The 57,035-nt window shown below is 71.2% G+C and carries 53 protein-coding genes and 1 pseudogene (1 of these 54 running past the window's edge); 30 read left to right on the top strand and 24 right to left on the bottom strand.

Features of this window, described 5'->3' with window-relative positions:
• The 8 genes from ABZ117_RS16735 to ABZ117_RS16700 all read right to left on the bottom strand — a co-directional run.
• Positions 1–603 carry the 5' portion of a 3-oxoacyl-[acyl-carrier-protein] synthase III C-terminal domain-containing protein gene (locus ABZ117_RS16735; protein WP_356821382.1) on the bottom strand. Its footprint begins 348 nt before the window's first position, so only the first 603 of its 951 coding nucleotides appear in the window; the start codon lies at positions 601–603; the stop codon falls past the left edge of the window.
• An 11-nt stretch (positions 604–614) separates the two neighbouring features.
• Positions 615–1,442: an SAM-dependent methyltransferase gene (locus ABZ117_RS16730; RefSeq protein ID WP_356821380.1), complete on the bottom strand. Its 828-nt coding sequence runs from the start codon at positions 1,440–1,442 to the stop codon at positions 615–617.
• A gap of 21 nt (positions 1,443–1,463) precedes the next feature.
• Positions 1,464–1,703, bottom strand: a complete 240-nt coding sequence (locus tag ABZ117_RS16725; protein WP_356821378.1) for a phosphopantetheine-binding protein — start codon at positions 1,701–1,703, stop codon at positions 1,464–1,466.
• A 21-nt stretch (positions 1,704–1,724) separates the two neighbouring features.
• Positions 1,725–2,141, bottom strand: a complete 417-nt coding sequence (locus tag ABZ117_RS16720; protein ID WP_356821376.1) for a holo-ACP synthase — start codon at positions 2,139–2,141, stop codon at positions 1,725–1,727.
• A 1-nt stretch (position 2,142) separates the two neighbouring features.
• On the bottom strand, positions 2,143–2,991 hold the full coding sequence (locus tag ABZ117_RS16715) for a hypothetical protein (protein WP_356821374.1): 849 nt from the start codon (positions 2,989–2,991) through the stop codon (positions 2,143–2,145).
• Positions 2,991–3,857 carry a diiron oxygenase gene (locus ABZ117_RS16710; RefSeq protein ID WP_356821372.1) on the bottom strand — a complete coding sequence of 289 codons (867 nt, stop codon included), beginning with the start codon at positions 3,855–3,857 and terminating at the stop codon, positions 2,991–2,993. Before ABZ117_RS16710 ends, ABZ117_RS16715 begins: the two co-directional genes overlap by 1 nt.
• A 203-nt stretch (positions 3,858–4,060) precedes the next feature.
• Complete coding sequence (locus ABZ117_RS16705; protein ID WP_356821370.1) at positions 4,061–5,191, bottom strand: LuxR family transcriptional regulator; 1,131 nt, start codon at positions 5,189–5,191, stop codon at positions 4,061–4,063.
• Positions 5,188–5,967 carry an alpha/beta fold hydrolase gene (locus ABZ117_RS16700; RefSeq protein ID WP_356821368.1) on the bottom strand — a complete coding sequence of 260 codons (780 nt, stop codon included), beginning with the start codon at positions 5,965–5,967 and terminating at the stop codon, positions 5,188–5,190. The genes ABZ117_RS16705 and ABZ117_RS16700 overlap by 4 nt, the downstream gene beginning before the upstream one ends.
• A gap of 297 nt (positions 5,968–6,264) precedes the next feature.
• Here ABZ117_RS16700 and ABZ117_RS16695 point away from each other — a divergent pair, with 297 nt between their 5' ends.
• The 3 genes from ABZ117_RS16695 (at position 6,265) to ABZ117_RS16685 (ending at position 8,575) form a co-directional block, all read left to right on the top strand.
• Positions 6,265–6,747: a helix-turn-helix domain-containing protein gene (locus tag ABZ117_RS16695; protein WP_356821366.1), complete on the top strand. Its 483-nt coding sequence runs from the start codon at positions 6,265–6,267 to the stop codon at positions 6,745–6,747.
• Positions 6,748–6,906: 159 nt separating this feature from the next.
• Complete coding sequence (locus ABZ117_RS16690) at positions 6,907–7,419, top strand: hypothetical protein (RefSeq protein ID WP_356821364.1); 513 nt, start codon at positions 6,907–6,909, stop codon at positions 7,417–7,419.
• Positions 7,409–8,575, top strand: a complete 1,167-nt coding sequence (locus ABZ117_RS16685; protein WP_356821363.1) for an MAB_1171c family putative transporter — start codon at positions 7,409–7,411, stop codon at positions 8,573–8,575. Before ABZ117_RS16690 ends, ABZ117_RS16685 begins: the two co-directional genes overlap by 11 nt.
• Before the next feature lie 20 nt (positions 8,576–8,595).
• On the opposite strand, the gene ABZ117_RS16680 is transcribed toward ABZ117_RS16685, so the two are convergent.
• Positions 8,596–9,849: an MFS transporter gene (locus ABZ117_RS16680; RefSeq protein WP_356821361.1), complete on the bottom strand. Its 1,254-nt coding sequence runs from the start codon at positions 9,847–9,849 to the stop codon at positions 8,596–8,598.
• A gap of 152 nt (positions 9,850–10,001) precedes the next feature.
• Here ABZ117_RS16680 and ABZ117_RS16675 point away from each other — a divergent pair, with 152 nt between their 5' ends.
• The 3 genes from ABZ117_RS16675 (at position 10,002) to ABZ117_RS16665 (ending at position 15,659) form a co-directional block, all read left to right on the top strand.
• The gene (locus ABZ117_RS16675; RefSeq protein WP_356821359.1) at positions 10,002–10,346 is read left to right on the top strand and encodes a metalloregulator ArsR/SmtB family transcription factor; all 345 of its coding nucleotides are present in this window, start codon (positions 10,002–10,004) and stop codon (positions 10,344–10,346) included.
• 171 nt (positions 10,347–10,517) lie between these two features.
• Positions 10,518–11,051: a pyridoxamine 5'-phosphate oxidase family protein gene (locus tag ABZ117_RS16670; protein ID WP_356821357.1), complete on the top strand. Its 534-nt coding sequence runs from the start codon at positions 10,518–10,520 to the stop codon at positions 11,049–11,051.
• 921 nt (positions 11,052–11,972) lie between these two features.
• Complete coding sequence (locus ABZ117_RS16665) at positions 11,973–15,659, top strand: BTAD domain-containing putative transcriptional regulator (RefSeq protein ID WP_356821355.1); 3,687 nt, start codon at positions 11,973–11,975, stop codon at positions 15,657–15,659.
• Between the two features lie 57 nt (positions 15,660–15,716).
• Here the strand turns inward: ABZ117_RS16665 and ABZ117_RS16660 are convergent, their stop codons facing one another.
• Both ABZ117_RS16660 and ABZ117_RS16655 read right to left on the bottom strand, forming a co-directional pair.
• Entirely contained in the window at positions 15,717–17,417 is a 1,701-nt protein-coding gene (locus ABZ117_RS16660) for a bifunctional 3'-5' exonuclease/DNA polymerase (protein WP_356821353.1), read from the bottom strand.
• Between the two features lie 79 nt (positions 17,418–17,496).
• Positions 17,497–18,255: a Clp protease N-terminal domain-containing protein gene (locus tag ABZ117_RS16655; protein WP_356821351.1), complete on the bottom strand. Its 759-nt coding sequence runs from the start codon at positions 18,253–18,255 to the stop codon at positions 17,497–17,499.
• Positions 18,256–18,490: 235 nt separating this feature from the next.
• Between ABZ117_RS16655 and ABZ117_RS16650 the strand changes: the two genes are divergently transcribed.
• A complete protein-coding gene (locus ABZ117_RS16650) occupies positions 18,491–19,600 on the top strand; it encodes a DUF2786 domain-containing protein (protein WP_356821350.1) in 1,110 nt (369 codons plus the stop codon).
• A 3-nt stretch (positions 19,601–19,603) separates the two neighbouring features.
• On the opposite strand, the gene ABZ117_RS16645 is transcribed toward ABZ117_RS16650, so the two are convergent.
• Entirely contained in the window at positions 19,604–20,119 is a 516-nt protein-coding gene (locus ABZ117_RS16645; RefSeq protein ID WP_356821348.1) for a DUF4232 domain-containing protein, read from the bottom strand.
• A gap of 485 nt (positions 20,120–20,604) precedes the next feature.
• Here ABZ117_RS16645 and ABZ117_RS16640 point away from each other — a divergent pair, with 485 nt between their 5' ends.
• Positions 20,605–20,823, top strand: a complete 219-nt coding sequence (locus ABZ117_RS16640) for a DUF397 domain-containing protein (RefSeq protein ID WP_121791093.1) — start codon at positions 20,605–20,607, stop codon at positions 20,821–20,823.
• A 110-nt stretch (positions 20,824–20,933) separates the two neighbouring features.
• On the opposite strand, the gene ABZ117_RS16635 is transcribed toward ABZ117_RS16640, so the two are convergent.
• Positions 20,934–21,410, bottom strand: a complete 477-nt coding sequence (locus ABZ117_RS16635) for an ATP-binding protein (protein WP_356821346.1) — start codon at positions 21,408–21,410, stop codon at positions 20,934–20,936.
• Positions 21,411–21,786: 376 nt separating this feature from the next.
• Here ABZ117_RS16635 and ABZ117_RS16630 point away from each other — a divergent pair, with 376 nt between their 5' ends.
• From ABZ117_RS16630 to ABZ117_RS16615, 4 genes and pseudogenes are all read left to right on the top strand, one after another.
• The gene (locus tag ABZ117_RS16630) at positions 21,787–22,611 is read left to right on the top strand and encodes a helix-turn-helix transcriptional regulator (RefSeq protein ID WP_356821618.1); all 825 of its coding nucleotides are present in this window, start codon (positions 21,787–21,789) and stop codon (positions 22,609–22,611) included.
• An 88-nt stretch (positions 22,612–22,699) separates the two neighbouring features.
• Positions 22,700–24,160, top strand: a complete 1,461-nt coding sequence (locus ABZ117_RS16625; RefSeq protein ID WP_356821344.1) for an aldehyde dehydrogenase family protein — start codon at positions 22,700–22,702, stop codon at positions 24,158–24,160.
• 106 nt (positions 24,161–24,266) lie between these two features.
• Positions 24,267–24,806, top strand: coding sequence for a DinB family protein (locus ABZ117_RS16620; RefSeq protein WP_356821342.1), 540 nt, complete (start codon positions 24,267–24,269; stop codon positions 24,804–24,806).
• A 47-nt stretch (positions 24,807–24,853) separates the two neighbouring features.
• Positions 24,854–24,964, top strand: a pseudogene (locus tag ABZ117_RS16615) (PadR family transcriptional regulator); the annotation flags it as partial.
• A gap of 165 nt (positions 24,965–25,129) precedes the next feature.
• Here the strand turns inward: ABZ117_RS16615 and ABZ117_RS16610 are convergent.
• A complete protein-coding gene (locus ABZ117_RS16610) occupies positions 25,130–26,536 on the bottom strand; it encodes a glutamate decarboxylase (RefSeq protein ID WP_356821340.1) in 1,407 nt (468 codons plus the stop codon).
• Positions 26,537–26,570: 34 nt separating this feature from the next.
• The gene (locus ABZ117_RS16605; RefSeq protein ID WP_356821339.1) at positions 26,571–27,857 is read right to left on the bottom strand and encodes an ion channel protein; all 1,287 of its coding nucleotides are present in this window, start codon (positions 27,855–27,857) and stop codon (positions 26,571–26,573) included.
• A 112-nt stretch (positions 27,858–27,969) separates the two neighbouring features.
• Here ABZ117_RS16605 and ABZ117_RS16600 point away from each other — a divergent pair, with 112 nt between their 5' ends.
• The 10 genes from ABZ117_RS16600 (at position 27,970) to ABZ117_RS16555 (ending at position 38,231) form a co-directional block, all read left to right on the top strand.
• Complete coding sequence (locus ABZ117_RS16600) at positions 27,970–28,731, top strand: MerR family transcriptional regulator (protein WP_356821337.1); 762 nt, start codon at positions 27,970–27,972, stop codon at positions 28,729–28,731.
• A gap of 177 nt (positions 28,732–28,908) precedes the next feature.
• A complete protein-coding gene (locus ABZ117_RS16595; protein WP_356821335.1) occupies positions 28,909–30,792 on the top strand; it encodes an ABC transporter ATP-binding protein in 1,884 nt (627 codons plus the stop codon).
• 130 nt (positions 30,793–30,922) lie between these two features.
• Positions 30,923–32,407, top strand: coding sequence for an NAD(P)/FAD-dependent oxidoreductase (locus tag ABZ117_RS16590; RefSeq protein WP_356821333.1), 1,485 nt, complete (start codon positions 30,923–30,925; stop codon positions 32,405–32,407).
• 297 nt (positions 32,408–32,704) lie between these two features.
• The gene (locus ABZ117_RS16585) at positions 32,705–33,463 is read left to right on the top strand and encodes a class I SAM-dependent methyltransferase (RefSeq protein WP_356821331.1); all 759 of its coding nucleotides are present in this window, start codon (positions 32,705–32,707) and stop codon (positions 33,461–33,463) included.
• A gap of 43 nt (positions 33,464–33,506) precedes the next feature.
• Positions 33,507–33,854: a helix-turn-helix domain-containing protein gene (locus tag ABZ117_RS16580; protein WP_356821329.1), complete on the top strand. Its 348-nt coding sequence runs from the start codon at positions 33,507–33,509 to the stop codon at positions 33,852–33,854.
• Between the two features lie 222 nt (positions 33,855–34,076).
• Positions 34,077–34,946 carry an alpha/beta hydrolase gene (locus tag ABZ117_RS16575; RefSeq protein WP_356821327.1) on the top strand — a complete coding sequence of 290 codons (870 nt, stop codon included), beginning with the start codon at positions 34,077–34,079 and terminating at the stop codon, positions 34,944–34,946.
• Positions 34,943–35,530: a hypothetical protein gene (locus ABZ117_RS16570; protein ID WP_356821325.1), complete on the top strand. Its 588-nt coding sequence runs from the start codon at positions 34,943–34,945 to the stop codon at positions 35,528–35,530. Before ABZ117_RS16575 ends, ABZ117_RS16570 begins: the two co-directional genes overlap by 4 nt.
• Positions 35,531–35,659: 129 nt before the next feature.
• A complete protein-coding gene (locus tag ABZ117_RS16565) occupies positions 35,660–35,842 on the top strand; it encodes a linaridin family RiPP (protein WP_356821322.1) in 183 nt (60 codons plus the stop codon).
• Between the two features lie 180 nt (positions 35,843–36,022).
• Positions 36,023–36,847: a hypothetical protein gene (locus ABZ117_RS16560; protein WP_356821320.1), complete on the top strand. Its 825-nt coding sequence runs from the start codon at positions 36,023–36,025 to the stop codon at positions 36,845–36,847.
• A gap of 397 nt (positions 36,848–37,244) precedes the next feature.
• Complete coding sequence (locus ABZ117_RS16555; RefSeq protein ID WP_356821319.1) at positions 37,245–38,231, top strand: VTT domain-containing protein; 987 nt, start codon at positions 37,245–37,247, stop codon at positions 38,229–38,231.
• A gap of 26 nt (positions 38,232–38,257) precedes the next feature.
• Here ABZ117_RS16555 and ABZ117_RS16550 read toward each other — a convergent pair whose 3' ends face one another.
• Both ABZ117_RS16550 and ABZ117_RS16545 read right to left on the bottom strand, forming a co-directional pair.
• On the bottom strand, positions 38,258–39,913 hold the full coding sequence (locus ABZ117_RS16550; protein WP_356821317.1) for a threonine/serine exporter family protein: 1,656 nt from the start codon (positions 39,911–39,913) through the stop codon (positions 38,258–38,260).
• A 133-nt stretch (positions 39,914–40,046) separates the two neighbouring features.
• Positions 40,047–40,538, bottom strand: a complete 492-nt coding sequence (locus ABZ117_RS16545) for an inorganic diphosphatase (protein WP_121791090.1) — start codon at positions 40,536–40,538, stop codon at positions 40,047–40,049.
• A gap of 79 nt (positions 40,539–40,617) precedes the next feature.
• Between ABZ117_RS16545 and dacB the strand changes: the two genes are divergently transcribed.
• From dacB to folE, 6 genes are all read left to right on the top strand, one after another.
• Entirely contained in the window at positions 40,618–42,222 is a 1,605-nt protein-coding gene (gene dacB, locus ABZ117_RS16540; protein ID WP_356821316.1) for a D-alanyl-D-alanine carboxypeptidase/D-alanyl-D-alanine-endopeptidase, read from the top strand.
• Between the two features lie 217 nt (positions 42,223–42,439).
• Complete coding sequence (locus ABZ117_RS16535) at positions 42,440–43,540, top strand: zinc-dependent metalloprotease (protein ID WP_356821616.1); 1,101 nt, start codon at positions 42,440–42,442, stop codon at positions 43,538–43,540.
• Positions 43,541–43,732: 192 nt separating this feature from the next.
• A complete protein-coding gene (tilS, locus tag ABZ117_RS16530; RefSeq protein WP_356821314.1) occupies positions 43,733–44,797 on the top strand; it encodes a tRNA lysidine(34) synthetase TilS in 1,065 nt (354 codons plus the stop codon).
• A gap of 86 nt (positions 44,798–44,883) precedes the next feature.
• Positions 44,884–45,444 carry a hypoxanthine phosphoribosyltransferase gene (gene hpt, locus ABZ117_RS16525; RefSeq protein WP_356821312.1) on the top strand — a complete coding sequence of 187 codons (561 nt, stop codon included), beginning with the start codon at positions 44,884–44,886 and terminating at the stop codon, positions 45,442–45,444.
• 196 nt (positions 45,445–45,640) lie between these two features.
• Complete coding sequence (gene ftsH, locus ABZ117_RS16520; protein WP_356821614.1) at positions 45,641–47,683, top strand: ATP-dependent zinc metalloprotease FtsH; 2,043 nt, start codon at positions 45,641–45,643, stop codon at positions 47,681–47,683.
• Between the two features lie 134 nt (positions 47,684–47,817).
• Entirely contained in the window at positions 47,818–48,423 is a 606-nt protein-coding gene (gene folE / locus ABZ117_RS16515; RefSeq protein WP_356821310.1) for a GTP cyclohydrolase I FolE, read from the top strand.
• Between the two features lie 25 nt (positions 48,424–48,448).
• Here the strand turns inward: folE and ABZ117_RS16510 are convergent, their stop codons facing one another.
• The 6 genes from ABZ117_RS16510 to ABZ117_RS16485 form a co-directional block, all read right to left on the bottom strand.
• Positions 48,449–48,937, bottom strand: a complete 489-nt coding sequence (locus ABZ117_RS16510) for a DUF3180 domain-containing protein (protein WP_356821308.1) — start codon at positions 48,935–48,937, stop codon at positions 48,449–48,451.
• Between the two features lie 80 nt (positions 48,938–49,017).
• The gene (gene folK / locus ABZ117_RS16505; RefSeq protein ID WP_356821306.1) at positions 49,018–49,629 is read right to left on the bottom strand and encodes a 2-amino-4-hydroxy-6-hydroxymethyldihydropteridine diphosphokinase; all 612 of its coding nucleotides are present in this window, start codon (positions 49,627–49,629) and stop codon (positions 49,018–49,020) included.
• Positions 49,626–49,985, bottom strand: a complete 360-nt coding sequence (folB, locus tag ABZ117_RS16500) for a dihydroneopterin aldolase (RefSeq protein WP_356821304.1) — start codon at positions 49,983–49,985, stop codon at positions 49,626–49,628. The genes folK and folB overlap by 4 nt, the downstream gene beginning before the upstream one ends.
• A 272-nt stretch (positions 49,986–50,257) precedes the next feature.
• Positions 50,258–50,791, bottom strand: coding sequence for a nuclear transport factor 2 family protein (locus ABZ117_RS16495; RefSeq protein ID WP_356821302.1), 534 nt, complete (start codon positions 50,789–50,791; stop codon positions 50,258–50,260).
• Positions 50,788–51,750, bottom strand: a complete 963-nt coding sequence (gene folP, locus ABZ117_RS16490) for a dihydropteroate synthase (RefSeq protein ID WP_356821300.1) — start codon at positions 51,748–51,750, stop codon at positions 50,788–50,790. The genes ABZ117_RS16495 and folP overlap by 4 nt, the downstream gene beginning before the upstream one ends.
• 123 nt (positions 51,751–51,873) lie before the next feature.
• Positions 51,874–53,688 (bottom strand): phosphatidylglycerol lysyltransferase domain-containing protein, encoded by a 1,815-nt coding sequence (locus ABZ117_RS16485; RefSeq protein ID WP_356821298.1) that lies wholly within the window; start codon positions 53,686–53,688, stop codon positions 51,874–51,876.
• A gap of 226 nt (positions 53,689–53,914) precedes the next feature.
• Between ABZ117_RS16485 and ABZ117_RS16480 the strand changes: the two genes are divergently transcribed.
• Together ABZ117_RS16480 and ABZ117_RS16475 are read left to right on the top strand one after the other, a co-directional pair.
• The gene (locus ABZ117_RS16480) at positions 53,915–55,042 is read left to right on the top strand and encodes an alpha/beta hydrolase-fold protein (protein ID WP_356821297.1); all 1,128 of its coding nucleotides are present in this window, start codon (positions 53,915–53,917) and stop codon (positions 55,040–55,042) included.
• Between the two features lie 97 nt (positions 55,043–55,139).
• Positions 55,140–56,390, top strand: coding sequence for a hypothetical protein (locus ABZ117_RS16475; RefSeq protein WP_356821295.1), 1,251 nt, complete (start codon positions 55,140–55,142; stop codon positions 56,388–56,390).
• 137 nt (positions 56,391–56,527) lie between these two features.
• Here ABZ117_RS16475 and ABZ117_RS16470 read toward each other — a convergent pair.
• On the bottom strand, positions 56,528–57,035 hold a 508-nt coding region (locus tag ABZ117_RS16470), incomplete at its 5' end, for a PH domain-containing protein (protein ID WP_356821293.1).

The following is a 57,035-nucleotide window of genomic DNA, read 5'->3' as shown; positions in this document are numbered from 1 at the left end:
CTTGGTCATCTCCAGTCCGGCCGCGTACTCGCCGAGGGTGCGTGTGACGTGCGAGCGCACCTCGTCACCCCGGCCGCCCACGGTCACCAGGCAGGCAGCCGCGGCGTCGGCCATGATGGCGCTGTTGGGGATCAGCTGGACCTTGGGCGAGTAGGCCCGCTCGCCGGTCACCATCAGCGCGTGGGCGCCCTCCGGCGCCTCGGCCCGCAGCAGTTCGCCCGCCAGGTCGATGGCCCCCAGGCTGCTGACGCACGCCTGCTGGGTGAGCGCGAACGCCTCGGCGTCGTGCAGTCCCAGATCGTCACGGATCACCTGAGCGGCGTCGATGTGCGGCGGGGTGAGGGTCTGCATGGTGTGGGCGTAGATGACGTACCTGATCCGGTGCCCTTCCGGGAGCGCCTTCAACGCCTGCCGTGCCGCGGGGAGGACCAGGTCGAACAGGCCCGTGTCCGGGTCGAACCGGAGCCGGTCCAGGCCGTAGATCTTCCGGAACACGCCCACCTCGGCCCGTCTGAGGCCAAGGCTGCCGGCGACTTCGTCGATCTTCACGCTGCGCTCGGGGAGGAACGACTCGATCCTCTCCAAGGTCGTGGCGTCGCTCATGTGCTCTCCTCTCAGCGGCCCGCGAACTCCGCGCGGACCAGCCAGCTGCGGGGAGCGCCCCTGCGGTCGCGGGGCTGCACCTCGTACGGCCACCGGTCCTGTCCTGCGCCGGGTTCGCCCGGCTCCTTCAGCTCCCGCACCTTCCACCCGGTGCCGGCCAGGAACTCCTCGGGCTCGTCGGTGCCGAACAGCCAGGGTGTGCCGTCCTCGCGCAGGCCCTCGAGGAAGCCGCGGGAGAACGGGCTGCGCAACAGGGCCTTGCTGACGAAGTCGACGGCCAGCCAGCTGCCGGCGGCCGAGGCGGATCCGAGGACCGCGAGAAGCTCGGACGCCTGCTCCCGGGTGAGGAAGAACATCAGTCCTTCCGCGACCCACAGGGTGGGCTGGTCGCGGTCGAACCCGGCGTCGTACAGCGCGGGCAGCCACTGCCCGGCCAGGTCGGCGGCGACCTCGCGGCGCTCGGTCGTCGGCCGCGCGCCCAGCGCGGCGAGGCGCCTGCGCTTCTCCGTGACCAGGGCCTCGTGATCGACCTCGTAGACCGTCACGCCGGGCGGCCAGGCCAGCCGGAAGGCCCGGGTGTCCATGCCGGCGGCGATGAGGACGACCTGCCGGATGCCGCTGTCGCGCAGGATCGCCTCGATGCTGTCGTCCAGGTACTTCGTGCGGATGGCGATGAACGGCAGCAGGCCGCCCCCGCCGTACTTGTCCAGCAGTTCGAAGCCGCGCGGAGCCGCCAGCTCGCGGGCGAACGGGTCGTCGAACATCGCCTCGTCGCCGCGTTCGGACTCGACCGCCCGGGCCGCGGCCGTCCACTGGGCCGTGTACGAGACAGCTTCCATGATGCTTGTCCCCTCCGGGAGTCAGGCCGCGACGAAGAACGCCTTCTCGATCGCCGAGAGCGTCTGGAAGTCCTGGATGTCGATGGTGTCGAAATCGATTTCCACGCCGCTCGCGCTCTCGATGGCGTAGACCAGCTCAACGAACGAGAGCGAGTCCACGAGCCGGCTCTCGATGAGATTCTCGTTCGCTTCGACGGACTCCCGTTCCGGGTGCCGTTCCAGGATCCATGCGCGTACTTCGTCGATTCCTGCCGATGCCATTTCCCACTCCTCAGACCCTTGTCAGGCGGATGTCAGGCGACCGGTGTCCGTCTCCGGCGCGCCGGCGCAGAAGGCGACCGCCACGGCACATGGTTCGTCGTGCGTGATGCTCACTTCGATGTGCTCGAAACCGGCGTCCCGTGCCAGATCGGCGGCGCGTCCGCTGAGTCGTACGACGGGCCAGCCCCCGTCGCCTTTCAGTATTTCGATGCCGAGCCACGGCAACGTCTGCCTCGGAACGCGGAAGAGTTTGAACACCGCTTCTTTGGCTGCCAGCCGACCGGCGATACCCGCGATGTCCGGCCCGCCCGCCGTGCGGGAAAGCCTCAATTCCTCTTCCGAGAGCATCCGGGCCAGCGCGGCCCCGTTGTCGCGCCCCGCCATCTCGCGGACCCGGCCGAACGGGACCAGGTCGATTCCGACCCGTCCGTGTCTCATGTCAGGCAACCTGCCGGGCGGCCGCCCTGACGGATTCCAGCGCCTGCCGCGCGTCGCCACCGTGCAGATCGAGCAGAACGGACAGCCACCGTTCCAGTCCGAATGCCACGCAGCTCGTGTACGCGTATCCGTCGCCGGACGCGAGGCGGATGTCGCAGCGTTCGCCGAAGAAATTGCGGTGCGTGTTCACCGACGATATCGCCAGACCGTCCGCGGCCTGGAACTCGAACTTGACCGGGCTGAGCCTCGCCATGAGGGCGCGGGCGCCGTCGTTCTCGAAGAACGGGTCGGACGCGACCGCCTTCTCCAGTCCGAGATTCAGCTCCTCGGCGAACGCGGTGATGCGCTCCGTGAAGGCAGAGAGCACCTGCTGGGTGTGCTCGTACGAGCCCAGTGCGACGATCTCCCGCATCTGGAAGCTGAGCAGCCGGCGCAGTCCGCCGTAGGACTCCTCGTTGCGGAAGCAGCGGTTCACCAGGGTCACCAGGGTCTCGTCGGTCACCCGGCTCTTCTCGTAGTACAGGTAGGCGCCGTAGCAGGTCGCGTGCGGCAGTCCGAGCTGTGATTCCCGCAGGTCGGACGGTGCGAAGCGGCCGTCGGCGGGCTTGGCCGCACCGCTGTCCACATCGAGCGGCGCCGCGACCAGGGCCAGGTGCGGGAAGTTCGTGTAGACGTCGAACTTCTCCAGGTCGGAGACCGGGTACAGCGGTGGTGGGAGGATTTCGCGGGCGCCGGCGGATGTTCCCCAGCCGGCGAAGGTCCGGTCGAGTTCCTTGAGCAGGTCCGTCCGGTCGGGGTCGAGGATGACGAGCGCCTGGGACAGGTCGAGGGCCGCGCGGGCGTCGGTCATCAGATGAGTCCCGCCTTCTCCAGGAATTTCGTGGTCTTGCGGAACACACTCTTCTCGAACTCCGGACGGGTCGGGGAGTCAAGGAGTTCCCGGCGCAACTCCAGCGGGTTCTCGACACCCGCGTCCCGGTATACCTGCGGGTTGTACAGCGACTCGAAGCTGTAGCTCATGTACCGCCTGATGTACGCGGCGATGTCCTTCAGTTCCTCCTCGGAGGAGGTGCGCTTCACGTCCTCGAACAGCGCGGAGACCAGTTCGCGGCCGAAGGCGATGTGCCGGGACTCGTCCTGGTGGTGAATCCGGTTGATGCCACGGATGGTCTCGTGCAGCCGGCCGTCGAGCGCCATCTTGGAGTTGAAGTGGTCGACCAGCTCCTCGAAGATGAGGATCCGGGCGAAGACCAACAGGCTCTCCACGTCGGAGCGCGGGATCTCGACGGCCGCGCCGGAAGGCTGGCGGTAGATCTTCTTTCCGTAGCGCAGGCAGAATTCGGCGAAGAACCACATGTGCTCGTTCTCCTCACCGATGAAGTGGTGGAAGAACTCGGAGGGCGTCTCGAACCCCGTGGTGTGTATGCGCTTGGTGACCTCGATGAGGAGTTCCCGGATGCCGTGCACGTTCAGGCTGTAGAAGTTGATGCTCTCGTAGCGCGACAGCGCGTGGAGCTGCTTCTCGGTGAGCCGTGCGGCGGCTTCCGTGCCGTGCGTCGTTGTCAGCTCCGGGCTCATCCACCACATGTTCTCCGGCAGACTGTCCGGCCACTCGAACAGCTTGTACGGGTTGTAGTAGTCGTCGATCGCCTTGGTGGTCAGGCGGTCCAGGATTCCGAGAAAACGGTCATCCTGATCAATCAGTTTGCTGACCATGCTCGAACATCCTCCGATTCGGATGGGGCACTGAAAAAACAGTAAGGAGCGTTTGCTGTACGTGACAACGACCTAAAACGGCTTGGCCGCTCCTGGCCAGCGGACTCGGGCCGGCAGAGCCGGAAGAAATCGGGGGACACGAAGGCACGGCCTGCCGGGACCCCCTCGCGGGGCCCCGGCAGGCCGTGCCTGGAACGGACAGCTCAGCCGGCCCGGCCCACCTGCGGGCAGGGCTCACGCATACCCACGAGGCCGGCGCAGGCCGCCGCCACCCCGGCCTGGAACCGGCTCTCGGCGTTGAGTTCACCCATGATGCCGGAGATGTGCCTGCGGAAGGTCCGCGACGACATGCCGATGCGGCGGGCGACGACGTCGTCCTTCAGACCGGAGGCGAGCAGGTCCAGGATGGTGGCCTTGACGTCGTCCAGCGTCTCCCCGTACGAGACGGCGTCGGCCTGGAAGTCGGCCCCCGACTGCCACGCGTACTCGTAGACCCGGCGGAGCAGGGACACGACCGCCGGCTCGTAGACGATCGTGACCAACGGGGTGTCCCGGTCCTCGACGTGCTCGGAGAGGAAGACCGCGTCGTCGCCCACGATGACGAGGTCTTCGAACACGTGGTTGGACGTGCGGATGCGGGCGCCGGCCTCGGCGGCCCTGCGCAGACCGGCGCGGGCGGAGGCACTGGTGCGGGCGGTGTGCGGGCACAGAATCCGCAGACGCGTGCCGCCCGCCAGCGCCTCCCGCCCCAGGAGCTGGTCCTGCTGGGCCCGGGCCGGACCGAGCGGCCACATGGCGAGCACCTCGCCGACCCGGTCGCGGGTGAGGTCGGCCATCCGCAGCTCCACCTCCCGGGGGTCGTGGCTGCGCACCACCACTTCCTGCCGGGGCCTGGAGCGCCGCAGGGTGCTGAAGGTTTCGGCGAACGAGCTCAGCTTCTCGTGGATGCCGGCCAGTTCACGGCGCTTGTCGCTGATGGCCTCTTCCAGTGGCACCACCAGCTCGACGTGGGCGGCATCCGGGCTCACCGCCCGGTAGTGGCCCGACACCTCGCAGCGCTTGACCAGCCGCAGACCGCGCAGTGTGCTCATCGTCTGCTCGACCGTGGCGGTCGGGAGGCGCAGGGCGGTCGCCACCTCCAGCACGGTGGCGGGTCCGTTCGCCAGCGTCTCCTCGTAGACCCGGATGGCCAGTTCGTCTCCCCCGGTCGCGGGCGACGAGCCCGGTGTCTCGCGGGCGGACCGGTCCCTGACCGGTGCCGTCGTCTCGTCCACCGACGTGTCCGCGGCCGGCTCCAGCCACGACGGCACGGCCTTGTCCAGCAGGTTCTTCACCGTATCCCTCCCGCGTGCCGCCCAGCGGAGCCGGCGCGGAGATCCGCGGTGACGGCCTCGGCCACCTCGGCCAGCTGTTCGTTGAGAAAGAAATGGCCACCGGGGAAGGAGGTGACCTTCAGCTCCCCTGTGGTGTGGCTCCCCCAGGCGTCGGCCGCTGCCGCGTCGACGTAGGGGTCCGCGTCCGACAGCAGGAAGGTGACGGGACAGTTCACCGTCGCGTCCGGCGGGGCGAGGTAACCGGAGTTCGCGCGGTAGTCGTTGCGGACCACGGTCAGGATCGACTCCCGGTACTTGGGTTTGTCGAGGAGCTTGACCGGGATGGCCCCCAGAGTCCTGAGCTCTTCGACGATCTCCTCGTCGTCCTGCGGTACGTGCACGCCGAGCCCGTCCGACGGCGAACGCCGGCCGGAGACGAACAGTCGCACGGGTGGCGTCCCCGCGGCCTCCAGCCGTCGGGTCAGCTCGAAGGCGACGACGGATCCCATGCTGTGGCCGAGAACCGCGAAGGGCCGGTCGCACCAGGGCCGCAGGCCGGCGGCGATACGGTCCGCCAGTTCGCCGATGTCGGTGAAGCCCTGGTGGCCGGGCCCGCCCTGACGGCCCGGGTACTGGACGGACAGCGCTTCGATGTGGCCGGGCAGGGCCCTGGCCAGCGGGCCGAAGGCGCTCGCGGACGCCCCGGCATGGGGACAGCAGACCAGCCGCGTCGCGGCCCCGGGCGCGGGCCGGGGGACCTGGATCCAGTTCGTGTCTTGGACGGCTTGCTTCTCCATCGAGTCGTCATCCCCATCCGGTCGCAGCACAAAAGGAGGTCAACGTGTTCCGAGGGTTGAGCGGTCGCGCGGAGCAGAGGATCGGCGTCAGGCGCGGCGGCACCACGTGTCGTACGGGTCGACGGTGCCAGGGAGCGCTCGCGGCAACTGACCGCCCCTACGATCATGCGAATCAGGGAGTCCACGGCCATATCAGTTGCCGAGGGGTCAGCTTAGCTGGCGGCGGTTCCTTGTCAACTGATGCAAATCGGTGCACGGTTGACATCAAAGACTGACCGGTGACGGATCGGAGTAGGCATGGCTGAAATCGCGCGGTCTTCCTCGACGGGCGCGCTCGCAAGTCGTTTGAACCACTTGTTCGCCACCGTGCATCCGCGAGACCGTGGCCCCTACAGCAATGACGAAGTGGCCAGGGCGATCCGCGAACGAGGGGGGGACATCTCGAAGGCGTACATCGCCTACCTGCGTAACGGGACGCGCAGAAACCCGACGATGCACCACCTGGAGGCGCTCGCCGCCTTCTTCGGCGTGAAGCCCGCGTATTTCTTCGACGACGAGGTCGCCGAGGAGATCGATTCCATGCTGCTGCGGCTGGTCGCGCTACGGGAGGCCGGCATCCAGTTGAGCGAGTGGGAGGCGCTGCGGGACGCGGGCATCACCAAGATTGCCGCGCGGGCCAATGGGCTGTCCACCAAGGGCCTGGTGGCGGCGGCCGAAATCCTAGATCAATTGCGTGCTTTGGAGGGCCTCCCCCTGGAAAAGGATACCGGCGACAGTTGACGCCATGAGGGGTGGTCAGCCACGGTATCCAGCGTGCGTCCCGGACCTCGCACGTGCAACCACCGGTCCGGCAGTGGGGGGTACCACGGAACCACCGTGCAGGCGGCCAGTTCGCTCGGGCAGCGCTGGAAACAGTGCCGGAGAAGAACAGGGAGTGGTATGCGCATTCGGTACCGGCGGCTGCGCCGCCGCTGTGAGGCCGTACTGGGCACCTTGCGACTGGAGCCTCCGTTCTCCCTCGAAGAGCTCTGTGCCCATCTGACCGATCTGCGGGGGCGGCCGCTTCACCTGCTCCCACTGCCGAGCGGAGCCGCGGCGGCGGGAGCCTGCGGGCTGTGGCTCGCCACCGGCACCGACGACTTCGTCTTCTTCGAACAGCAGACCAGCCGTCCCCACCAGGAACACATCATCCTGCACGAGATAGGCCACATGCTGTTCGACCACCCGACGCTCGACATGCCCGGCGGCCTCGGGTCGCCCGGGCAGCTCGGGGACCTCGATCTGGGTCTCGCGCAGCGCCTCCTGGCACGCACCGACTACACCACCCGCCAGGAGCAGGAAGCCGAGATGCTCGCCAGCCTCCTGCGGACCGTCGCGGTCCGGCCGGAGGCATCGCCGTCCGAATCCGCGAGTGAATGGGAAGCGGCACTGGGGCTGTCGCGTGTCCAATGACGTGACGACGACCGGGCTGTGGGTCGAGGGTGTCGGTACGTCGGTCATGTGGCTCGCCCTGCTGTTACGGGCGCCCTCCGCCATTCGGTCGCCGCAGCAGCGCGGCCTGTGGATCGCGGTCGCGGCGGCGGCCATCACCATGACGCTGAAACGGCATTTTCTGGTCGAGCTGGCGGACCGCGACTTCCATATCTACCAGGCGTATGTGCTGGCAACCCACCTGTGCGGAGTGCTTTCGGCCATCATCGTCATGGACTTCGTCCTGGTCACGACGGACCGGCCGCAACGGGAATGGCTTCACCTCGGTTCCGGCCTGGCCATCGTCTGCCTGATAATCCTCGGTGCGCGGTGGAACCCGGGCATGAACGTCCATCAGTCGCTCGGCACCGGAAGCGATGTTTTCTGGCTGATAGTGATCGGCATACATCAGGCCGGCAACATTCTGTGTATCGCCGTGTGCCTGCGACACTGGTACAGAGGCGGGAAATCTCCACTCAGGACCACCATGGGCCTATTCGGACTGGGCAGCTGCCTGGCTGCTCTTTTCTGGGTGGGATGTCTGATCCAGCTGATCTCGGACGTTTCCTGGGTGGCGCCGACCCTTCCCTTCACCATGGGTGTGTTCTGCTTCTCCAGGGCGGCCGTCATCGCCGCGCCGGCGTTTTCGGCCATCCGCCGTGCGCACCGGGACGCGAGGGACTTCTGGCGTCTGTGGAGACTCTGGCGCGACCTCGTGTCCGCGGTGCCTTGGGTAGCCCTCGCCCCGCCCCGGCCGCGCCTGCTGGAACTGCTGCTGCCGCGCGGGCCCTGGAGCCTGCTGGTGTACCGCCAGGTCATCGAGATCCGTGACGCCATCCTCGTACTGCGCGACTACGCTTCCCCCGATCCGCCGTTCCCCGGTCCCGATCCGATGGCGGCCCCCGACCTGTCCCCCGCCGACGCGGCGGAGATGGCACGCTGGCTGGCAGCGGCCCGCCGCGCCAAGAATCGGGGCCAGGGGCCGCGTACGCGGGTCGTGGGGCTGTCCGCGCTCGGCGGTCACGATCTCGTCCACGAGACCGCCTTCCTCGTCCGGGTCGCCGACGCCTACTCCTGCCGTGCACCGGGCGGCGATGCCGGCCACCCGGCGCACCGGTTGCCCACCGGGATCCGCTGATCGCCGCCCGCTCATCGGGGTCACTTCACGGCCGGCGCCCCGACGTCACCGGTAGTCGTGTCCGCCGCGGCGCTGGTGGCCTGCTCGTCCGCCCGGCGCTCCGGCCGGGCGGACAGCCAGGTCAGCAGCGCCGCCGCGAGGACGCAGACCACCGCGATGGGCAGCAGCGAGGCGGCACTGCCGAACGAGTTCAGGCCGATCGCGCCGATCACGCTGGACAGGGAGATCGCCAGGTACATCACGGCAGCGTTGAGCGAGACCCCCAGAGCTTCGGCCCCCGGCTGGGAGAGCGCCATGACGCGGTGCTGCTGAGGGGCGGTCACCGACCACGAGCCCACTCCGCTGAGCGCCACCACGACGACCGCGGCGGCGAACGACTTCTGGCTGGGCAGCATGGCGAGGAACACCGCGGCCAGACCGAGGGTGGCGCAGATGACCACGTTCCGGGGCCCGTGCCGGTCGGCCAGGCGGCCGGCCATCAGGTTCCCCGCCGTACCGGCCAGTCCGAACACCAGCAGCAGCAACGCCACTCGGCCGCCGTCGCCGCCGATGGCCGGTGCGAAGACCGAGCTGATGTACGTGTACGGCAGGTAGATCCCGACGAAGGCCAGCAGCGTGACGGTGAGGACGCCGGCCACCTTGCGGTCGGTGAGCGGCGAGAGCCGCTGACGCAGGCCCACCTTGCCACCGAGTCTGATGTCCGGCAGCCGCAGCGCGATCACCGGCGCTATCACGACGGCGAGCGCCGTGACGAACCACATGGTCGCCCTCCACCCGAACGCGTTGCCGATGGCGGTGCCCAGCGGCGCGCCGAGGGCGAGCGAGGACGTCAGGCCGACGGTCACGATCGCGATCGCCCGCCCGCGCCGCTCATCGCCGGCGATGGCGGCGGCGGTGGCTCCCGCGTTGGGCGTGAACATCGCGGCTCCCGCCGCGGCCACCACCCGGGATGCCAGGACCAGCGGGTAGCCGGGGGCGAGTGCGGTGACGACGTTGCCCACCGCGAAGACGGCGAGCGCCGTGACCAGCACCCGGCGCCGGGACCACGTGCCGGTCAGGGCCGCCAGGACGGGGGACAGCAGCGCGTAGGCGATGGCGAAGACGCTGACCAGCTGACCCGCGGCGGCGGTGTCGACGTGCAGCGAACGGCTGATGTCGGGGAGCAGGCCGGCGATCACGAAGGCGTCGGTTCCCACGGCGAAGGTGCCCAAGGCCAGAACCATCGCATGAGGGCGCCAGCGCTCGCCGTGGTCGGCTTGCGCGGTGTCGGTCATCGGGTGCTCCTGTTCCGATAGATGCCGTCCTTTACGATGGGCATCGTAGTATAGGTCGATCCTGATCGTAACTACTGACGTGCATCGACTCTTCCGCGGACCGGTGGGCGATGTGATGTGTATCGTCGGAGGCGATCACCATGGAGGCCGCGATGCGCGACACGAAGGACACCTGGCTGCCGGAACCCGACCTCGACGAGGTCGACATCGGTACGGTCCTACAGGCCCTGGCCGACCCCGTCCGCCTGCAGATCGTCCGGTTGCTCGACAGCGCGGGCGAGGGTTCCTGCACCACCCTCGACGTCCCCGTCAAGCGTTCCACCGTCTCCCACCACCTGCGCACGCTGCGGGAGAGCGGCGTCGTCGCGACCCGGCTGGTGGGCAACTCCCGGCTGAGCAGACTGCGCAGGGACGAACTCGAACGCCGCTTCCCCGGCCTGCTGACGTCGGTCCTGACGGCCTCCACACCGCAGGAGCGGCGACAGCACGCCGGATGACCCGGCGGGGGCAGGACCACCACCCCGCGACGAGCGACGCAGAGCGGACAGCCGCCAACGAGCCGGACTTCAGGAGGTCGGATGGGTCGCTACGCCCACCTGGCGTACACCGATTCGGTGCGCCAGGTGCAAAGTGAGCAGGGAAGCGCGGCGGCAGCCGGTCGCCGGCTCATGCAGGGAGACGCCCCCGAACCGCTGACGGCGGACGAGGCCGACTTCATCGAGTCCCGCGACGGCTTCTACCTCGCCAGCGTCAGCGAGACCGGCTGGCCGTACGTCCAGTTCAGGGGAGGCGCGCCCGGCTTCCTCCACGTCCTGGACGAGCGGACGATCGGCTACGCCGACGTGCGCGGCAACCGCCAGTACATCACCACGGGGAACGTCCGGGCGGACGGGCGCGTGGCGCTGTTCCTGATGGACTACCCGCAGCAGCGCCGACTGAAGATCTTCGGCCGGGCCTCCGTCCGGCCGCTGGAGGACGACCCGGCCCTCACCGAGCGACTCTCCGCCCGGCGCACCCCCGGCCACCTGGAACGCCTGATGGTCATCCGGGTCGAGGGGTTCAACTGGAACTGCCACCAGCACATCACGCCCCGTTACTCGGAAGCCGAGCTCGGTGCCGCACTCGATCCGGTACGCGCCCGGCTCGCCGCCCTGGAGGAGGAGAACCGCCGCCTCAGGGCCCGCCTCGGCGACGACGCCTGACGCGTACGCTCCCCCCGCGCCCCGGGTACGCGCGCCGGCGGCTGACCGCGGCCTGCCGCGGCGGCCAGTATCCCGGCGCGAGCCGACGGGGGTACCGGTCGGCCTGTGTCCGTCCCCTCGTGGCGCACAGACCCCGACTGCGGGACCTTCCCTTTCCCCGCGCGGCACGCATGCGAGGCGTGCGTCGACGGCGACCCGCTCGCCAGGATGATCCGGCGCCGGACCGACGGCCTGCCCGAACTGCTCACCGGCGCCGTCGGCAAGGACGGCAGGCCGCTGCCGTTCGCAAGCTCCACCGAAGCCCCAGGTCGGATCGTGTCCGAGCTTCGGTCTTTCGGGGGCCGGCGCGGTGCGGTGCGGCCGGATCGGGGTGGTGAGGGGCTGCGGGGACCGGCCGGTGGGTGGCGGGCGGTGCGTCGGCGGCCCACGCGGCGACTCGGCCGGCTCGGGCGTCCCGCCGGTGATGCGCGCCGGCACCGGTGCCGGGAGGCGCTGCCGGGTACCAGCAAGCGGACCGGGCCGTAGGGAAGCGGGAAGCGGGACGGGGCCCCGGTCGTTCACCTCCGACGGCCGGGGCCCTGTTCGTCCCCGGACCCGGCCTGCGGCGACACTCCCCCGAGTTACGCGACATACGCGCGCGCCGTCGGGCCGGACCCGATGGAATGATCACATCAGGATTCGCCAACGGATCGCTAACATGTGGCCAACGGTTCGTCGGGGGTTGGCGAGCCGACTGGCCGGAAGTCGCCCGGCGGCAACGGACGCGGCCCGCATGCACGGGCGTTCCGAACCGGACCGGCGGACGGAAGGCGGCGGGAAACCGTTGTGGACAGGGCGGAAATCCGCCAGACAACGGCGGGCACACGCCCGTCGCGGTGCACGGTCGGCCCCGACCGCGCGGAAAGGCAGTGAAGCGGCGTGATGCGGCGGTGCGAGCTGCGCTTCGGGCTGCTGGGGCCACCGGTCCTCTACGACCGACCGCCGGACGGAATGGCGGACGCCGCCTCCCCGGCGTCCCGGGAATCCGGCCGAGCGGACACGCCCGCGCACCCGGCGTCCCCCGACGACGCCGCCGACCACGGTGTCCGCCCCATCGGCAGTCCCAAAGTCCGCGCCCTGCTCGCCGCGTTGCTGCTGGAGCCCGGGCGGGTCGTCTCGGTCCAATCGCTGAAGGACGCGCTGTGGGGCGGCGCGCCGCCCGTCTCCGCGAAGGCCTCCCTGCACAACCACGTCACCCGGCTGCGCCGCCTCCTGGACGACCCGGAGCGGCTCAGGGCCGTACCGCCGGGGTACCTGCTGCGGGTCGACCACGGCGAGCTGGACGTGCACGTCTTCGACGCCCTGGTCGCGGAGGCGCGGGCCGCGCACGCCCGGCGTGACTGGCCGGGCGTCGTCCGCGCCTGCACCACCGGGCTCGCGCTGTGGCGCGGCACCCCGCTCAGCGGACTCCCCGCCGACCTCGGCGGCTACGCCCTCGTGCAGCGCCTCGAAGAAGCCCGGCTGTTCCTGCTGGAATGGCGGTACGACGCCGAACTCGCCGTCGGGGGAGCGCGGCTGGCGGCGCTCGTGCCGGAGCTGGCGGCCCTGGTCGCGGAGCATCCACTGCGCGAGGTCTACCACCGTCAGCTGATGCTCGCCCTGCACCGCACCGGCCGGCAGGCCGAGGCCCTCGCCGTCCACCGTGACCTGCGCGCCCGCCTGGTGGAGGAACTCGGGATCGAACCCGGCCAGGCGGTCCGCGAGGCGCATGTCGAGGTGCTGCGGGGGAGCGACGACGAGGGGTGGCGGCGGGAGGATGGCGAGCACGGCGGTCCCGGCCCGAACGGTGGTGACGGGCGCCGGCCGGACGAAGACGGCCGGGTGAGCGCCGTCGGCAAGGGGGACGCGGCCCCTTCGGCTTGCGCCGCACCGTGCGACGGTGACGGGCCGGATGCGCGGCAGACCCCGCGTCCGGCGCAGCTCCCGGCCCCTCCGGCGCACTTCACCGGGCGTGCCGACGTGTGCCGCGCGCTGCGTCACGCGCTGACCGAGCCGCCCGCCCCGGCGCCCGCCGTGGCCGTGATCAGCGGCATGGCGGGCGTCGGCAAGAGCGCGCTGGCGCTCCATGTCGCCCATGAGCTGAGGGAACGTTTCGCTGACGGCCAGCTGTACGTCAACCTGCACGGCGCCACCCCCGGGGTGACCCCGCTGACCGCCGCGCAGGCGCTCGCCGCGCTGCTGCGGGACCTCGGTGCCGAGCCGCGCAACATCCCCGAACACCCCGACGCCGCAGCCGCCCTGCTCCGCTCGCTGCTCGCACCGGCGCACCTCCTGCTGGTACTGGACGACGCGGCCAACGCGGCCCAGGTACGGCCCCTCCTCCCGGCCGGGCCCGGCTGCGCGGTGATCGTCACCAGCCGCTCGCCGCTGACCGCGCTCGACGGCGCCCGGCGCTTCCCGCTCACCCCGCTGACCGGCGAGGACAGCGCCGCCCTGCTGCGCGCCGTGAGCGGACGGGAGGGGCTGGACGCCGGGCACGCCCTGGTCGAACTGACCGGCCGGCTACCGCTGGCGCTGCGCGTGGTCGCGGCCCGGCTCGCCGCCCGGCGCGCCCTCACCCCCGATGTCCTGGCGAGCCAACTGGCCGACACGGGCGGGCGGTTGCACCATCTGGAGTACGACGACCTGAGTGTCCGGCGCTCCCTGGCCGTCGCCCACGACGCGCTCGCCGCCGCCGAGCGTGAGGCCGACCGGGACGCGGCCCTCGCCCTGCGCCACATCGGCGCCCTCGACCTGCCCACCTACGGCGCCCCGCTCGTCGCCCGCCTCACCGGCACCGACGAGCGCCGCGCCGAGGCCGCCCTGGACCGCCTGGTCGACGTCGCCCTCCTGGAGGAGACGGCGTACGGCCGCTACACCCCTCACGACCTGGTCCGCGACTTCGCCCGCGAACTGGCCGACGCCGCCACCCCCGCCGGCCTCGCCCCACCCCCGGCCGCTCGCCCCGCCGAGACTCCGCACGCGGCCGAGAACCCCACCCCGCCCGCAGGCGCCGACGCACCCGAGAACTCCGCTCCCGATACGGCCGCCGCGGGTGCCGAGGGGGCCGGAGACTCTGTGCGCGCCACGGCGGTCACGGCCGACATGGCCGACATGGCCGACACGGCGGACACGGCGGTCACGGCGGTTACGGCGGTTACGGCTGACACGGCTGACACGGCCGGCACGGCGGCCACGGCGGGCACGGCCGGCACGCCGGTCACGGCCGACGCTGCGGCCACTGCGGATACGGCCGGCACCGTCGGCACGGGTGCCGACGGAGAAACGACCCCCGCTTCAGGCCGACCGGCAACAGGCCGCACCGCTGTCGGCCGGCCCGGCCCCGGCCGGCCCGGCCCAGGTGTTCCCGTGGTCCCCGCCGCCGGGCCGGGCGCGAGTACGTGCCCCGCACCCGCCGTGGCCGCCCCTGAGGACACCGCCGGCCCCGATCGCACCGCACTGCGGTGGTACGCCGCCGTGGCGGAGCGGGTGCTGACGGCCGTCGTGGAACCGGGGCTCGACCAGGACGACCGGCGGCGGCCGACCGGTGCGCAGCCGGTGGAGCACGCGGCGGACGTGGCGGCCCTGGCGTCCTTCGAGTCGGCCGAGGAGGCCTACGCCTGGGGCGAGATGGAGCTGGAGAACGTCGTCGCGCTGGTGGAGCGGAACGCCGGAACGCAGGACGCGCGCACGGCCGCCGCGCTCTCGGTGCTCGTACGGCTGCTCTTCCCCTATGTGCAGCGCAGCGGCCGGGTCGCCGAGATGGAGGTACTGGGGCGGGCAGCGCTCGCCGCCGCGCGGCGGCTCGCGGATCCGGCGGCCGAGGCGTACGCGCTCGGCGACCTCGCGGGCCTGCACTTCCTGACCGGCCGGCAGAACGAGGCCCTCACCCTCACCGACCAGGCCCTGGAGATCTGGCAGCGGCTCGGCACCGCCTCCCGCATCCGGCGCTGCCTGAACAACCGCGGACTGCTGCTGGAGGGGCTCGGCCGGTTCGAGGAGTCGGGGGAGGCGCTGCGGCAGAGCCTCACGTACTCCCGGCTGCTGAACGACTCCTACGGCGAGGCCGTCACCCACAGCCATCTGGGCAACCTTTACGAGCACACCGACCCGCGCGCCGCCATCGAGCAGCACCGGCGCTCGCTGGCCATCGGGGACGCGATCGGCGCGGTCATCGTGCAGCACTCGGCGCACTGCAACATCGGCTACGCCCACCTCACGCTCGGTGAACCGGCCGCCGCCGCGCGGCACTTCGAGGAGAGCCTGCGCATCCTGGGCGGCCACGGCGACTGGCACGGGGAGTCGCAGACCCGCCTCGGCCTGGTCCGGGCGCTGCGGCAGCTCGGGGACACCGGGCGGGCGGCCGGTGAGTGCGCCGAGCTGCTGCGCCGCGCCGAGGCCCGCGCCGACCGCTACACGGGCGGCCTCGCTCTGCACCAGCACGGGCTGCTGCTGTGCGGGGAGGGGCGGTGGCCGGAGGCGTGCGACGCCTGGCGTGCGGCACTCGACGCGCTGGACGGCACGGACGAGCATGCGGTCCTGGCCGAGCTGACGGCCCTGCTGAACGCCGGGCCACCCGCCCCGCAGTGACAACTGCGGGCCACCCGCCCCGCACAGTGACAGCCCCCGGCCGTTCCGTGGCCCCGTTCATTTCGCGTCGGCATAGCAATCCACCACCGCCGTCGTGAACGGGAACCGCACCGGTGTCTCGCCGAAGGTCAGCCGGCCGGCGAGGTCGGCGGACTCGCGGATGGCCCGGACGACGGTGTCGGTCTCCTCGGCGGGGCAGTGCACGATCACCTCGTCGTGCTGGAAGAAGACCAGCTCCGCCCGGAGCGGCGCGCAGGCGCGGCGCAGCGCGGCGAGCAGCAGCAGGGCCCAGTCGGCGGCGCTGCCCTGGACGACGAAGTTGCGCGCGAAGCGGCCCCGCGCGCGGGAGTTGCCGGAGACGTGGCCGGGAGTCCAGCCGGTACGGCCGTCGGGCTGCGCCTCGGTGTCGTCCTCGCCGGCCGGGATGCCCGCCTCCTCCGCCGCGTCCTCGCCCGACCCGGCGGCCGGCGGGCAGGTGCGGCCCAGCCAGGTGCGCACCAGCCGGCCCTCCTCGCCCGCGCGGGCGGCGTCGTCGACGTAGGCGACGGCCTTCGGGAAGCGGCGGCGCAGCGCGGCCAGGTTCTTCAGTCCGTCACCGGAGGTCTGGCCGTAGACCGCGCCGAGGACGGCGAGCTTGGCCTGGTTCCGGTCGCCGGAGAAGGCGCGGTCGGAGACGGCCTGGTAGAGGTCGCTCGCGCGGCCGGCCACCTCCATCAGGCCGGGGTCGCGGGAGATGGCGGCCAGCACGCGCGGCTCCATCTGGTCGGCGTCGGCCACCACCAGCCGCCAGCCGGGGTCGGCGATCACGGCCCGGCGGATGACCTTGGGGATCTGGAGGGCACCCCCGCCGTTGGTCACCCAGCGTCCGGTGACCGTGCCGCCGGCGAGGAACTCGGGACGGAAGCGGCCGTCGCGCACCCAGTCCTGGAGCCAGGACCATCCGTGGGCCACCCAGATGCGGTACAGCTTCTTGTACTCCAGCAGGGGCTCGACGGCCGGGTGGTCGACGGACCGGAGCTCCCAGCGGCGGGTGGACCTCACCTTGATCCCGGCCTGCGCGAAGGCCTTGACCACGTCGGCGGGCAGGTCCGGCCGTACCCGGCGGCCGAAGGCGGCGGACACCTCGTCGGCGAGTTCGGCGAGGCGGCGCGGCTCGCCGCCGCCCGCGTACCGCTCGCCGAGCAGGGAGTGCAGCAGTTCCCGGTGGACGCCGGCGCTCCAGGGCAGACCGGCGTGGTTCATCTCGGCGGCCACCAGCATCCCGGCCGACTCGGCTGCGGTCAGCAGCAGCATCCGGTCGGGGTGGGCCGTCCTGCCGTGCCGCCGCAGCTGCTCGGCGTGGACAGCGAGCAGGTCCGGCAGGGGCAGGCGGGTGCCGGCGGGCTCGAACAAGGGGGACTGGGCGCCCGGTACGGCCGCGCGCTGCGGCGGATCGGGCGGTACGGGTCCGCCGCGGAGGCGGGCCAGGGCGGCGGCGGCCGAGCGTGGCTCGCCGGACCGGCCCTCGTGGCCCAGCAGGAGTGTCTCGGCGTCCTCGATGTCGTAGCACCGTTCCACTCGCACCCCCGTGGCGAGCAGACGCGGGTAGACCTCGGCGGTCGACCGCCACACCCAGCGCGTCACCTCCGGGCGGCTCCGCACCGCCCCGGCGAGATCGCTCTCCCGCCGCACCGGCCCGGCGGGCAGCCCTTCCGGGCCGAGGGGGGCGACGTCCACGCCACCGTCCTCGGCCGGTGCGAGCGCCCACCGGTCGGTCATGAACGTGAGTGTGGCAGGAGGGTCTGACAACGACCCTGACCTGCGGTCCCTCCTCCGCGGCCCTCTCCGCAGCCGCCGCCTACTCCTCCCGCTCCTCCCGCTCCTTCCTCCCTTCCTCCCGCTGCTCCAGCAGCAGGGCCAGCACCTCGCCGACGTACTCCTCGGTTCCCGCCTTGGTGATGCCGAGGCCGCTGAGAACGCCCTGGCCGTTCTCCTGCTCCAGCAGTGCCAGCAGGATGTGCTCGGTGCCGATGTAGTTGTGGCCGAGCCGCAGCGCCTCGCGGAAGGTGAGTTCCAGGGCCTTCTTGGCATCGGGGCCGTAGGGGATCAGGTCCGGGACGTCGTCCGCGGCGGGCGGCAGCGCGGCGGTCGCGGCCCGGCGTACGGAGTCCGGCTGGACGCCCTGTGCGGTGATCGCCTTCGCGGCCAGGCCTTCCGGCTCGCCCAGCAGCCCCAGGACGAGGTGTTCGGGGCGGCCCTCGGGATTGCGCGCGGCCACCGCTTCGCTGTGGGCGGCCATGACCACGTTCCGCGCGCGCGGGGTGTAGCGGCTGAAGCCCTGGGTGGGGTCGAGGGTGGCGGACTCCTTCGACACGAACCGCTTCTGTGCCGCCTGCCGGGTCACGCCCATGCTCTGGCCGATGTCGGTCCAGGACGCTCCGGAGCGGCGGGCCTGGTCGACGAAGTGCCCGATCAGGTGGTCGGCCACGTCACCGAGGTGATCGGCGGCGAGCATCGCGTCCTGGAGCTGGTCGAGGGGCTCGGTGTGCACCTTCTTGATGGCCTCGATGAGGTCGTCGAGGCGCACGGATGCCGTGAAGTTCGGGTTGGTCGCCATGTGTCAACCGTAGGTTGTCACCCGGGGGCTGTCAACGGAAGGTTGACAGTCGCCGCCGTGCCCCCGTTCCACCCCCGCCCCCGCGCATGGCGGAGTTGCATCGGGCGAGACGCCGGCCCGGTCGCCATGATTCCGGTACCGGCCCCGGCCTTCCGTGCCGATCCGCGCGGACAGTTGTCCACAGGGTGTGGACGGCCGGCCCCGGCTGTCGGTGCCGCATGGCACGATCGGCAGTGTGACCAGCACCGCCAGCACCGTCGAGCGGGCCTTCCGCGCCGCCCTCTACGACGACACCGACGCCGGACTCGACACGGCCGCCTCCCTGCTCGCCGCCGACCCCGCCGCGGACGCCGAGGTCGCGCGGCGTGGCGAGGACTTCGTGGCGTCGGCCTGGCAGCGCGGCTGGCAGCCCGCCGACGTCGTGCGGCTGGTGCGGCGCGAGCTGGACGACGTACATGTGCGCCTGGCCGCCACGCTGATCCGGGCCCAGGCCGGGCGGGACCGGCCGCGCGGGCGCCGCTGGGCCGCCCAGCTGGAGGCCCTGGCCGAGGGCTCCGTGCCCGGGGCCGACCGGTTCTCGCAGGCCACCGCCGTCCTGGAGCTGTACCGCCTGCTGCTGCGCCTGCCCTCGCTGGAGCCCCTGGAGGACGAGTCCCGCCGGGCCCCCGGTCCCGGTGCCTCCCGCATGCTGAGCCGCATCCGCGCGCTGCTCGCCAAGGCCGAGGCGACCGGCTTCCCCGAGGAGGCGGAGGCGCTCAGCGCCAAGGCGCAGGAGCTGATGGCCCGGCACAGCGTCGACGAGGCGCTGCTCGCCGCCGAGGCGCCCGCCCCGGACGCGCCCGGCGCCTGCCGCATCGGCGTCGACCCGCCGTACGAGCAGGCCAAGGCGATCCTGCTGGACGCGGTGGCCACCGCGAACCACTGCCGCGCGGTGTGGAACGAACCACTCGGCTTCTCCACGGTCGTCGGCTTCGAGGGGGACCTGGAGGCGGTCGAGCTGCTCTACACCTCGCTGCTGGTGCAGGCCACGCACGCCATGACCGAGGCCGAGGCGGCGCAGCGGGCCGGCGGCCGCAAGCGGACCAAGTCGTTCCGGCAGTCGTTCCTCGCGGCCTACGCGCACCGCGTGGGCGACCGGCTCGCGGCCGCGGCGGAGACCCAGGTGACCCGGGACCTGCTGCCGGTGCTGGCCACGCGCGAGATAGCCGTCACCGGCCGGCTGGAGCGCATGTTCCCGCAGACCACGACCACCCGGCTGCGCGGGGTGAACGACGCCGCGGGCTGGACCGAGGGTGCCCGCGCGGCGGACCGGGCGCAGGTCAGAGCCCGCCGCCGGATCGGCTGACCATCAGTCGCCGACCTGCTGGAAAGCGCTGACGGAGGCGTCCGGGCCGCCGCCGCTGCCCCGGCCGGCGACGGGGCCGTACGACCACGGGAAGGACCGTGTGGTGCCGGATCCGGGCAGGCTGATCCGCACCGTCCTGACCGCCAGGGTGTTCTTGTCGCCGTCCTTGCCGCGCACGTAACTGATCGAGAAGGACGCGGAGTCGCCCTTGGCGAGCTTCAGCTTCTGCGCCTTCGCGCCCTTGAGCGGGGGCACGGCGGCCTGCGCGGTGCCGGTTTTCAGCACGGCACCCGCGAAGTGCTCCAGCGTGCAGGGAGCGCTGTGGTTGGTGATGCTGACGGGGACCTCGCCGCTGTCTCCCGCCGCAGGAGCCACGCTCGCCGATCCGATCTGTACGGAGACCCCGCCGATCGCGCAGGCCGAGCCGGCGCCGCCCCCGGTGTCGTTCCCGCCGCCGTCGCAGGCGGTGAGCAGGAGGGCGGCGGTGAAGGCGGTGACGGTGAGCGGAATGACGCGCATGAGCAGGTCCCTGTCCACGTGGTGGTGACGGTGCCTGTGCATCATGGCCCCTGGGCGCGGGTCCGGTTCGCGCGACCCTCCTCGACCGCCCGGGATCCGGCGCGGCACCCCGCCGGCCGGACCGTCACCTGAACCCTGGAACAGTAAGGGCTCGCTACGCGTCTCTTCCTTGTGCACGGGGGTTCGATCCGGACGGTTCGGCCCGAAGACGGCACGCGCCGTCATGGGTGGAGCCGGACCCGGACCGGCCTGTCTGCTCCTGGGCAGGCGGCGGACCGGCTCCGGTAAAGCAGGCGTCAAGACCGTAATCGCGGGACCACTCCGCGTGCACGTGCATCTGCTCATGCGTTTGCACGTGAACAGAGTTATGATCCGGGTCAGTTGACTACAGCATCTATGGCCACATCAGCCAGTGCACCACCGGGGAGCGACCTGTGGACCGCGACGTTGACAACGTGTACGGGGGGTACGACGTGTACAACGGCATGGCTGCCACGCAGCTGGACGGAGTGGCCTGGCAGAAGAGCAGGCACAGTAATTCGCAGGGTTCCTGCGTGGAGTTCGCGAGACTGCCGGGCGGCGAGGTCGCCGTCCGCAACTCGCGCTTCCCTGACGGGCCGGCGCTCGTCTACACGCGTGCGGAGATCGAGGCGATGCTCCTCGGCGTCAAGGACGGCGAGTTCGACCATCTGGTGGGCAGTTGACGCCGGCCCCGCGCGCGACGGCCCGTTGGCAACGATGTCGGAGGGGCGGGTGCGCCCAGGTGATGCGCTGACGCGCGTAGACAGCGGGCGGCCGTCGGTGCCGTACCGGATCAGCCGGCCGCTTTGAGGCGGAACATCGCCCAGACCACTTTGCCGTCGAGGGTGCCCGCGAGCGGGTGCCAGCCCCAGCTGTCGGCAAAGGAGTCGACCAGGAACAGCCCGCGGCCCGACTCGGCGGAGAAGTCCTCCGAGTCGCGCGGGACGGGCGTCTCGTGGCTGGGGTCGCGCACCGCGCACACGAGCCGCTCGGTCCAGCGCAGAAGGTGCAGCCGCACGGACGGGCCGCACCCCTCGCCGCGGCGCTGGTCGGCCGGCAGCGCGTGGCGCATGGCGTTGGTGACGAGTTCGGAGACGACCAGGCATATGTCGTCGAAGCGCTCGCCGACGTCCCACGGGTCGAGGGTGTCTCGGGTGAACCGCCGGGCCTCGCGCACCGCCTCGTACCGGGCGGGCAGGACGCAGGAGGCGGCATCGGACACGGCCGCGGGGTCCAACGGCGGAAGGCCCTGCCGTAACGGCTTGAGCATGGTCGATCCATTCGTCCCCATGCGAGGCACTCCCGGTTGTTCGCGGTCGTTGCGATGCAGCGGTGGCGCGGCACCCATGGTTTCGGATGCGTAGAGCAGATGCAAGGGCAGATGCACGTGCACGTGACCGAAATGGGGCTGCCCGTACCACTTCTTGGCCATTTTTTCTGCCATCTACCCGACGGTTCCCCGCGGTTTCCGTCAGAGGTCCCGACCTCTCCCCCTCCGGACCCCGCCACGACGGCCGAGGTCTTTCCGTTTCCGTAACCGGACGAGTACTGCTCGAAGTGTTTTAGTGGCAGACTTCGGCCTCTGGAGACGGTTGGGGAGGCTGGCGAACGTGAGCGCGGGAGAGCCCGGATCGGTGGTGCGGCGGATGCTGCTCGGCTCGCAACTCAGGCGACTGCGTGAAGCACGGGGGATCACGCGCGAGGCGGCGGGATACTCGATCCGCGCCTCCGAGTCGAAGATCAGCCGGATGGAGCTGGGCCGGGTGAGCTTCAAGACCAGGGACGTGGAGGACCTGCTGACGCTCTACGGCATCACGGACGAGTCGGAGCGCGAGTCGCTGCTCTCCCTCGCCCGGGAGGCCAACGTGGCGGGCTGGTGGCACAGCTACACCGACGTCCTGCCGACCTGGTTCCCCACCTATGTGGGCCTGGAGGGCGCCGCCTCGCTGATCCGCGTCTACGAGGTGCAGTTCGTGCACGGCCTGCTCCAGACCGAGGAGTACGCCCGCGCGGTGGTCCGGCGCGGCATGAAGGGCGCGAGCGCCGCCGACGTGGAGCGGCGGGTCGCGCTGCGCCTGGAGCGGCAGAAGTACCTGCTCTCCGACAACGCCCCCGAGTTCCACATCGTCCTGGACGAGGCCGCCCTGCGCCGCCCCTATGGCGACCGCGAGGTGATGCGCGGCCAGCTCCAGCACCTGATCGACATCTCCGCACGCCCCAACGTACGGCTCCAGGTCATGCCGTTCAGCTTCGGCGGCCACTCCGGCGAGAGCGGTGCCTTCACCATCCTCAGCTTCCCCGACGCGGACCTGTCCGACGTGGTCTACCTCGAGCAGCTGACCAGTGCCCTCTACCTGGACAAGCGTGAGGACGTCGGCCAGTACGAGCAGGCACTGAAGGAGCTGCAGCAGGACAGCCCCGGACCGGCCGAGAGCCGGGACCTGCTCCGCGGCCTCCTCCAGCTGTCCTGACCCCGCCCAACTCCCTTGCATCGCCAGTACCATGACGACCGATCAGACATGGCGTAGATCTGGTGTCCGCTAGCGATTGAGGGATCACATGTCGTCCTACTTCACCGACCTGGCCCAGCAGTACATCGGCGGCGAGTGGCGCCCGGGTACCGGCTCCTGGGACGTCATCGACTTCAACCCCTACGACGACGAGAAGCTGGCCTCGATCACGGTGGCCACGGTCGACGAGGTGGACGAGGCATACCGGGCCGCCGCCCGCGCCCAGAAGGAGTGGGCCGCGACCAACCCCTACACCCGGCGCTCGGTGTTCGAGCGGGCGCTGAGGCTGATAGAGGACCGCGAGCAGGAGATTGCCGACCTGATCATCGCGGAGCTGGGCGGCACGCGCGTGAAGGCCGGCTTCGAACTGCACCTCGCCAAGGAGTTCCTGCGGGAGTCGGTCCACCTCGCGCTGCGCCCCGAGGGCAAGATCCTGCCCTCACCGGCCGACGGCAAGGAGAACCGCGTCTACCGCGTGCCGGTCGGCGTCGTCGGTGTGATCAGCCCGTTCAACTTCCCCTTCCTGCTGTCGCTGAAGTCGGTCGCCCCGGCCCTCGCGCTCGGCAACGCCGTGGTGCTCAAGCCGCACCAGAACACCCCCATCGCCGGCGGCACCCTCATCGCGAAGATCTTCGAGGAGGCCGGGCTGCCCGGCGGCCTGCTCAACGTGGTCGTCACCGACATCGCCGAAATCGGTGACGCGTTCATCGAGCACCCGGTCCCGAAGGTGATCTCCTTCACCGGCTCGGACAAGGTCGGCCGGCACGTCGCCACCGTCTGCGCCGCGAACTTCAAGCGCTCCGTCCTCGAACTCGGCGGCAACAGCGCACTGGTGGTGCTGGACGACGCCGACCTCGACTACGCGGTGGACGCGGCGGTCTTCAGCCGGTTCGTGCACCAGGGCCAGGTCTGCATGGCCGCCAACCGGGTCCTCGTGGACCGTTCCGTCGCCGACGAGTTCACCGAGAAGTTCGTCGCCAAGGTCAAAACCCTCAAGGTCGGTGACCCGCGCGACCCGCGGACCGTCATCGGCCCGGTGATCAACTCCGCGCAGGCGGGCGCCCTCGCGGGCACCGTCGAGCAGGCGCTCGCCGAGGGCGCCACCGCCCTGGTGCACGGCACCACGACCGGCAACCTGGTCGAGCCCAGCGTGCTCACCGGCGTCCCCGCCGACTCCGCCCTGCTCCAGCAGGAGGTCTTCGGCCCGGTCGTCTTCCTCATCCCCTTCGACGGCGAGGAGGAGGCGGTGCGGATCGTCAACGACACCCCGTACGGCCTCAGCGGCGCCGTGCACACGGGTGACATCGAGCGGGGCGTGGCCTTCGCCAAGCGGATCGACACCGGCATGTTCCACGTGAACGACGGCACCGTCCACGACGAGCCGCTCGTGCCCTTCGGCGGTGAGAAGCACTCCGGCATCGGCCGCCTCAACGGCGAGACCACGCTGGAGGCGTTCACCACGGTCAAGTGGATCTCGGTGCAGCACGGGCGCAGCGGCTTCCCGTTCTAGGGCCACTCGGTTTCACGGCCGCGGGCCCTTTAGGACAGGAACTGACCTCAATGGCTCGTAGCGTCATCGGTGTCAGGCAGAAGGACCCGATGAGAGGCGGTCGGTCATGGTCACGCATGTGGCGGCGGAGGCGAAGGGCGACGAGCGCGGGGCACTGCTCGCGTTCATCGAGGAACAGCGCGGCGGCATCCGCCGGTCCCTGCTGGGGCTGACGGAGGAGCAGGCCCGCTCCCGCCCCAGCGCCAGCGAGCTGTCCCTCGGCGGCCTGCTGAAGCACGTCGTCGAGGTCGAGCAGTCCTGGATCGCCCTGGCCCGGCAGGAACCGCCGGCGGTGCGGCGCGACGCGTCGAACTGGAACGAGACCTTCCAGCTGATCGGGGACGAGACGGTCGCCTCACAGCTGGCGTACTGGGAGCGGGTCGCCGCCGGGACGGAGGCGTTCATCCGCTCCGCGCCGAGCCTGGACGACACCTTCCCGCTGCCGCCCGACCCCTGGTTCCCGCCGGAGGGACGGGTCTCGCTGCGCTGGCTGTGCCTGCATCTGATCCGTGAGACGGCCCGGCACGCCGGCCACGCCGACGTCATCCGCGAGTCGCTGGACGGGAGGACCGCGTTCGAGCTGGTGGCCCTGGCGCAGGAGGCCTGACCGCCGCGGCCCGCGGGCGGGTGGACGTACGGCCATGACCTGGTCGCGTGCCGGCGATCCGTCTTCTCGTGCTGGGCGCGGTCCGCCGGCACGGGCGGGCCCACGGTCACCAGGTCGGCGACGACCTGGAGTACCGGGGCGCGCACGAGCGGTCCTCCTACGACCACAAGACGGACATCCGTTCGGCGGCCACCGGCTTCCCCTTGTCGGCGTGCTCACCGAGGGCCAGGAGAACCCGTACGCCACGGGGGAGCGGCATCCACAGGACGGCCGCTGACCGAGTCCGGCCGATGGCGCTAGGTCGTGTCGTTTGACGCCACGGCCTAGTGGTGGAATCCGGTGGCCGCCTCCTTGTTCCGGGCCAGGGGGGCCTGCTGCCGGCGGAGTTCGGGCAGCAGGCGGGCCAGGTCGGCCACGAACAGGTCGGCCAGGTCGTGGGAGAAGCCGTTGCGGCACACGATCCGCAGCACGGACAGGTCCTCCCGGTTGGCGGGGAAGGTGTACGCGGGCACCAGCCAGCCGCTCTCGCGCAGCCGCCGGGAGACGTCGAAGACGTCGTACGCCGTGACGTCGTCGGTCGTGGTGAACGCGAACACCGGCAGCTCGTCCCCGCGCGTGAGCAGCCGGAAGTCGCCCATCGCCTCGATCCGGCCGGAGAGCGACCGCGCCACGTCCCGCGTCGACTGCTGCACCGCGCGGTAGCCCTCGCGGCCCAGCCGCAGGAACGTGTAGTACTGCGCGGCCACCTGGGCGCCGGGCCGGGAGAAGTTCAGCGCGAAGGTGGGCATCTCGCCGCCCAGGTAGTTCACCCGGAAGACCAGTTCCTCGGGCAGCGCCTCCTTGTCCCGCCACAGCGCCCAGCCGACCCCGGGGTACACCAGACCGTACTTGTGGCCCGAGGCGTTGATGGAGGCCACGCGCGGAAGGCGGAAGTCCCACACCAGGTCCTCGTCCAGGAAGGGCGCGACCATGGCACCCGAGGCCCCGTCCACGTGCACCGGCACGTCCAGCCCGGTGCGCTCCTGGAGGGCGTCCAGGGCGGCGCACAGCTCGGCGACCGGCTCGTAGGAACCGTCGAAGGTCGAGCCGAGGATGCCGACGACCCCGATGGTGTTCTCGTCGCACAGCTCGGCGGCGGCCTGCGGGTCCAGGTGGAACCGGTCGCCCTCCATGGGCACCTGCCGGGCCTCCACCTCCCAGAAGGCGCAGAACTTGTCCCAGCACACCTGGACGTTGACACCCATCACCAGATTGGGCCGCGCGCCCGGATACCGGTCGGCGTTCCGCTTCATCCAGCGCCGCTTCAGCGCCATCCCGGCGAGCATGCACGCCTCGCTGGAACCGGTCGTCGAACATCCGACGACGGCCGCCGGGTCCGGCGCGTGCCACAGGTCGGCCAGCATCGCCACGCAGCGCCGCTCCAGCTCGGCCGTGCGCGGGTACTCGTCCTTGTCGATCATGTTCTTGTCGCGGCACTCCGCCATCAGCACCCCGGCCTGCGGCTCCATCCAGGTGGTGACGAAGGTCGCCAGGTTCAGCCGGGAGTTGCCGTCCAGCATCAGCTCGTCGTGCACCAGCTGGTACGCCGTCGCCGGCGGCAGGGGGGCGTCCGGGAGCCGGTGCGTGGGCGGGGCCTCGGTCATGCCGCCGACCGGGTTCGCCTCCCCGAAGAACGGGTTGACCGACATCGGGCGTTCCGTGTGCTTCTGGGGACCTTTGTGCAGAGCCATGGGTGTGCCTCCGGGGGATGGGAGAGGGAGGGGGTCAACGGAGCGGAGTGCCGTCCTCGCGCAGCTGCATCTGCGGGCGGCCCGTCACCAGCAGCCAGGCCGGCAGTGAGGCGATGGTCAGCAGGGCGATGATCGCGGGCGACGCGACCAGGACGGCGGCGGTGAACAGGCTCACCCAGCCTTGCCGGGTGATGGCCAGCAGCATGCCCAGGACACCGGTCGCCACGCCCACCGAGGGATGCACGGCCGGGACGAGCGCGTGGGCGCACAGGCCCAGGGCGGTGCCCACGAAGACGGCGGGGAAGATGCGGCCGCCACGGAAGCCGCAGGACGCGGCGACCAGCAGCGCGGCCAGCTTGACCACGGTCATCGTCGCGAACTGCCCGGCCGACCAGCCCCCGGGGTCACGGGCCAGCTGCCCGACCTCCGACAGCCCCTTGAACAGCGTCAGATGGCCGCCCACGGCCGCCAGGGCCCCGAGCACGGCCCCGCCGGCCGGCAGCATCAGCATCGGGTGCCGCAGCCGCCGGAAGCCCGCGTGGACGTACGGGAAGGCGTACACGGCGCCCATGCCGAGCAGCGCGGACACGGGCGCGATCACGAGGGCCGCCAGCAGGTCCCCGGCGTGCGGGCGGCCCATCGGCGGCAGCCCGAGATCGAAGGTCGGCCGGGCCACCAGGGTGGTCGTCATGGCCCCGCACGCGCCGGCCGTCAGCGGCGCGAACAGGTTGTCCCACAGCCGTCCCCGCATCGGCCGCCCCGCCAGCGCCTCCGAGATCACCAGCGCCGCCGCCACGGGCGTGCCGAACAGCGCGCCGATCGTCGCCGACTCCGCGAGCACCGGCCACAGGGCGTCCGGCGCCCGGGGCAGCAGGCGCCCGCCGAGCCAGGCCGCGAGGCCCACGTTCACGGCGATGATCGGGTTCTCCGGGCCGAGGCTGGGGCCGCCGGCCAGCATCAGCGCGGTCGCCAGCACCAGCCCGGGCAGCACCCCCGGCCGCATGACGGTGGCGTCGAGGCCGAGGGTGGCCGGGTCGGGCCCGGCGTGCCCGGGCACTTTCCAGACCACCAGCCCGACGGCGATGCCGGCCGCCACGAGCATGACGAACATCCAGAGCACCGAGTAGCGGCCCACGCCGAGCGCGTCCGGCAGGGGGCCCCACAGCACGTGCTGGAGCCGCTCCGCCGCCGTGCTCACCCCGACGAAGATCAGGCTCGCGGCCACGCCCACGGCGACGGCGGGCAGGATGAACGGCAGCAGGGCCCGTGCCGGGGCGGTGGGGGCGCTCCGAGGCGCCTGCTGCGTCGTCTCCTGGGCCACCCGCTCACCATAAGCGGACAAATCGCACCCAACATCCTGGACATGCACCGGCTTGCACCTCACGCGACGTGAGGCCTCAGCGTGGAGACGTACCGACGACAAGGAGCGGAAAGTGAGCTACTCCGTGGGACAGGTCGCGGGGTTCGCCGGGGTCACGGTGCGCACCCTGCACCACTACGACGAGATCGGCCTGCTCGTACCCGGCGACCGGACGTACGCCGGCCACCGGCGCTACGACGACACCGACCTCGACCGGCTCCAGCAGATCCTGTTCTACCGGGAGCTGGGCTTTCCGCTCGAGGAGGTCGCGGCCCTGCTCGACGACCCGGATACGGACCCGCGCGCGCACCTGCGCCGCCAGCACGACCTGCTGACCGCCCGGATCGAGACGTTGCAGAGGATGGCCGCGGCCGTGGAGCACGCCATGGAGGCACGCAGCATGGGCATCAGCCTGACGCCGGAGGAGAAGTTCGAGGTCTTCGGGGACAACGACCCCGAGCAGTACGCGGAAGAGGTGGAGGCCCGCTGGGGCGGCACGGAGGCCTACGCCGAGTCGCAGCGCCGGGCCGCCTCCTACACGAAGGAGGACTGGAAGCGGCTGCGGGCCGAGAGCGACGAGTGGAGCCGGCGGTACGTCGCCCTGATGGCCGACGCCGAGCCGCCGGCCGCTGAGCGGGCCATGGACCTCGCGGAGGAGCACCGGCGGCACATGAACACCTGGTTCTACGAGTGCGGATACGAGATGCACGAGTGCCTGGGCGACATGTACGTCCGCGACGAACGCTTCAAGGTCTTCTACGACGCCATGCGCCCCGGCATGGCCGAACACCTGCGTGACGCCATCCGGGCGAACGCGGCCCGGCACCGGGCGTGACGCACGCACAGCCGGCGTTCCGGGACTGACGAGTGGCCGCCAAAAACACGCCGAACAAAGGAGAATGATTAACTTGTGCCGCTTCGCATACGGCTTCCCATAGTGCGCCGGTCGCCCACCCAGCGGTCAATTAACCCATAACTTTACATCGTGCGTGGCATGTTAGCTTTGGGCGTCTTGACGACGGGAATCGTGCAGCAGGGCCTTCCTTCCGGTGCGTGCGCATTCGCCGTGACCGTCGGCAAAACGGGGGGAGCGCTCATGGCGGTTCACGTGAAGAACGCGGGTCCGGGAGTCGGGGCCACGAACGGCGCGGGGTCGGTCGCGAGTGTCGCCGGGAGGCACACCGGGCTGCTGCTCACAGGCGTCCTCCTGGGCCTGCTGGGGGTCGGCGCCTCGCTCGCCCAGCCCTGGGCCATCGGGGAACTGATCCAGGCGGCGGGCGAGGACGCCCCGATGACCGGCCCCATCGCACAGCTCGTCGGGCTCTTCTGCGCGGGTGCCCTTTTCTCCTCGCTCCAGGCCTACGCCATCGGGCGAGCCGGGGAGAATATCGTCTTCGACGTCCGGCAACTCTTGGTCGGGCGGCTACTGCGCGCCGATCTCACCGCATTCGGGAAAGAATCCCAAGGCGATATTTTCACCCGCGCGGTCACCGATACCTCACTTGTGAAGATCGCCCTTTCGCAGAGCCTCGCCCAGCTGATCGTCAGCGGCGCCACGGTCATAGGCGGCATCGTGCTGATGTTCCTCATCGACCTGTGGCTGATGGTCATCACCATGTGCTGCCTGGGAGCCGCCAGCATCATCTCCATCGCGCTCGCCCGGAAGCTGCGCAAGGTAGCCCTGCAGAACCGGGACGACACCGGCGCGTTCGCCAGCGACATCCAGCGCGTGCTCTCCGCTCTGCCCACGGTGAAGGCGTCCCGCGCCGAGTCTCGTGAGGCCGCCCGCATCGGCACGCTGGCCGACAGGACACGGCGTTCGGGCATCCGGGTCAACGGCTACAACGCCCTTCTGGTGCCGTCCATGAACGTCGGCACGCAGGGTGCCTTGGCCGTCGTCGTGGGCGTCGGGATGTCCTGGGTGGCCCGCGACGAGATGGACATGGCCAGTCTGACCACCTTCATCATGTATCTGTTCCAACTGGTCTCGCCGCTGGTGATGTTCTTCATGGGGGTGGGCCAGTTCGTCCAGGGCCGAGCCGCCATACACAGGGTGGACGAGCTCGCCCGCCTGCCCCAGGAAGGCAACGGCACAGCCGGTGCGGCGGGCCCCGCCCCCCTCGAAGCGCTGGTCCCGCACCGGCCGGCGGTCGAATTCCACGACGTGCGCTTCTCCTACCGGCGAGGCAAGCAGGCGGAGAAGACGCAGGTTCTCGACGGCGTCTCGTTCAGCGTGCCGGCGCGTGGGCTGACAGCGGTGGTCGGGCCCTCGGGCGCGGGCAAGACCACCGCCTTCCAGCTGATCGAACGCTTCTACCCGGTGGACGGGGGCCGCATTCTGCTCGGCGGGCAGGACATCGAGTCCCTGCCCCTCGACACGGTCCGCGGGCTGGTGGGCTACGTACAGCAGGACAGCGCGGCCATGCGCGGCACCATCCGGGAGAATCTGACGTACGCCAATCCCCACGCCGGTGAGGACGCCATCCGGGAGGCGGTGGAGATGGCCGGTCTCACTTCGGTGATCGCGCGTCTCCCGCACGGCCTCGACACGGAACTCGGTGACCAGGGCAGCGGATTGTCCGGCGGTCAGCGCCAGCGCCTGTGCATCGCGCGTACGCTGTTGCAGCAGCCCGCGATCATGCTGCTGGACGAAGCCACCTCCAACCTGGACTCCGACTCGGAGCGGGACTTCCGCGACGTGTTGCGTCGGGTCTCCCGGCGGTGCGCGGTCATCGCCATCGCCCATCGGATCTCCACGGTGATCGACGCTGACAAGATCCTGGTGATGGAGGCGGGCGGAGTCCGGGCCACCGGCGTGCACCACGACCTGATGGAGCGCGACGAGCTCTACCGGCGCCTGGCCGGCTCGCAACTGCACGCGAGCCCGGCTTCGTGACCGCGCTGACCGCGCCGGAACAGAGGGCACCGTGGGCGCCCCCGCCCTCCTTCGCAGCCGGCCGGCCGCCGTATGCCGGACTCGGCGAGCAGACGTTGCGGCTTCGACCCGGCAGGAGTGAGGAACAGTGGTGAGTACCTCCGATGTGGCCATCGTGGGAACCGGGCCCAACGGCCTCGCGGCGGGCGTGGTCCTGGCCCGCGCCGGTCTGCGCGTGGAGCTCCACGAGGCGGCCGAGACCATCGGGGGCGGTCTGCGCACCGCAGCGCTCTTCGACTCCGGCGTGGTGCACGACATCTGCTCCGCCGTCCACCCCATGGCCGCGGCCTCTCCGTTCTTCCGCGCGTTCGACCTCGGAGCCCGCGGGGTGGAGCTGCTACAGCCCGAGATCAGTTACGCCCATCCGCTGGACGGGGGACGTGCAGCCCTGGCCTATCGCTCACTGGCGCAGACCTGCGAGCACCTGGGCGCCGACGGCCCCGCCTGGCGTCGGTTGATGGGCCCGCTGCTCGAGCGCAGCGAAGCAGTCGTCGACCTCATCCTTTCCGGGCAGCGCGCTCTGCCGCGGGACCCTGTGGCGGCCCTGCTGCTGGCGAACCGGGTAGCGGTCCACGGCAGCGGGCTCGGCGCGGCGCGCTTCCGGGGCGAGGAAGCATCCGCCCTGCTCACCGGCGTCGCCGCGCACGCGGTCGGCAAACTGCCGAGCCTGGCGTCCGCGGCGGTGGCCATGCTGCTGGGGCATCTGGCGCACGGGACGGGGTGGCCGCTGCCGCGCGGTGGCAGCGGTCGTATCGCACAGGCGCTGGCCGAGGACATCACGGCGCACGGCGGCGTCTTCCACACCGGACACCACGTGGCGGACCTGGCCGAACTGAGCGGTGCACGTGCGGTGTTGCTCGACACCAGCCCCAAAGGCCTGCTGGCCCTCGCGGGCCGCCGGCTGCCCCGTGCCTACGCGCGCCGTGTGGAGCGGTTCCGCTACGGACCGGGCGCCGCCAAGGTTGACTTCCTGGTCTCCGAGCCGATCCCCTGGAGCGACCCGGCCGTGGGCCGCGCCACCACGGTGCATCTGGGTGGCACGCATGCCGAGATGGTGCGGCAGGAGACGGCGACCGCCCGCAGAGTGCGCACCAGGGAGCCGTTCGTCCTCGTGGTGGACCCTGCGGCGGTCGACCCCGGGCGGGCCCTGCCCGGAAAGCGCCCCGTATGGGCGTACGCGCATGTGCCGAACGGCGACCCCACCGACCCCTACGACCTGGTCCGGGCACGTATCGAGCGCCATGCCCCCGGTTTCGGGGAGACCGTCGTCTCACACCGTTCCGTCTCCGCCGCCGCGTACGAGGCCTACAACCCCAACTACGTCGGCGGAGACATAGGTTCGGGGGCGATGACGCTCTACCAGAGCATCGCGCGGCCCGTACCGCGCTTCGACCCCTACCGCACACCGCTGCCCGGCGTCTACCTGTGCTCCTCGGCCACCCCGCCGGGTCCCAGCGTGCACGGCATGTCCGGCTACCTGGCCGCGCTCTCCGCACTCCGGCACAGTTTCGGGATACGTGACATACCCGACCTGGCGCCCGGTCCGGCCGCGGTCGCGTGCGGACGTCCCGGCTAATACGGTGTGCCCTGTCTGGGTTGCCGTCAACTCTCGCTATGCGGTGGCAATGTGAGGATGTAAACGCCAGGTATCCATGCGACAGTCCATATCGCCTTTGGTACGGTGTAGACAACGAGGTCTCCCCACAGACACCGTTGAGGCGTTACCGCGCTGCTGTCTGACCAACCACGCGGGCGGTTGTGGACTTTCCACGATCGATGTAGTCGGCATCTGACATCTTGCCCGTCTTCAGCTCCTCGGCTTCACGACGCTCCCATCGGTATGGCAGTGGGGACAGCACGAGGGGGAACAACGGTGGAAACCGGCGTTGACGACATAGGCTATGGCAGGCAGTTCGAAGGCTGGTACGACCGGCTGATCCCGGACGACAGGGTGACCGCGGAGGCCGTGAAGGGGCTGAACGCCCGTCACCCTGATCCTAAGGCCGGCACTCTCGAATTCGGTGTCGGAACCGGGCGGATAGCCATTCCGCTCTCCCGGAACGTCGGCCATGTGACCGGCGTGGACTCCTCTCCGGAGATGCTGGACGCGCTGCGCGTCAAGCTGAAGGACGGCGGGGATGTCACCCCGGTGCACGGGGACATACGCAGTTACACCTCGGAATCCCGTTATGGGTTGGTGTACTGCGTGTGTGCGACCTTGTCCTGCCTGATCACTCCCGAGGACCAGCGGCGGGCCGTTCAGTGCGCGGCCGACCTGCTGGTACCCGGTGGCCGGCTGGTGATCGAGACGCACAACAAGCCGGCGATCGTGCAACTGCACGAGGGCCGGACCCGCACCACGTACTTCGTCCCCTACCCGGAGCCGGGGACGGGTGTACAGACCCACTCCACCCTGCTCGACGGCGGCCTGTGGCAGTGCTCGCACATCCTGTACCAGGCTGACGGCACCACCAGGGTGGGCAATGAACTCACCCGGCTGACCACACCGGAGGACGTCGACGGCTACGCCCGCGCGGCCGGGCTGGAACCGGAGACCCGTATGTCGCGATGGGACGGCACCCCTTACAGCACAGGGGCGCCCCTGTTCATGTGCTCCTACGTCAAGCCATGAGCGCAGTCCACGCAGCCGCGGTTGGTCATAGGGGGAGTTGTCCGTGGGGCGTCCGCCAGCACTTCCGGTAGACAAAAAACTCGGCCTGGTGGTCAGAGTGATGAGCGGTGAACTGACAGCGGCGGAAGCCGCGCGGGAAGCAGGGGTGTCCGAGCAGTCGGTGTCGAACTGGCGTCGGCAGTTTATTGAGGGCGGTCGTAACGGCCTGGCCGGCGAAGGCGGCAAAGACACCGGGGAAGCGTCCCGGATGGCCGAGCTGGCCAAAGAGAACGCCATGCTGAAGGCGACGATCGGCGAACTCTACATGGAGTTGAGGAAGTACGGCCGGAGCGCCGGCGTACGTCCGCCGCAACCCCGTGGAAGAGCCCGTTCGGGAAGGGTGGTCAATTAACTCGTTAAATGAGCACGACATCACATGTTAGCTTTCCGGAGGACAGTCACTTCATGTCACGGGGGAGGGAATGTGGCATCTTTGGAGCGCCAGTTTGCCGTCGGCATCTCCGTACTGGCCAGCGCCAGTCTTCTGACTGGCGCAGTCACGCGAAGCACCGGTAAACGCGAGCGTGCGCGCCGCTACCTGCTGCACGAGAGGCCGGACGGAAGCCTCGTCGAGATGGACGTCCATATCCCTGCGCAGGCACAGCGCGCCGTTCTGTTCGACAACGGTATGGGTGCGCCCCAGGAATACTGGGACTGGGTCTGCGCCGCGCTTCCCGCGGACATGGGGTATGTACGCTTCAATCGTCCCGGCTACGGGCTCAGCACGCCGGACACCCGCTACGGCCTGGAGTCGCACTTCGAGCTGTTGCAGGAGCTGCGCGACACGTACATCGCCGACCTTCCGGTCGTCCTGGCAGGCCACTCCCTGGGCGGGTACCTCGTCGCGGCCTACGCGTCGCTGCATCCGGACGCGGTGAGGGGCGTGACCCACGTGGTCATGATCGACGCCACCGAGGTGGTCAGCCTGCGCCACGCCCGCCGCACCGACGTCGACCGTTGGTCCCACCAGCGGATGCTGATGGAACAGGTGTTCGCCGCCACCGGTCTCTCGGTCTTCCGCCCCGCTATGAACGTGAACCAGCAGTACCGTCCGGAGATCAACCGGAGTTACCGGGCGTTCCTGGCGACCCCCCGTACATGGGCCACGGCCCATCGGGAGTACCGGGACGCGATGACGTATCCGGAACTGACGCATTTGGACTGCCCACTCACCGTCGTCACGGCGGAGAACAACATCGGCGACAACACCCTGCACGCCGGGATCCAGGCCAGGCTGGCAGTCATCTCCGGGCGGGCTCGGCACCACTTCGTCGACGGCTCCGATCACGAGTCCCTGCTCGCCGTGCGGCAGCACGCCGAAGAGGTGGCGGAGCGGATCGCCGGCGAACCGCCCTCCGAGCCGCTCGGACCGTCGTGGCGGCCGTCCACCACGGGACGCCGGGTCGCCACGAGTACGGCGGCACGAGAGAAGGAGCCGGCGTGATCGTGAAGGTGAACACCGAACGCGTGAAGGTAGCCGCCGTCACGGCGTCGCTCGCCGCATGGCTGGTCGCGACGGCCGCGGCGCAGATCCCCGAGCAGCGCTTCGACGGGCTCCTGCGCCGTGGGAAGGTGCGCATACCGACCCCGAACTGGCGCTTCTTCGGACCGAACCCCGGGGTCAAGGACAACCACCTTCTCTACCGTGACATCACGGACGGCAAACCCGGCGAGTGGACGGAGGTTCCGATCGTCCATGACCGGCCGTGGTACGCGTTGGCCTGGAACGCACGCAACCGGAGCCCGAAGGCCCTGTTCGACGCGACCCAGCACACCCTTGCCCAGGCGGTCGCCTTCGGATCGGAAGTGCTCCCCGTGACGACGGCGTCCGGGTACCGGTTGCTGGCCCGCTACATCCAGCTTCACCTGCCGCATGCCGAAGGCGCCTCGCACAGCCAGTTCATGCTGCTGCACTCGTACCCCACCGATCCGGAAGACCGGCACATCGAGCCTGTCTTCGTCTCCATGGAGTTCCCGCTGGAGGGGGACGTCACCCCTGCCAACGCTCCATCCGCGCTGGCCGCATAGCGAGTCGATCAGCCCTCTCGACTGGAAGCTGCGAGCTCACCCGGCGCCCCTGTGCCGAGTGAGTCCGCGCCCTCCCGCCGAACGGCTGGAGAACTCGCTCTGAGAAGTTCTGAGAGAAAGAGGACACCTGTGTCTATCGTGGCTGACTTCGCCAACACCGAGCTGGCCGACGTGAACCCGGGCCGTATCGGCAACGACGCGACCCCCACCATGCTGACTCCGCTGGCCACCCTCGCGACCCCCGAGGGTGTCGCGGTGACCTCCGCGACCGCGTACGCGCTGCACGAGGTCACGAAGGACATCCAGCGCTGAACAGCAGGCCGGCAGGCGATGCCGACCGGCATCGTTAGCACGCTCTGAAAGACGCGGCGGCACGGTACGCCCGATACGCGTACCGTGCCGCCGCTTTCCGTATCCACCGTACTCGCATCACACCTTCGGGAGCACCCATCCATGTTCCTCAGCGCTCCACCCGAGGTCACGGCACGCCGAGTGGCTTCGCTGGGTACGCTGGTCTCCGCACTGGAAATGCTGAGCCAGACCCGTAAGTTCGAAGAAGGCGAAATGCTGAGCGGCCAGGTGGCGAACATGCGCCCCGAGTTCGCCAAGCGCTTTCCCCGGCTGACGCGTGCCCTCGAGTCCAAGAAGGCAGCGGTCGCCCTGTACGGGATACAGGCGGGGGCTTCCGCCGCCACGCTGATCTGGGGCCACAAACGCACGGTGCGCACGGCGGGCAGCGCCGTTCTGGCGGTGACCGGCGCGGCCGGGCGGCTGCGCTCCCCGTTCGGCGGGGACGGCGCCGACCAGCTCCAGCAAGTGGTCAACATCGTCTTCGCCACGACCGGCACCTTCAAGGACAACGAGAAGGCCCGCGACGTGGCCATGCGCGCGCTGGCCCTGGAGACGACCATCTCCTACGTCGCGTCCGGCGTGGTCAAGCTCGTGTCCCCGGTGTGGCTAAGTGGCGAGGCGTTCAGCGGAGTCATCCGTACGCACAACTACGGGGACCAGCGCATCTACCGGCTCGTGCACCGGTACCCGATGGTGGGAAAGCTCGTGACCTGGGGCACGATCGCCGCGGAGGTCGGCTTCCCGCTGGTCTTCGTGCTGCCCAAGCCGGCGGCGAAGGTGTTCCTCGGCTCGATGACGCTGTTCCATCTGGGAATCGGACAGTTCATGGGTCTCAACCGCTTCGTGCTGGCCTTCGGAGCCACTCATCCGGCGCTTCTCTACGTTTTCGACCAGAACGGCAAGCGCGCGGAGCTGACCGGGAGGACCCCTGCGGCCGGCGCCCCCGCGGTGGCGTCCGCCGCGTAGCACGCGCACGGCACGACGGGTGACGTCGAAGGCGTACGAGCGGGCGGGGCGAGCCGGATTCTCACCGGAGCCAGCCGGTGGGGCTCCGGCCGCCACCGGGGAGATTCCGGTCACCCCGGCTGCTCGGGTGCCGGGAGCGGACGTGAGGCCGAACACGTCGCCGAGACCTGCTGGACACGGCGGCCCGGTACGTCGTTCCTGGTGACGGCCAGCACGTACGCCCGGTCGGCCCGGCCGCCCCCGTGATCGTCGACACCGGTGCAACAGCTTCAGGCCGGGCGGCGGCCCGCGCATCCTGAGGTGGCCCGTGGAACCTGGGCAGGACACCGCTCGTTGATAGCTTTGGACGGGCGCTACCTGCCGCCGTACCTCGCCATCCCCTCAGGAGCCCGGAACCGTGATGACGCTTGCCCTCGGCCCGAGCTGGCTGGACCCGAACCACCTCCTCTCCACGTTCGGCATCTGGGGTCTGCTGCTCGTCGTCTTCGCCGAGTCCGGCCTGCTCATCGGCTTCTTCCTGCCGGGTGACTCCCTGCTGTTCACCTGCGGCCTGCTGATCACGTCCGGCGGGCTCGACTTCCCGCTGTGGGCCGCCATCGGCCTCATCTGCCTCGCCGCGATCCTCGGCGACCAGGTGGGCTACATGTTCGGCAAGAAGGTCGGCCCGTCCCTGTTCAACCGCCCGGACTCCCGCCTGTTCAAGCGGGAGAACGTCGTCAAGGCGCACGAGTTCTTCGAGAAGTACGGCCCCAAGTCCCTGGTACTGGCCCGCTTCGTGCCCGTCGTGCGGACGTTCACGCCGATCATCGCGGGCGTCAGCGGCATGCGCTACCGCTCGTTCCTGACCTTCAACGTCATCGGCGGCCTCCTGTGGGGCGCGGGTGTCACCCTGCTCGGCTCCTGGCTGGGCAACATCGGTGTCGTCAAGAACAACATCGAGGCCATCCTCATCCTGATCGTCCTGGTCTCGGTGGTCCCGATCGCGATCGAGTTCCTCCGCGCGCGCGGGAAGAGCAGGAAGGCGGCCGGCGCGACCGAGCCGGAGGCCCCGCGGCAGCCCGCGTACCAGCAGCAGTACCAGCAGCCGCAGTACCAGCAGCCGCCGGTCATGGACGACGCGACGACCCGCCTGCGCCGCATCGACGCGGAACAGCCTTACGAACAGTCGTACCAGCAGCAGCCGTACCAGCAGGAGCAGCCCTACCAGCAGCCCCAGCAGCACTGGAACCAGGGCGGCTACGACCACCAGCACCACGATCAGCAGCAGTACCCGCAGCAGCAGTACCCGCAGAACCCGCACCACGAGGACCAGTACGGCCAGAACCAGTACGACCCGAACCAGTACGACCCGAACCAGTACCCCTACGACCCCCGCCAGCAGTAGCGGGCGGGCGGGCGGGCGCCGGGCGCTCAGAAGCCTCTGGTGCGCTTCGCGGCCCGGCGCTTGCCGGCGGAGCCGACGCGCAGGAACAGCCGCGAGATCTCCGACCCGAGGTTGACTCCGATGGCGATGGCCATCGCCAGTGACGCGGCCTTGGCCAGCGACACCAGCCCCTTGTCGACGTTGTTCTGCGCCATGGACAGCAACCCGAAGTAGGTCGCCGAACCGGGCAGCAGCGGCCCGATCGCCGCGGTCGTGTACGGCAGCGCCGAGGCGAACCGGTACCGGGACAGCAGCTGCCCGAACAGCCCGACGAGTCCCGCCGCCACGGCCGTGGAGGCCACCGGCGAGATGCCGCCCGCGTAGTGCATCGCGCCGTACACCGACCAGGCGACGCCCCCGTTCAGGGTCACCCAGAGCACGGTGGACCGTTCCTGCTGGAGCAGCACCGCGAAGGTCAGCGACAGCAGCATGGAGGCCGTGATCTGGATCAGCGGACGCTCGGAGATGCCCAGCGCCGCGTCCGGGTTCAGCTCACCGCCGACCTTCACGCCGAAGTACAGGACCACCAGGACGCCGACGACGATGCCGACGAAGAAGTACATGACCTCCAGCAGGCGCGCCGACGCCGTGATGTAGAAGCCCGTCAGCCCGTCCTGCACGCCCGCCACCAGCGCCCGCCCGGGCAGCAGCGCGAACAGCCCACCGGTGATCACAGCGGACGCCTTCACGTCCACGTGCGCCAGCGTCAGCGCCACCCCTATGGCCGCGGGCGGCATCGCGGCCACCGTGAACTGGTAGAACTCGGGCAGCCCGCGCCCCGCGCACAGCCACGCCAGCCGGTCGCCGAGCATCGCGCCGACGGCCGCCGCGAGGAACACGATCGGGTCACCGCCGACCAGGATGGAGGCCGCGCCGGCCAGCAGTCCGCTCGCGAGGGTCAGCGCCCAGCCGGGGTACGGGTGCCGGTTGCGGCGGATCTCCGCCAGGCGCCGGTAGGCCTCCTCCAGGGAGACGTGGGTCTCCTGGTCCGTCAGGTCGTCCACGAGCCGGAAGACGGCAGCCAGACGCGTGTAGTCGGTGCCCCGCCGCCGTACCGTCCGGGAGGCCGTCACGGGGTCCTCCACCAGGGACGGCTGGTGCGAGATCGACAGCAGGGTGAAGGTGACGTTCGGCTCGCACCGGTCCAGGCCGTAGGAGCGGCACACCGCGAACATCGCGGCCTCCACGTCCTCCGCGCCCTCACCGCCGGCGAGCAGCAGCTCCCCGATACGCAGGGTCAGGTCCAGCACGCGCGGGACGGCCGGGCCCTCCTCCTCCACGCGCTGCACCGGCTCCGGTGCCGGCCGCTCGGTCACCGGCATGCGCAGCATGGTGCGCATGCGGTCCTGCCAGGGCGCGTCCTTGACCAGGCTGACCAGCGGCACCCCGGCGGCCGGCGTGAACGCGGCCGGCGGGCTCTTCGCGTCGTAGGTGCTGGGCGTGCTGAACGCGGACCTCTCCGGTTCGGCACTGGGCGGATGCGGCGTGTGGAGCCCGTCGGGCACCGCGAACTCGGACGTCGTCTCGGCCTCGCCACCGCCCCTGGGAACGTCGAGACCCCGGGGAACGGCGAACTCGGACGTGATCTCCGGGTCGTACCTCGCCTCGTCGGACCGCGGTTTCCGGTCCTCCGTCTCCGTCACCTCGAACCGCTCCCTGAACGACACATTCCGTAAGCCTCAGTATGCGCACACGTACCCGGACGGGCCGCACACCTGCCTGCATGCGAAACGGGCCGCACGCGTGCGCGTGCGGCCCGTTCAGCGGAGTACGGGCTCAGTGGCCGCCCTGCTCCTTGAACCGCTTGTACGACCGCTCGATCTCGATCTCGGCGTCCGTACGGCCGACCCAGTTCGCGCCCTCGACCGACTTGCCGGGCTCCAGGTCCTTGTACACCTCGAAGAAGTGCTGGATCTCCAGGCGGTCGAACTCCGACACGTGGTGGATGTCGCGCAGGTGCTCCACACGCGGGTCGGTGGCGGGAACGCACAGCAGCTTGTCATCGCCGCCGGCCTCGTCCGTCATCCGGAACATGCCGATCGCGCGGCACCGGATGAGGCAACCCGGGAAGGTCGGCTCGTCCAGGATGACCAGCGCGTCCAGCGGGTCGCCGTCCTCGCCGAGGGTGTTCTCGACGAAGCCGTAGTCGGTCGGATAGGCGGTCGAGGTGAAGAGGCGACGGTCCAGGCGGATCCGACCGGTCTCGTGGTCCACCTCGTACTTGTTCCGCGAACCCTTCGGGATCTCGATCGTGACGTCGAACTCCACCGGTGGCTCCTCCATGATCAGCACATAGTTCTGGTGGTTAAGTGTCCCTCACGCAGGTGTGTGATCGCGAAAGGGGCTGGTGGTCGTGCCAGTACTGAGGCCTTGGCGGGCCGCGAGACCGCAGGTGGCGCGGATCGCGAACGCCGTACGACCGCGTCTGGCGCGCGCCGCGACGGCAGCCGGGCCGCGGATCGCGCGGCTGACGAAGGCCGTGCGGGTCACACCTGCGCACCTCTCCCGTCCGCGGACCGTCAGGACCTGGCAGTACAGCGCGGGCGCCGCCACCGCCGGCCTGGTGCTGGCCGCCGGCGTGGTGACCGTCGCCGGTCCCTGGGACGCCAACGGTCAGCGTACGGCCGAGGGGGACCGCGCCGCCGCACTGGAGGGATCAGGTGGCGCAGATCACGGCCGTTCCGGTACGGCCGCGGGGGCGCCCCGGCCCGCGCCGAGCGCCGCGCCCGTCCTGACGGGCCTGGGCGGCACCGGGGGCGCCGTCGGCACCCGGAAGGCCCCCTCGGGCGGCAGAACCCTCCCCGACGTCCTCGAACCGCTCCTGGAGGCCCCCGCGCTCGGTGACGACCGCGCGGGGGCCGTCGTCGACGTCGCGACCGGTACCCGCCTCTACGGCAGCGGCGCTGGCAAGGCCCTCACCCCCGCCTCCACCACCAAGATCGCCACCGCCGTCGCCGCCCTCTCCGCCCTCGGCCCCGACCACCGCCTGACCACCCGCGCCGCCCTCGAACCCGACACCCGGGAACTCATCCTGGTCGGCGGCGGCGACCCCACCCTGACCGCGCACCCGCAAGCCGGGGGGGAATGGGCCGGTCTGCGCACCCTGGCGGCGGACACCGCGAAGGCCCTGGACCGGCGCGGCATCCACGAGATCACCCTCTCCTACGACACGACCCTCTACGCCGGCCCCGCCCTGCACCCCATCGGCGTCAACGACAACCTCGCCCCGGTCAGCGCCCTGGCCGTGGACGAGGGCCGCGCGGACGGCTCCGCCAACGGGCCGGCGCCCCGCGTGAGCGATCCGGCGGCGGACGCGGCGGCGAAGTTCGCGGGCTTCCTGAAGGACGCCGGCATCACCACCACGCCCCCCGGCCCGTCCAAGGCCAGCACGCGCGCGCAGACCCTCGCCACCGTCTCCTCGCCCCCGCTGTCCGCCCTGGTCGAGCGCATGCTCACCAACAGCGACAACGACATCGCCGAGGCCCTGGCCCGCCAGACCGCCCTCGCCGGCGGCGACCCCGCGAGCTTCGCCGGCGGCGCCCGGGCGATCGCCACCCAGCTGCGCAAGCTCGGCCTGCCCATGTCCCGGGCCGCCTTCCACGACGGCAGTGGCCTCGACCGCGCCGACCGGCTGACGGCGGACCTCCTCACCGCGCTCCTGGTCAAGGCGGGCGATCCGGCCCGGCCCGGCCTCCGCCCCGTCCTCACCGGCCTTCCCGTCGCCGGCTTCACCGGCACCCTGAGCGCCCGTTACGCCGACGGCGCGGCCGGGGTCGTACGCGCCAAGACCGGCACGCTGACCGGCGTGAACACCCTCGCCGGCACGGTGGTCGACCAGGACGGCCGCCTCCTCGCGTTCGCCTTCCTGGCCTCGCGCACGACCGACCCGGCCCAGGCCCAGTCGGCCCTGGACGCCGCGGCGACGGCACTCGCGGGCTGCGGCTGCCGGTAGGGCCGGTGCCCCGGGTGGGCGGGGCCCGGGTGGCGGGGGCCCGGCACGCGCGTCCGGGGCGTCGCCGACTCGGCACGCGCGCGTGGGCCGGCCGTACGGTCCCCGCCGCGGCCCGCCGCCCGCCCGTGACCCCGCCGGCGTCCACGGCCTGCCCCAACGGGGGCCGCTCACGTACCGTTGACGCATGACTGGCTTCGGTGGCACCGCATCTCCCGGGATGGTCGACTGGAACCTCGCGGTGGCGACCGCGACACGGCTCGTACGACCGGGCCCCGACGTCAGCCGTGACGAGGCCCGGTCCGTCGTCGCGGAACTGCGCCGGCACGCGAAGGTCTCGGAGGAGCACGTCCGGGGCTTCACCCGGATGGGCACCGAGGAGATCCACGACACCCCCGTCCTCGTCGTGGACCGCCCCGGCTGGGTCCGCGCCAACGTCGCCGGCTTCCGGGAGATCCTCAAACCGCTCCTGGAGAAGATGCAGGAACGGCGTGGCGGCAACCCGGGCAGCGCCGTCCTCGGCGCCGTCGGCGGCAAGGTCACCGGCGTGGAGCTCGGCATGCTCCTGTCGTTCCTGTCCTCCCGCGTCCTCGGCCAGTACGAGACCTTCGCCCCCGCCGCCCACGACCTCCCGGCCGGCGCGAACGGCGGCGGCCGGCTGCTGCTCGTCGCGCCCAACATCGTCCACGTGGAACGCGAACTCGACGTGGAACCGCACGACTTCCGGCTGTGGGTGTGCCTGCACGAGGAGACCCACCGCACGCAGTTCACCGCCGTGCCCTGGCTCCGCGACCACCTGGAGGGCGAAATCCAGTCGTTCTTGGCCGAGACCGACGTGGACCCGATGACCTTCCTGGAGCGCATCCGGGAAGCCGCGCAGTCCCTGGCCGGCGGCCGTCCCGAGGCCGAGGAGGAGGACGGCGGACGCTCCTTCGTGGAGCTGGTGCAGACCCCCGCCCAGCGGGAGATCCTCGGCCGCCTGACCGCCGTGATGTCCTTGCTGGAGGGCCACGCCGACCACGTCATGGACGGTGTCGGACCCAGCGTCGTACCGACGGTCTCGGAGATCCGCGAGAAGTTCCAGCAGCGCCGGGCGAAGGGCGCCTCCCGGCTGGACCTCGCCCTGCGCAAGCTGCTGGGTCTGGATGCCAAACTCAAGCAGTACCGGGACGGCGAACGGTTCGTGCGGGCGGTCGTCGACCAGGTCGGCGTCGACGGCTTCAACCGCGTGTGGACCTCGCCCAACACCCTGCCCACCAAGGCGGAGATCGCCCAGCCGGCCGACTGGGTCACCCGGGTGCACCGCAAGGCCGAGTCGTGATCCGTATCCGGGTGTCGTGACACGAATCCGGCCGACGGCAGGCGAACGCCCCCTCAATCACCCGTCCGAGGGACCGTGAGCCATGCGTAGGCGTGCAATGCTCGGGGAACGGCCCGCTTCTGTCACCATCTACACACTCTGTGTGACTGGTTCGGGCTCACCCCCCGGAAAACTTCATGAAGGGAACCGGACATGGGTCCCCATCCTGCGGTCGCGGCGATACGCCTGGCGGTTCGCCGCGTCCTCCACGACATCCTGAACGACCACCAGACCTCCGGCGCGCATCCGGGCCGGCAGGCCCCCGGCGAGCGCGGGCGGCCCGGCCGGGCGGCCGAGCGGCCCTCCTCCCCGCTCGTCCTCGTCGCGTGCTCCGGCGGCGCCGACTCCATGGCCCTCGCCTCCGCCCTCGCCTTCGAGGCCCCCAGACTCGGCATCCGCGCCGGCGGGGTCACCGTCGACCACGGCCTCCAGCCCGGTTCGGGACTGCGCGCCGACGAGGTCGCCCTGCGGCTGCGCGAACTGGGCCTCGGCCCGGTCGACTCCGTCGCCGTGACCGTCGGCCGTGAGGGCGGACCCGAGGCCGCCGCCCGCGACGCCCGCTACGCCGCCCTCGACGCCGCCGCCGAACGCCACGGCGCCACCGCCGTCCTGCTCGGCCACACCCGCGACGACCAGGCCGAGACCGTCCTGCTGGGTCTCGCCCGCGGCTCCGGCATCCGCTCCCTGTCCGGCATGGCCGCGGTCTCGGGGGCCGGCGGCCGTTACCGGCGGCCCTTCCTGCACCTCGACCGGCAGACCGCCCGCAAGGCCTGCATGGTCCAGTCCCTCCCCGTCTGGGACGACCCGCACAACGCCGACCCGGCCTACACCCGCTCCCGGCTCCGGCACGAGGGCCTGCCCGCGCTGGAGAAGGCCCTCGGCAAGGGCGTCGTGGAGGCGCTCGCCCGCACCGCCCAGCTGTCCCGCGACGACGCCGACGCCCTGGACGCCTGGGCCGGCCAGGCCGAGGCCGCCGTGCGGGACGCGGCGGGTCTGCTGGAGTGCGCCAAGCTGTACGCCCTCCCGCCCGCCGTGCGCCGCCGGATCCTGCGCCGCGCGGCCATCGAGGCCGGCGCCCCGGCCGGTTCGCTGTTCGCCCGCCACATCGAGGAAGTCGACCGTCTGATCACCGGCTGGCGCGGCCAGGGGGCCATCAATCTCCCGGGCAAAGTCGTCGCCCAGCGCCAGGGTGGCAGACTGGTGATTCGGCAAGGCTGAATCCGGCCCCTCCCGGAGCGATCCTCCGGCGGGCCGGGCAGCCGGTGGCCGTGCATGCGGCCGTAAGTGCGGGACGACCGAAAGTGATGCGGGTGGACGCGAAAGACATGGGTGCCGACCTTCAGCAGGTGCTCATCACCAAGGAAGAGATCGACGCCAAGCTGGCCGAGCTGGCCGCGAAGATCGACGCGGAGTACGCGGGCAAGGACCTGCTGCTCGTGGGCGTCCTCAAGGGCGCGGTGATGGTCATGGCCGACCTCGCCCGGGCGCTGTCCACCCCCGTCACCATGGACTGGATGGCCGTGTCCTCCTACGGCGCGGGCACCCAGTCCTCCGGTGTCGTGCGCATCCTCAAGGACCTCGACACCGACATCAAGGGCCGGCACGTCCTGATCGTCGAGGACATCATCGACTCCGGGCTGACCCTGTCCTGGCTGATCAACAACCTCGGCTCCCGCGAGCCCGCCTCCCTGAAGGTGTGCACGCTGCTGCGCAAGCCGGACGCCGCGAAGGTCGCCATCGACGTGGAGTGGGCCGGATTCGACATCCCGAACGAGTTCGTCGTCGGCTACGGCCTCGACTACGCCGAGAAGTACCGCAACCTGCCGTTCGTCGGGACGCTCGCGCCCCACGTCTACGGCGGCTGAGCCAGTCGGCCCAAGACGGGCGCGATGATCGGGAACCCCAGCGGGTCCTGTGCCGTTGAAGCTTGCAGAGACGGGTTTTCCCGGCCGTCGAAACGGCTCCGTGCGGCTTCGGGCAACAATGCTGGGGTACCGTCAGAAGAACTGTCTTATCAAACTCACTATGGCAGGAGGGACGGGGCGGCACCGCTCCGTATGGATGGACGTGAAGCGATACTTCCGTGGGCCGGTCATGTGGATCGTGCTGGCCGTCCTTGCCGTGGTCGTGTTGATGCAGGTCGTCGGCTCGTCCGGCGGCTACAAGACGGTGGACACCGGCCAGGTCGTGGCGGCGATCAACGCGAACAAGGTCGAGTCGGCCAAGCTCACCACCGGTGACGAGCAGAGCATCAAGGTCACCCTCAAGGACGGTTACAAGGTCCAGGGCAGCTCGAAGATCCAGGCGAGCTACATCGGCGACCAGGGCGTGGCCATCGCCGGCACGCTCCAGACCAAGTACCAGGACAAGCAGATCACGGACGGCTACACCGTCTCGCCGTCCAAGCAGAACCCGTTCGTCGGGATCCTGATCTCCTTCATGCTCCCCCTGGTCCTCATCGCGATCATCTTCCTGTTCCTGATGAATCAGATGCAGGGTGGCGGCTCGCGGGTCATGAACTTCGGCAAGTCCAAGGCGAAACTCGTCACCAAGGACACCCCGAAGACGACCTTCTCCGACGTCGCCGGCTGTGACGAGGCCGTCGAGGAACTCCAGGAGATCAAGGAGTTCCTCCAGGAGCCGGCCAAGTTCCAGGCCGTCGGCGCCAAGATCCCCAAGGGCGTGCTGCTGTACGGCCGCCCGGGTACCGGCAAGACCCTGCTCGCGCGCGCCGTCGCCGGCGAGGCGGGCGTCCCCTTCTACTCGATCTCCGGTTCCGACTTCGTCGAGATGTTCGTCGGTGTCGGTGCCTCCCGCGTCCGTGACCTGTTCGAGCAGGCCAAGGCGAACGCCCCGGCGATCGTCTTCGTCGACGAGATCGACGCGGTCGGCCGTCACCGCGGCGCCGGCCTCGGCGGCGGTCACGACGAGCGCGAGCAGACCCTGAACCAGCTGCTCGTCGAGATGGACGGCTTCGACGTCAAGGGCGGCGTCATCCTGATCGCCGCCACCAACCGTCCGGACATCCTCGACCCGGCTCTTCTGCGCCCCGGTCGCTTCGACCGCCAGATCGCGGTCGACCCGCCGGACCTTCAGGGCCGTCTGGAGATCCTCAAGGTCCACCAGAAGGGCAAGCCGGTCGCGCCCGACGTCGACCTGGCCGCGGTCGCCCGCCGTACGCCGGGCATGACCGGTGCCGACCTCGCCAACGTGCTGAACGAGGCCGCGCTGCTCACCGCCCGCGGTGACCAGAAGCTGGTCGACAACGCGGCGCTGGACGAGGCCATCGACCGCGTGGTCGCGGGTCCGCAGAAGCGGACCCGGATCATGTCGGACAAGGAGAAGAAGATCACCGCGTACCACGAGGGCGGACACGCCCTGGTCGCGGCGGCCTCGCCGAACTCCGACCCGGTCCACAAGATCACGATCCTGTCCCGCGGCCGTGCCCTGGGCTACACGATGGTCCTGCCGGACGAGGACAGGTACTCGACCACCCGCAACGAGATGCTCGACCAGCTCGCCTACATGCTGGGCGGCCGGGCGGCCGAGGAACTGGTCTTCCACGATCCGACCACCGGCGCCGCGAACGACATCGAGAAGGCCACCAACCTGGCCCGCGCGATGGTCACGCAGTACGGCATGACGGAGCGGCTCGGCGCGATCAAGTTCGGCGGCGACAACAGCGAGCCGTTCCTCGGCCGTGAGATGGCGCACCAGCGCGACTACTCGGAAGAGGTCGCCGCGCTCGTCGACGAAGAGGTCAAGAAGCTCATCGAGACCGCGCACAACGAGGCCTGGGAGATCCTGGTCGAGAACCGCGACGTGCTCGACAACCTCGTTCTCCGGCTGCTGGAGAAGGAGACCCTGGGCAAGGAGGAGATCGCCGAGATCTTCGCCACCATCGTCAAGCGCCCGCCGCGGCCCGCCTGGACCGGCTCCTCCCGCCGCACCCCGTCCACCCGCCCGCCGGTGCTCTCCCCCAGGGAGCTGGCACTGACGAACGGTGCGAACGGCGCGACGGCGTCGATCAGCACGGTCAAGTCCTCCGCCACGGAGTCCGCCCCGGTCACGGAGCAGACCCCGGAGGACCGCTCCGAGAGCTGATCGTTTCCGGTCGGCAGGCCCGGAATGCATGCCGCGCCCCCCAGGTTCTAGCCTGGGGGGCGCGGCATTTCCGCATGTCCGCAGAGAGAACGCGTGCCCGACGCGCGTGCAAGGCACAGGAACGAGGAACCCAGATGACCGACCCGGTGACACTGGACGGCCAGGGGCCCATCGGTGAGTTCGACGAGAAGCGCGCCGAGAACGCCGTACGGGAGCTGCTGATCGCGGTCGGTGAGGACCCTGATCGCGAGGGACTGCGGGAGACGCCGGCGCGGGTGGCGCGGGCGTACAAGGAGATCTTCGCCGGTCTGTGGCAGCAGCCCGAGGACGTCCTGACCACGACCTTCGACCTCGGGCACGACGAGATGGTCCTGGTGAAGGACATAGAGGTGTACTCGACGTGCGAGCACCACCTGGTGCCGTTCCGGGGTGTCGCCCACGTCGGCTACATCCCGTCCGAGGCCGGCAAGATCACGGGCCTGTCGAAGCTGGCCCGGCTGGTGGACGTCTACGCCCGCCGGCCGCAGGTGCAGGAACGGCTCACCACGCAGATCGCCGACTCCCTGATGAGCATCCTGGAGCCGCGGGGCGTCATCGTGGTCATCCAGTGCGAGCACATGTGCATGTCCATGCGTGGCATCCGCAAGCCGGGCGCGAAGACCATAACGTCCGCCGTGCGCGGCCAGCTGCGGGACGCCGCGACCCGGAACGAGGCGATGAGCCTCATCATGGCGCGCTGAACACGCCGGTGGGCGGGGCCCGGCGTCAGGCCGCCGGCTCCGCTCCCGGGGGGTTCTGGTCGTCGTCCTCGGGGAGCCTGCAGACCCGCTCCAGGAACAGGGCCGCCGCTATCACGCCGAGGCCCGCCAGGAGCGAGAAACCGGCGTAGAGCGCCTGGTCGCGGCGGGCCGGGATGTCCAGCAGCTCCAGCAGGAAGACGCCCGTGCCGCTGTACATCCCGGCGATGAGTGCGGCCACCAGGGCGCTGGCCTGGCCGAAGACGACCGCCCGGGCCGCCATCAGCGGGTCGACGCCCTTGGCGCCGGGCCGGCGCTCGCGCTGGGCCCTGAGGCGGGCGCGCAGCGAGAGCGCCGTGGAGAGCAGCGCCACCGCGATCAGCGCGAGCACGACGGGGGCGGCCAGGGGGACGCTGGGCAGGGTCCCGATCGAGTTCCAGAGGCGGGCGCCCGCCCAGGACAGGATCGCGGCCACGGCGAACACGCCGACCAGCACCCTGATACGCAGCTCTCTCACGGTGTCCCTTCAGTTCCCCCGGACCGTCCCGGTGTGTGGTCGTGGTGGGTCTCGGTCCTGACCCGTCTCGACCTTAACGACTACTCGGGCAGGCGGAGTTCCAGGTCCCCCCGCGGTTGCACACCCTCACGGGTGACGGCGGACAGCAGTTCGGCCACCGTGCCGCGGCCGGTGAGCCGCGCCTGCGGGTCCACGTCGTGCCAGGGCGCGAGCACGAAGGCGCGCTCGTGGGCGCGCGGGTGGGGCAGGGTGAGGTGCGGGTCGTCGGAGGTGACGTCCGCGTAGGCCACGATGTCGACGTCCAGCGTGCGCGGGCCCCAGCGCTCGTCCCGCACGCGGTGGAAGGCCTCCTCGACGGCGTGCGCCCGCTCCAGCAGGGAGTCCGGGGGCAGGGTCGTCTTCAGGACCACGACCGCGTTGAAGTACGACGGCTGGCTGCCGGGAGCCACCCCCCACGGCTCCGTCTCGTACACCGGGGAGACCGCCTTCACCCGGACGCCCGGGGTGTCCTCCAGGGCGTCGACGGCACCCTGGAGGGTCTCCAGGCGGTTGCCGAGGTTGGAGCCGATGGAGACGACGGCCCACTGCGGGTTGTGCAGGGTCGTGTCGGCGGCGTCCACCTTCTCGACGACCGAGGCGGGCACCGGCTGGACGGTGGGGTCGCTCTGACCCTGGCGGAAAGGTCGGGTCATGCTCGGCTCCGGGTGATGGTGACGGTCACGTCGTCGAAGGGGACGGTGATCGGTGCGTCGGGCTTGTGGACGCAGACCTCGACCTCCCGGACGCCCTCGTGCTCCAGGCAGGTCCGGGCGATCCGCTCGGCGAGTGTCTCGATGAGGTTCACCGGCTCGCCCTCGACCACGGCCACGACCTCCTCGGCGACGATGCCGTAGTGCACGGTCTTCGTCAGGTCGTCGTCGGCCGCCGCCGGCCGGGTGTCCAGGCCGAGGACGAGGTCCACGATGAAGGTCTGACCCTCCTCGCGTTCCCTGGGGAACACACCGTGGTGCCCGCGGGCCTTCAGGCCGCGCAGCGCGACACGATCCACGCGAATCACTCCTGCAATCGTCGGGAACGGCCGGTCGGTACCGCGTGCGGGCGGTACACCGGCCTTGGACGAATCTACCTGCGGGCACCGACAGAGCCGGGCCGCGGCGACGTGGGGCCGGGCCGCGGCGCGGAGGGTTCACCGGATGTTTCCCCCGGGGAACCGGCCGTGCCGGCGGCTGGTAGCCGCTCATACCCCCGGCGGGTGATTCCAATCACTCACCGTCCCCAACCCGCTCTGCTGCGTGCCGAGGGTCGCCGGCCCCCGTCCGCTCAGGCGAGCGGCTCGTCGCCCGGATCCACGCCGTTCACGCTCTCCTCGTCGTCCTCGTCGTCGGTCTCGGCCAGGACGGGGGAGGCATGGTGGGACCAGAGCTTCCAGCCGGCGGGTGTGCGCCGGAACACGTTCGTGGCGACCACGAGCTGCCCGACCAGCGGCCCGAGTTCCGCGCCCTCCTCCGGGGCGGGTCCACCGCTGAGGATGTTCTCCGTGCAGGACACGAGCGCGGTGTCACCGGTGACGGAGACGTGCACGTCGGTGAGGAAGAACTGGATGTAGTCGGTGTTCGCCATGATCAGGGCGTACGACCTGAGGACCTCGCCGCGGCCGGTGAGCACGGGCCAGCCGGGGTGCACGCAGGAGACGACGCCGGTGTCCGCGGGATCGTGGTACGTCTCGTCCACGCCCAGGTCGACGGGGGCGAGCCAGAGCGCGGAGACCTCTTCGAAGTCGCCGCGTTCCAGCGCCTCGTAGAAGGCGGTGTTGGCGGCCTCGACCTGCTCGACATCGGTATGGGGGGCGCTCACCGGTCTCCTTCCGCCCCGCGCTCGCCTGCGGCGCCCGGCGCGTGCGCTGTCCCCGGTGGCGCCCCGCGCTCACCCTCGGAGCCCGGCGCCGTCCCCGCCGTACGCGCTCCCTCCACGGCCCGTGCCACCCGTACGGCGTCCGCGGTGGCGCGTACCTCGTGCACGCGCACCGCCCACGCGCCGGCCTGGGCGGCGAGCGCGGACACGGCGGCCGTGGCGGCGTCGCGCTCCCGGGCCGGCGGGGGCGCGCCCCCGGGTCCGGCGAGGACCCGGCCGAGGAACCGCTTGCGGGAGGCGGCGACCAGCAGGGGGTGGCCGAGCGCGCGCAGGCGGTCGAGGTGGGCGAGGAGGGCCAGGTCGTGACCGGCCTCCTTGGAGAAGCCGAGGCCGGGGTCGACGACGATGCGGTCGGGGGCGACGCCGCCCGCCAGCACGGCCTCCACGCGCGCGTGCAGCTCGTCCACGACTTCGGTGACGACGTCGTCGTACACGCCCCCGGCGTTGCCGCCCCGGAGGAAGCCGCGCCAGTGCATGACGACGAACGGGGCGCCCGCTTCGGCGACCACCGGGATCATCGCGGGATCGGCCAGGCCGCCGCTGACGTCGTTGACGAGGACGGCGCCGGCCGCCAGTGACTGTGCGGCGACAGAGGCGCGCATGGTGTCCACGGAGACGGCGACGCCCTCGGAGGCGAGGCCGCGCACCACGGGGATGACCCGCCGCAGTTCCTCCGCCTCGTCCACGCGCGTGGCCCCGGGCCGGGTGGACTCGCCGCCGACGTCGACCAGGTCCGCGCCCTCGGCCACCAGACCGAGGCCGTGTTTGACGGCGGCGGTCGTGTCGAACCAGCGGCCGCCGTCGGAGAAGGAGTCGGGGGTCACGTTCACGACCCCCATGACCGCGCACCGGTCCCATGCCGGAAGGCCGGCCACTCGGCCGCGCCCGCTGAGGTTGTTCATACGTTCAGCGTAGGCCCAGCAGGGTGCCGAGAACGCGCGGCGGCCCGGGCGGAAGCCCTCCTGCCGGAGGGGGTGGGCCTTCCGCCCGGGCCGGTCCCGGCGCCGCACTCCGTCCGGCCCGGCTCAGGCCGCCCGGACATCCCGTTCGCCCATCGCGTGGGCGCAGGGGCGCTGGGCGGCCGTCCTGCGCCGGCGCAGGAAGCGCGGCAGCGGCAGGGCGAGGTTGACGAAACCCTCCGCCTGCATGGCGGCGAAGCCGATGCGGGGCAGGTCGCCGGAGGCCCGGTAGACGACGAACCGGGGCTCCCAGCGCGGCTGGAACTTGGCGTTGAACTTGTACAGCGACTCGATCTGGAACCAGCGCGAGAGGAACACCAGCAGCCCGCGCCAGGCGCGCAGCACCGGACCGGCGCCGATCTTCTCGCCGCGCGCGAGGGCGGAGCGGAACATCGCGAAGTTCAGCGAGACCCGGGTGATGCCGAGCTTCGGGGCGGCCTGGAGGGCGGCGACGATCAGCAGTTCGTTCATGCCCGGGTCGGCGCTGCGGTCACGGCGCATCAGGTCCAGCGAGACGCCGTCCCCGCCCCAGGGCACGAAGTGCAGGATCGCCTTCAGGTCGCCGTACTCGCCCGGTGCGTCGTCGGCCTTGTGCGCGGTGGCGATCAGGCAGTCGCCGTCGGACGGGTCGCCGATGCGGCCGAGCGCCATGGAGAAGCCGCGCTCGGTGTCGGTGCCCCGCCAGTCCTCCGCGGCCCGGCGGATCCGCTCCAGCTCGGCGTCGCCGACGTCACGGATGCGCCGTACCCGCGTTTCGTAGCCGGCCCGCTCGATGCGCTTGACCATCTGACGCACGTTGCGCATCGCACGTCCGGCGAGCGAGAAATCCGCCACGTCCACCACCGCCTCGTCGCCCAGTTCCAGGGCGTCCAGGCCGGTCTCGCGGGTCCACACCTCGCCGCCCGTCTCCGAGCAGCCCATCACGGCGGGGGTCCAGGAGTGGGCCCTGGCCTCGTCCATGAAGCGCTCGATGGCGCCCGGCCAGGCCTCGACGTCACCGATGGGGTCGCCGCTGGCGAGCATGACGCCGGACACGACCCGGTAGGTGACCGCGGCCTTGCCGCTCGGCGAGAACACGACGGCCTTGTCGCGGCGCAGCGCGAAGTGGCCGAGGGAGTCGCGCCGGCCGTGCTTCTCCAGCAGCGCGCGCAGCCTGCCCTCGTCCTCCTCGGTGAGGCGCGCGGCCGGGTGTTCGGGGCGGAAGGCCAGGTAGATGGTGGTGACGGCGGTGATCCAGCCGAGCGCGCCGAGGGAGAAGGCGACGGTCCAGGACGTGTTGTCCTGGTACTCGACCGGGCCCTCGAAGCCGAACAGGCCGTAGATGACGTGCGTCAGCCGGTCGGCCAGGCTCGGGTCGCCGATCGTCCGGTCCGGGTGGACGCTGACGATGACCAGTCCGAGAACGAGGGAACCGGCGCTCATGAGCACGAAGTTGGCGAGCGCTCGCCACCGGCTGCGCGGATCGGGGAGGGCGGAGAACTGGCCCCGGTGGCGCAGCAGCGGCACCAGCAGCACGAACGCGATGAGCATGCCGACGACCGAGTGCCGGTACGCGAACTGCGCCACCGCGCCCGCCGGCAGCAGCGCGACCGCCGCGCGCCACGCCCGGCGCTTGCGCCGCTTGAGCCCGTGCGCGAGCAGCAGCAGCAGCACGCCCGCGCTCAGCGAGAGCGCCGCCGCGAACGGCCCGAACGAGCCCGGCAGCACCTCGGCGAGGGCGTGCATACGGCTGTGACGGAAGCGCGGGAACACACCCGCGGCAATGTCCAGGACGCCCACGAGCGCGGCGGCCCTGCCGACCAGAGCGGGGACGGCCTCGGGGCGCGGGCCGCGCAGCACTCGCCGCGCCCGGCTTGATCGGCTCGGAACCTGGCCCGACATTTCCCCATCTATCCTGACAGACATCGCATCCCGTAGTTCTGCGAGAGACCTTGAACCCGGGCCCGATCGGGCATCCGGCGACATTGCGCCCTCTAGGACGGTGTCTCGGCAAGAGAGGTTCACTCCTCACCGGAAAGTCCGGTCAAAGGCCAAGGAAAGCCCCGGGCAAGCCTTCGCGACGAGTGTGGGCAGGATACGGGCGGAAAGCGCAGGCAGGAAACAGCTCATGGGTCTCACGAGCAACAAAGTGCTGGTGCTGGCGATCGTGATCGCCGCCGGGCTGTTCGTCGGCACGGTGTGGCTGTGGCCGCGCCTCGCCCGCCGGAGCTGGCGGGCAGTCGGCGGACGGGTCGGCCTGCTGCTGGCCACCCAGCTGGCGCTCTTCGCGTCCGTCGGGCTCGCCACCAACCAGGCCTTCGGCTTCTACGCCAGCTGGGCGGACCTGTTCGGCAAGGAGACCGAGCAGGGGATCGTCATCGACCACTCGGCCAACGGCAGCACCGGCGGCCCCCTCCAGGTGGTCTCCACCTCCGACGTGCCCGGGGTGCGCGCCGCGCGGCCCGAGACCGGCGGACAGGTGCAGAAGGTCGACATCATCGGCCGTAAGACCCACATCGCCACCCCGGCGTACGTGTACCTGCCGCCGGAGTACTTCCAGCCGCAGTACCGCACGCGGACGTTCCCGGCCGCCGTGGTGCTGACCGGCTACCCCGGCACCGCGCGGTCGCTGGTGGACAGGCTGAACTACCCGCGCACGGCGCAGCAGCTGTCCAAGGACGGGCGGATGCAGCCGATGATCCTGATCATGCTGCGGCCCACCGTGGCACCGCCGCGGGACACCGAGTGCGTGGACATCCCGGGCGGGCCGCAAGCGGAAACGTTTTTCGCGAAGGATCTGCCGGACGCCGTCCTCACGCACTACCGGGCCGGCAGGCGCCCGGGCAGCTGGGGCGTCATCGGTGACTCCACGGGCGGCTACTGCGCGCTCAAGCTCGCCATGCACCACCCCGGCGTGTACGCGGCCGCCGTCGGCCTCTCGCCGTACTACAGGGCGCCGATCGACCCCACGACGGGTGACCTCTTCCGCGGCGACGCGAAACTGCGCAACCGGGCCGACCTGTCGTGGTTCATCCAGCACGAGTCCGCGCCGGACACGTCGCTGCTCGTGACCAGCAGCAGGGTCGGAGAGCACAACTACAACGCCACGATGAAGTTCATCGCGCGCGTGCAGGCCACGAACCTGACCCGGATCTCGTCGATCATCCTCGACAGCGGCGGGCACAACTTCAACACCTGGCGGCGCGAGATCCCGCCGTCGCTCCAGTGGCTCAGCGGGCGGCTCACCGACCGCTGAGCCCGTGGCCCCCTGACGCCCCGTGAAGCGCGCTGTACGGCTGTGTTTTTACGGGGCGGGGGCCCATGATTCGCCTACGGGCGGTAAGTTTCTGGCCATGCCACGTGGACGCCACCGCCATTCCCCGCCTCTGCACCGGCTGTTGCCTCCCTCGGCGCTCGCCGGTGTGTCCGTCATCTGCGCGCTGGGCCCCTGGGTGTTCGCCGAGGCGCCGGTGGTGCGCGCGCTGGCCGCCGTGGCCGCCGCAACCGCGGTCGCCGGCGCGGTCGTGATGCGCCGCTGGGACACCCAGGCGGGCAAGCAGGTCGCCGAGCTCACGCGCGCGCGTGCCGGTGACGAATGGCGTTACGAGGAACGGGTCGCCGAACTGGAGACCGACCTCGAGGAGTCCCGCGAACTGCGGGTGAAGCTGGAGCAGCGGCTCAGGGCCAAGCGCGCCGAACTGGCGGGCCTGCGCAACGAGCACGCGGCCCTCCTGCGCCGGTACGCCACGGCGGAGACCGAGCGCGCGAGCGCCCTGGAGGGACGCCGGCTGCTGGAGATCGAGGCGGTCGTGCCCGGGCCGGCGCCCTCGTCCTCACCCGCCCTGCCGCCCGGCCGGAGCGCCCGGCCGGAGGCGGACGCGGATGCCGCGGACGGGTCCGGGAGCGCGGCGGCCTCCGCGGGCGGGGCGGCGCGGTACCCGGTGTTCTCCGCCGAGGGCGCGCGGCTGTACCGGCGGGCCCTGACGGCGCTGGCCCGGTTCGACCGGGAGGCACCGGGCGGGCCGGACGCCGAGCCCGACCCGGAGCCCGAGCCGGAGGCCGCGGCCGCGCCCGAGGCCGACGCGGAGGGTGAGGCCGGGACCGTGGGCGACGCGCCGCGGGCTCCCGGGGGCGAGGTGACTCCCGTGGGTGAACCGGCGGAAGCCGTCGCCGAAGGAGAGGACACCGCGGCAGCCCTGACGGACGCCACCGACACCGACACCGACGCCGACGCGGACGCCGACGCCGTGCCGGCGGCCGAGGCCGCGCATCCCGCGGCGCGGCCGCCCGCCGGGCACTTCACGGTGCCCACCGCCGTGGCCGTCGCCCCGGCCGCGCCCGCGCGGCGCCCGGCGGTCGAGGGCGGCTTCGACTTCTTCGGCACCCAGAAGGACGCGCCGAAGGCCGCGCTGGACGCCGTGCAGAACGAGGACCTGGCCGATGTCGTCGGCCAGGAGGCGCTCGCCGTGCACAAGGCCGAGGCCGAGTCCGGGTTCAAGCCCGCCGACGCGCGGTCCCGGGCTGTCGGCCAGGTCATCGACCTGACGGCGCACGACGAGACCGAGCAGATCGACGTCCAGAGGCTGCGCGGCGCGGCCTCCTGAGCCTCCGTCAGCCGTACGGACGCATCAGGGCACCAGGCGCACCCGGCGAACGGGCCCGGCCCTCCCGCGAGGAGGAGCCGGGCCCGATGCCGTCGTCCGGCGGAGCCGGCCGTCAGCCGCCGACCGCGGGCCCGCCGTCAGCCGGTGGTCATCCAGCGGTCCGGCAGGGCGTCCCGGCGGCCCGTGCGGGACCTCTCCGCCTGTTCCGCCAGGAGCCGCGCGGCCTCCTCGGCGCCCCGCAGCCGGGCCGTGACGGTCTTGTCGGCCCCCGTGTCCACGTGGATGTCCGCGAGCCCCCAGCGGCGCTCCCAGGGGCCCTGGGTGAGCCGTACGCTCTGCACCTTGGCGTGCGGGACCAGCGAGAGCCGGCGGCGCAGCAGGCCGCTCCGGGCGGCGAACACCGTGCCGGTGACCGCGAGCCGGTGTCCGCGCCACCAGAGCGGGAGGCACCACCGCGCCCGGCGCGGCACCCGCGCCGGATCCCGTGGCACCGTCACACCGGGCAGCACGCGCGCGATGACGGACTCGGCTACCTCGCGCGGGGCGACGGGTATCAGCACCGAGTTGGCGGAACCGGCCACGTCCAGTTCCACCCGCACCCAGCCCGGCCGGCGCCACAGCAGCGGCTCCACGATCCGCACGGTC

It is taken from the genome of Streptomyces sp. NPDC006309, assembly GCF_040613095.1.
Taxonomy (GTDB): domain Bacteria; phylum Actinomycetota; class Actinomycetes; order Streptomycetales; family Streptomycetaceae; genus Streptomyces.
The sequence above is the reverse complement of the archived record's forward strand: the minus strand, read 5'-3'. Positions and strand labels throughout refer to the sequence as shown.

Bases quoted from the DNA above. Each gene is read 5' to 3' on its own strand.
- ABZ117_RS16730 (WP_356821380.1), bottom strand. From the start codon at position 1,442: ATGGAAGCTGTCTCGTACACGGCCCAGTGGACGGCCGCGGCCCGGGCG.
- ABZ117_RS16725 (WP_356821378.1), bottom strand. From the start codon at position 1,703: ATGGCATCGGCAGGAATCGACGAAGTACGCGCATGGATCCTGGAACGG.
- ABZ117_RS16720 (WP_356821376.1), bottom strand. From the start codon at position 2,141: ATGAGACACGGACGGGTCGGAATCGACCTGGTCCCGTTCGGCCGGGTC.
- ABZ117_RS16715 (WP_356821374.1), bottom strand. From the start codon at position 2,991: ATGACCGACGCCCGCGCGGCCCTCGACCTGTCCCAGGCGCTCGTCATC.
- ABZ117_RS16710 (WP_356821372.1), bottom strand. From the start codon at position 3,857: ATGGTCAGCAAACTGATTGATCAGGATGACCGTTTTCTCGGAATCCTG.
- ABZ117_RS16700 (WP_356821368.1), bottom strand. From the start codon at position 5,967: ATGGAGAAGCAAGCCGTCCAAGACACGAACTGGATCCAGGTCCCCCGG.
- ABZ117_RS16695 (WP_356821366.1), top strand. From the start codon at position 6,265: ATGGCTGAAATCGCGCGGTCTTCCTCGACGGGCGCGCTCGCAAGTCGT.
- ABZ117_RS16690 (WP_356821364.1), top strand. From the start codon at position 6,907: ATGCGCATTCGGTACCGGCGGCTGCGCCGCCGCTGTGAGGCCGTACTG.
- ABZ117_RS16680 (WP_356821361.1), bottom strand. From the start codon at position 9,849: ATGACCGACACCGCGCAAGCCGACCACGGCGAGCGCTGGCGCCCTCAT.
- ABZ117_RS16675 (WP_356821359.1), top strand. From the start codon at position 10,002: ATGCGCGACACGAAGGACACCTGGCTGCCGGAACCCGACCTCGACGAG.
- ABZ117_RS16670 (WP_356821357.1), top strand. From the start codon at position 10,518: ATGCAGGGAGACGCCCCCGAACCGCTGACGGCGGACGAGGCCGACTTC.
- ABZ117_RS16665 (WP_356821355.1), top strand. From the start codon at position 11,973: ATGCGGCGGTGCGAGCTGCGCTTCGGGCTGCTGGGGCCACCGGTCCTC.
- ABZ117_RS16660 (WP_356821353.1), bottom strand. From the start codon at position 17,417: ATGACCGACCGGTGGGCGCTCGCACCGGCCGAGGACGGTGGCGTGGAC.
- ABZ117_RS16655 (WP_356821351.1), bottom strand. From the start codon at position 18,255: ATGGCGACCAACCCGAACTTCACGGCATCCGTGCGCCTCGACGACCTC.
- ABZ117_RS16645 (WP_356821348.1), bottom strand. From the start codon at position 20,119: ATGCGCGTCATTCCGCTCACCGTCACCGCCTTCACCGCCGCCCTCCTG.
- ABZ117_RS16640 (WP_121791093.1), top strand. From the start codon at position 20,605: ATGGCTGCCACGCAGCTGGACGGAGTGGCCTGGCAGAAGAGCAGGCAC.
- ABZ117_RS16635 (WP_356821346.1), bottom strand. From the start codon at position 21,410: ATGCTCAAGCCGTTACGGCAGGGCCTTCCGCCGTTGGACCCCGCGGCC.
- ABZ117_RS16630 (WP_356821618.1), top strand. From the start codon at position 21,787: ATGCTGCTCGGCTCGCAACTCAGGCGACTGCGTGAAGCACGGGGGATC.
- ABZ117_RS16625 (WP_356821344.1), top strand. From the start codon at position 22,700: ATGTCGTCCTACTTCACCGACCTGGCCCAGCAGTACATCGGCGGCGAG.
- ABZ117_RS16620 (WP_356821342.1), top strand. From the start codon at position 24,267: ATGGTCACGCATGTGGCGGCGGAGGCGAAGGGCGACGAGCGCGGGGCA.
- ABZ117_RS16610 (WP_356821340.1), bottom strand. From the start codon at position 26,536: ATGGCTCTGCACAAAGGTCCCCAGAAGCACACGGAACGCCCGATGTCG.
- ABZ117_RS16575 (WP_356821327.1), top strand. From the start codon at position 34,077: ATGGACGTCCATATCCCTGCGCAGGCACAGCGCGCCGTTCTGTTCGAC.
- ABZ117_RS16535 (WP_356821616.1), top strand. From the start codon at position 42,440: ATGGTCGACTGGAACCTCGCGGTGGCGACCGCGACACGGCTCGTACGA.
- tilS (WP_356821314.1), top strand. From the start codon at position 43,733: ATGGGTCCCCATCCTGCGGTCGCGGCGATACGCCTGGCGGTTCGCCGC.
- hpt (WP_356821312.1), top strand. From the start codon at position 44,884: ATGCGGGTGGACGCGAAAGACATGGGTGCCGACCTTCAGCAGGTGCTC.
- ftsH (WP_356821614.1), top strand. From the start codon at position 45,641: ATGGACGTGAAGCGATACTTCCGTGGGCCGGTCATGTGGATCGTGCTG.
- folE (WP_356821310.1), top strand. From the start codon at position 47,818: ATGACCGACCCGGTGACACTGGACGGCCAGGGGCCCATCGGTGAGTTC.
- folK (WP_356821306.1), bottom strand. From the start codon at position 49,629: ATGACCCGACCTTTCCGCCAGGGTCAGAGCGACCCCACCGTCCAGCCG.
- folP (WP_356821300.1), bottom strand. From the start codon at position 51,750: ATGAACAACCTCAGCGGGCGCGGCCGAGTGGCCGGCCTTCCGGCATGG.
- ABZ117_RS16485 (WP_356821298.1), bottom strand. From the start codon at position 53,688: ATGTCGGGCCAGGTTCCGAGCCGATCAAGCCGGGCGCGGCGAGTGCTG.
- ABZ117_RS16480 (WP_356821297.1), top strand. From the start codon at position 53,915: ATGGGTCTCACGAGCAACAAAGTGCTGGTGCTGGCGATCGTGATCGCC.
- ABZ117_RS16475 (WP_356821295.1), top strand. From the start codon at position 55,140: ATGCCACGTGGACGCCACCGCCATTCCCCGCCTCTGCACCGGCTGTTG.